Below are 44867 nucleotides of genomic sequence, written 5' to 3'. Positions count from 1 at the left end.
GCGCCGTCGGCGGTGGTGTTCGATGCCCTGGATGCGGCGCTGGCCCGCAAGAAGGAGGTGGTGATCGTCGACACCGCCGGCCGCCTGCACACCAAGGTCAACTTGATGGAGGAGCTCAAAAAGGTCAAAAGGGTGATGGACAAGAAGCTGCCTGGCGCGCCTCACGAGATCCTCCTGGTGCTGGACGCCACCACCGGCCAGAACGCCGTTTCCCAGGCCCGGCTCTTCCACGAGGCGGTGGGCGTCACCGGGCTCGCCCTCACCAAGCTGGATGGCACCGCCAAGGGCGGCATCATCGTCAACATCTGTCACGAGCTGGGCCTGCCCATCCGCTTCATCGGCATCGGCGAAAAGATGACCGATCTGCGGGACTTCGATGCCCACGAGTTCGTGGACGCCCTGTTTGCCAGCGACAACGGCGGCAGCTGACCTTCCTTGATCCTCCGGCCGCCGGCCGGGCGCGGAGCGTCGCCATGGAATACCGCTACCATCAGGGGCCCGGCTGCCTGGGCTGGCTGGTTATCCTGGGGCTGTTTGCGCTCCTGTCCGGCGGCATGCCGTTCTTCCTCAACCTGCTGGGTGCCTTGGCCCTCACGGGCCTCTTCGGCCTTCTGCTCATCGTCGCCATCTTCTGGGGGATCACCGCCTACCTGCGCCGGCTGGTGGGCCAGTACGAGCGCTCCCAGACCGAGGCCCACAACACCTTTGTCTTCCTCCTGGTGCATATCCTGGTCCGCATTGCCCAGCTGGACGGCCAGGTGTCCCGGGAGGAGGTGGCCATCATCCGTCATTTCTTCCGGGAGCAGCTGCGCTACTCCACCAGCCAGATGCTCTGGATCCGGGAGCTCATGAAGGAGGCCCTGGCCTCCCGGGAGACCCTGCCCCAGCTGGTGGCCGAGTTCGGCCGCCGCTTTGCCTACGAGCCCCGGCTCATCCTCCTGGACCTCATCTACCGGGTCATCTATTCGAAACGGGTGATCACGCCCGGAGAGCTCAATGTCGCCGAGAGCATCGCCAGCGCCCTGGGCATCTCGGCATACGATCACCGCACCATCCAGGCCCGGTACGGCAAGGCGGCGGATGACGAGGGCCGCTATTATGAGACCCTGGGGGTCGAGCCCGGGGCGGATTTTGCCGCCATCAAGGACGCCTACCGCAAGCTGTCCATGAAGTACCACCCGGACAAGGTGGGCCACCTGGGCGAGGAGTTCCGGAAGGTGGCGGAGGAGAAAATGAAGGAGATCAACGCCGCCTACGACTTCCTCAAGAAGAAGTACGGCCAGTAGGCCGGGGAGGCGGTGAGCTGGGCCCCGGCAAGATGGTCGGCCCCAACCCGGCGGGCTCCACAGCCAGGGGAGAAGAGCGGAGCAGGACATGCTGACAAGACTGGAGGTCAAGGGATTCAAGAACCTGCTGGATGTGGATCTCCACTTCGGTCCCTTCACCTGCATCGCTGGCCCGAACGGGGTTGGGAAGTCCAATCTGTTCGACGCCATCCTGTTCCTGCAGGCCCTGGCCGACAAGCCGTTTCTGGAGGCTGCCCTCGGCGTACGCGGTGGCCAGGAGGCCCGGCATCTGTTCACGACCCATGGGAACGGCGAGATGGAGCTGGCAGCGGAGATGCTCATCCCGGCCAAGGGGGTCGACACCTTCGGTCAGCCGGCCGAGGCAAGCAGCACCTTTGTCCGCTACAGCATCCGCCTGCGGCTCCGGCAGGGGAAGAGCGCCCTGGTGGGTGACGAGATCGAGCTCCTGCACGAGGAGCTTACCTATATCACCAAGGGTGAAGCCGCCGGCAGGTTGCCCTTTCGTCACAAGCTGGATTGGCGGTCGTCTGTCCTGCACGCCGATCGGCGGGCGCCCTATATCACGACTGATCGTGGGGTGATCAGGCTGCATCAGGATCGGCGCCGCGAGGAGGGGAAGAAGAAGCGGGGGGGGGCGACCTGGGAGTTTCCCTTGGCGAGTCTGCCGCGGACGGTCCTTTCCTCGGCCCAGAACGCCAAGGAGGCGCCCACTGCCGTTCTCGTTCGCCGGGAGATGCTGAGCTGGCGATTGCTCCAGCTGGAGCCCTCGGCCTTGCGGCAGCCGGACGATTTCCAGGCCCCCAGTCGGATCGCTCCCAACGGCGCCCATTTGCCCGCAGCGCTCTACCGCCTCAGTCACGCGGCGCCTGAAAAGGACGAGGCGCCCGAGGCCCATGAAGCCAGGATCTACGTCACCGCTGCCAACCGCCTCGCGGAGCTGGTCGCGGGTGTGGGGGGCCTGACCGTCGAGCGGGATGACAAGAGGAAGCTTCTCACCCTGGTGCATCGGGACCTGCAGGGTGTTGAGCTGCCGGCGACCTCCTTGTCCGATGGCACTCTGCGCTTTCTGGCGTTGACGATCCTGGAGGCAGACCCGGAAGAGACCGGGGTCATCTGCCTGGAAGAGCCCGAGAACGGCATCCACCCGGAACGGGTTGCTGCCATGGTGCGGCTGCTGAGCGACATCGCTGTCGATCCGGAACACCCCAACGGCCCCGACAACCCGTTGCGGCAGGTGTTCATCAACACCCACTCCCCTGCCGTCGTGGCCCTGGTGGAGGACGAAAGCCTCCTCTTTTCTGATGCACACGCCTGGCGCGCTGGTACGGGGGAGGTGCGCGCCCTGGCATTCTGGCGGCTGGCGGGGACGCGGCCTGCGGACACGGCCCTCCGCGAGATCCAGCGTGGCACCATCCTGTCGTATCTGCAAAGGGGGGTGGGAGAGGTCCCGGCGGAGGAGGATGCGCCGAAATCCACACGCCGCCGGGTGATTGACCGGTTCCGGGGTCAGTTGCGCCTCCCCTTCGAGGACCGGGGAGACGTTCATTGAGGGATCTGACCTACACGCTGGTCACGGACGGCAGCTCTGATCGGGTGCTACGCTACCCGATCGAATGGCTGCTGCTGGATCTCGTTGGCCTCGCGCCCATCGGCTCCTGGGCGGAGCCGCCGGCCCGCCGGCCGGACTGGCTGGCCGAGTTGATCAAGGACTATTCGGCCTTGCGTCAGCTGCCAGCCTTCCAGGCCTTCGAGACCGACCTCCGACAAGTGCTGGCAGCCAACGGCTGGCTTGGTGCACAGGTGCAGGGGGTGGCGATGCAATCTTGTGAGCGGGAGGCCTGATGTGGCGAGTCCTGACCGGGGCGGCGGTTGGCAAGGAGATCCGGCTGCGGGTGCAGGCGGCGCGAGCTCAGGTTGTTCCAGGTGTCTGATCGATACAGGCGGAGGCTGATATGGCGGTGACGAATTTCACGTAACCGTTCACCAGGGTAGCTGGTGAACGGTTACCAGCCAGAATCCTCTGACCCGCCATGCCGATCTCTTCAAGATCATCCGGGCAAGCATCACGAGCAAGGCCGAGGTCTTTGCCCTGTTGCGGGACATGGATCGTGACGCCGACATCTACGCCGCCTTGGGCGATGCGAACGACTCCATGTGGACGACGGAGCAGCGGAAGCACGTGGCTGAGCTGGTGATGTTCAACATCAGACAGCCGTACGCCTTGCTGCTGTCGGCGCGGCGCCTGTTGTCCGATGCGGACTTTACGCGGGTGCTGCGGGCCTGCGCAACGCCAGTGACAAGTACACCATCGAGCATATCCTGCCGGAGCATCCCGACGAGAGCTGGACCAGCTTCAGCGACGAGCAGGTGGATCGTTGCGTCTTCCGGATCGGCAACATGACCCCCCTGGAGGCAACGAGGAACCGGGAGGTCGGGAACCAGTCGTACCCGGAGAAACGCGCAGTCTTCGAGCAGAGCGGCTTCCAGATCACCCGGCGGGGGGCCAGTGAGCACCTGGAATGGACGCCGGACCGCGTGGCCTTCCGCCAGCAGTGGCTGGCCAGTCAGGCCACGGCGGTCTGGCGGCTGGCCGAGCTGTCGTTGGCAGGATAGATACCTGGCACACCGCCGCCGCGCCCGTATGCCAGGCCTCTGGCGACCGCTGCCGGGAGACCAGAGGCCAATGCGTGGTCTGCGCCGGGGTGCCGGGTGGACCAGGAGGAGGAGCATTGTGGGACATTTGATTGGTCACGACCAGCCCTACCTTGCCTTGCAGGCGCGGCTGGGCCAGAAGGTGCAGGGCGCGCCGGCCTCGCCCACCCTGCTGGCCATTCTGGGCAAGCTCTTCACCCCCCAGGAGGCGGAGCTGGCCAGCCGCCTGCCCCACAATCTGGTGGCCCTGGACGACCTGGCCCGCCGCCTCGGGCAGCCGGAGCAGGAGCTGGACGAGCGGCTCAGCGCCATGGCTCAGCGGGGGGTGGTGTTCGACCTGGAGCTGGGTGGCCGGCGCTACTTCACCCTGCCGCCGGTGGTCATCGGCTTTTTCGAGTTTGTCTTCATGCGCAGCCGGGACGAGCTGCCCGTGGCGGAGCTGGCGGCCCTCTTCGAACAGTATTTCTACGAGAACGATGGCGCCCTCCTGCGCACCGTGGGGGCGGGCCAGACCCAGCTTGTCCGCACCCTGGTGCAGGAGGAAGCCCTGCCCCGGGAGTCGCCGGCCGAGGTTCTGGACTGGGAGCGGGCCACCCGCATCGTGGCCTCGGCCGAGGCCTTGGCGGTGGGGCTTTGCCAGTGCCAGCATCTGGCCGAGCATCTGGGCCAGGCCTGCGCCAAGCCCCGGGAGGTCTGTCTCAGCTTCGACTTCGCCGCGGCCAGTCTGGTGCGGGCCGGCCATGCCCGGGCCATTGACCGGGAGCGCGCCCAGGCCATTCTGGCCGAAAGCAAGGCTGCTGGCCTCGCCCAGATCGGTGACAACGTCCAGCGCCGGGTGAGCTTCATCTGCAACTGCTGCGGCTGCTGCTGCCACATCATGCGGGGCATCCGGGGGTTCGGCGCCGGTGCCGGCAGCATTGCCTGCAACTGGATCATGGAAGTGGACCGCAGCCGCTGCCAGGGCTGCGGCGAGTGCGCGAAGGCCTGCCCGGTATCCGCCATCCGGCTGGAAAAGGTCCACGACGGCCAACGCACCCGGGCCTGGGCGGTGCGCGACGAGACCTTCTGCCTGGGCTGCGGGGTGTGTGCCGGCATCTGCAAAACCGGGGGCGCGAAGATGCGACCCCGGGAGCAGCGGCTTCTGGTGCCGGAGACGATCTTCGAGCAGCGCCTGGCCATGGCCATCGAGCGGGGCAAGCTGGCCGACCTCCTGGCCGATGACCCGGGCCGGTTGAGCCATCGCGCCCTGGGCAAGGTGGTGGCGGCCCTGGAGAAGTGCACCCCCTTCCAGGCGGCCATGGCGGCGGCGCCCCTGAAATCGGCCTTCCTGAAGCTGCTGGCGGCCGGGGCCAGGCGGCAGGCCGGGCCACTGGCCGATCTTTTCGCTTAGCCGCCGCGTCTTCCCCCATTCCTTTGGAGACAATGCCGTGGCCCACGTCTGCCCCTGGTGGCTGGCCTACACCTTCGACAACCCCCTGCGCCGTCTCATCCACCGGCCGGAGACCATCCTGGGCCCCCACGTCCGGCCCGGACAGGTGGTGGCGGATTTCGGCTGCGGCATGGGCTACTTCGGCATCGCATTGGCCCGGCTGGTGGGTCCCCAGGGCCGGGTCTATGCCGTCGACCTCCAGGAGCGGATGCTGTCCATCCTCATGGCGCGGGCCGCCCGGGCCGGGGTGGCGGCCCGCATCCTGCCCCGGCTGGTGCGGGCTGGGGAGCTGGCGGTGACCGAGCCCCTGGACTTCGCCCTGGCCTTCTGGATGCTCCACGAGGTGCCAGCGCCGCGTCCGTTCCTGACGGAGATCCGGCAGCTCCTCAAGAAGGGCGGCCGGCTGCTGGTGGTTGAGCCCAGGGGCCACGTCGGCCCGGCGGTCTTCGAGGACGAGATCGCGCTGGCAGTCAGCGCCGGCTTCGAGGTCCTGGACCGGCCAGCGGTCGCCCTCAGCCGGGGTGTGCTCCTGGGGTGAGAGAGGGTGAGGCAGGAGCTTGCCGGCAAGCCTGCTGGCGAGCATGGCGGCCTCCTTGGGAGGTCCGGCAGCGAGGTTCGCAAAGAGGAGAGGACCCATGAGCTTCCTGCAATCCCTTCGCCTCGATGGCTTCCTTTCGTTCCCTCCGGGGAGCGGCCCCATAGGGCTCACCCCGCTCAACGTCCTGATCGGGCCGAACGGAGCAGGGAAGTCCAATCTCATTGAGGCGGTGGAGCTCCTGCGGGCCACGCCGAAGGCCTTCGCGGCTGCTATCCGAGACGGCGGAGGCGCCCAGGAGTGGCTGTGGAAAGGATCGGCGGCCGGCCGGCAGGCCACTGTCGAAGCTCTGGTCAATGGCGACCGTCCCATCCCTGACCTTCGGTACCGGCTGAGCTTCACAGCCGCAGGTCAACGCACGGAGGTCACCGACGAGGTCATCGAAGAGATCGCGAAGCGCAGGCCCAAGGAAGACGACGTTTTCTTCTACTACCGGTTTCAGCAGGGCCGGCCGGCCTTGAACGTCCGGGGCGGCGGCAAGGGCATCCGGTGGATCCCCCGGCACCTGGAGCGGCACAGTCTTATCCCGGACGAGTCCGTCCTGTCGCAGCGGAAGGATCCGGACGTGTACCCCGAGGTCACCTGGGTCGGGCAGCAGTTCGGCCGCGTCCAGACGTTTCGTGAATGGTGCTTCGGACGGTATTCCTTTCTTCGGCAGCCCCAGCCCTGCTGATCTGGACGCCGGGGTGCTCCTGGACGACGCCCGCAACCTGGGTCTCGTCTTGAACGGCCTCGAGCACACCGAAGCCGGCACGGAGATCAACCGGCTGCTCGCCCGCTTTCTCCCCCCGTTATCAGCGGTTCAGCACCCGCGTCATCGGAGGAACGGTGCAGCTCTATCTGCACGAGGAGGGCTTGCGCGCCCCGGTGCCGGCTACGCGGCTTTCCGATGGCACCATCCGTTTCCTGGCTATCCTTGCCGTGCTTCTTGCGCCACCTGGCGGCGCGGGACGGATGGGATCTCGCCGGCACCCCAGTCGAGCGCGTCCATCTCATGGTGCAATGCATGGAGGCCTGGATCGTGGCGGACCCGGTCGCCCTTGAGGGATTCTCCATGCAGGGGTTCCGGAAGCGCGTGCTGCCGGCTCGACCGAACCTGGAGGAAGAGCCGAAGGCCGATCTTTACGACAAGCTCGACCGGGCCACCAAAGACACCCGGAAGGGCTCGTACGGCAAGATCCGTCATGCGAGCCGCCTCCTGGCCCGCATCGATCCGAGTCGGGTGATAGCCCGCTGCCCGCGCTTCGCGACGTTCACCCGGTGGCTGGACCAGACGATTCGGGAGGCCTGAGGAGGAGGCTGACTGACATGGAATGGAAGCTACGCACGGGCCAGGAGACCAGTGGATGCAGCCAGGGCCGAGTCGTGGTAAACAGAGGCCTGTTATGCCGCTGTGAAGGTGATCAGGAGCGCAAAAATCGGTGAGAAGATGCGATACGATCCGTAGCCACCGACGCGATGCCAGGGCGAAGGCACGGCCATTGGCAGGCCTGGCGCCCTGGTCAGGTGAGGAACAGCCATGGCCACACCGTCAGAGCAGCAGGCGCCCCCGGACGACAGCACCCCCCTTGGCCTGCGGCCCACGACGCCCTGGCGTTCATCAATGTCCAGGACTACCGAGTGGTGGCGGCCAACCGGGCCGTTCTGATTCAGACCGGCCGGGCGATGGACGAGGTGATCGGCCAGACCTGCTTCCGCCTCACCCATGACACCTCCCAGCCCTGCGGCCCCCCGGACCATACCTGCCCTATGGACATCACCCGACAACGCGGTGGCTATGCCGCCACCGAGCATCTCCACGTGGACTGCCAGGGAAACAACTTCTATACCGAGGTCTCCACCTCGGCGATCCGAGATCAACAGGGCGTCATCTCCCAGGTGGTGCATCTGAGTCGGGACACCACCGAGCGGATCCGGGACGAGGAGGAGCGGCGGCAGCTGGTCGCCGCGGTGCACCAGGCCACGGAGGCCATCATCATCACCGATACCAAGGGTCGGGTACAGTACGTGAATCCGGCCTTTGAGCACCTGACCGGCTACAGCCGGGGGGAGATCTGCGGCAGCACCCTGGCTGTTGTCGACGGCCAGCAGGTTGGACCCCGTTTGTCGCAGCGGCTGGCCGCGGTGGAGAGAGGCAACTCCTGGGGGGGGCGAGTGGAGTGCAAAAGCAAGGGTGGGGCTACCCTGGAACTGGAGACCACCGTCTCGCCGGTCCGTGATCGGGAGGGCCAGATCACCCATGCCATCGTCGGGCAGCGGGACATGACCCGGGAGGTGCAGCTGGAGCGGATGCTCCGGCAAGCCCAGAAGATGGAGGCCATCGGCACCCTGGCCGAGATGACCGCGGTCATCCGCCGTCTCCTCGATGGCCGGGCGACCAAGGCGGCAGTGGCGACGCCCAATAAGGGATAACGTCGTGCAAGGGCCTCCTGGACTCGTGGTACAGGTGGCCATTCGTCCGGCAGCGCGCCGCGTCTGACCTGCGGCGGTGTCAACCCCCAAAGGAGATCTTCCCATGCCCATCAGCCGCAAGATGCAGGGCTTTGCCGAGCGCTCTTCCTGGATCCGCAAGATGTTCGAGGAGGGGACCAGGCTCAAGGCCCAGTATGGTGCCGCCAACGTCTTCGACTTCTCCCTGGGCAACCCGGACCTGCCGCCGCCGCCGGCCCTGGTGGAGCGGCTGCGGGAGCTGGTGGCAAGGGAGGCGCCGGGGGTGCATGGCTACATGCCCAACGCCGGCTTTCCCTATGTCCGGGCCGCCGTGGCCGAGCAGGTGAGCCGGGAGCAGGCGGTGGCGCTCACCGGCGACGACGTTCTGCTGACGTGCGGCGCGGCCGGCGGGCTCAATGTGGTCTTCAAGACCCTCCTGGACCCCGAGGACGAGGTCCTGGTGCCAGTCCCCTATTTCGTCGAGTACGACTTCTACGTGGACAACCACGGCGGCAGGCTGGTCAAAGTGCCCACCCGGCCGGATTTCTCCCTGGATCTCGGCGCCATGGCCGCGGCCATCGGCCCCCGCACCAAGGCGGTGCTCGTGAACAGCCCCAACAACCCCACGGGCCAGATCTACGATGCCGGCAGTCTGGCGGAGCTGGCCCGTCTCCTGACCGAGGCCAGCCAGCGCCAGGGCAGCCCGATCTACCTGGTGGCGGACGAGCCGTACCGGAAGATCGTCTTCGACGGAGCCGAGGTGCCGCCGGTTCTGGCCAGCTACCCGGCCTCCATCCTGGTCTCCTCCTCCTCCAAGGACCTGTCGGTGCCCGGCGAGCGGATCGGCTACATCGCGGTGCATCCGGCCATGCCCGATCGGGCGGCGCTCCTGGGTGGCCTCACCCTGGCCAACCGCATCCTGGGCTTTGTCAACGCCCCGGCGCTCCAGCAGCGGCTTCTGGCCTCCCTGGCCGGGGTGAGCGTTGATGCCGGCATCTACCAGCGCCGCCGGGATGTCTTGTGCGCCATGCTCGCCGCCGCTGGCTACGAATTCCAGAAGCCCCGGGGCGCCTTCTATCTCTTTCCCCGCTCGCCCCTGGCGGACGATGTGGCCTTTGTGGGCTTTCTCCGGGACCAGCGGGTTCTGGCGGTGCCGGGCCGCGGCTTCGGCGCCCCCGGCTTCTTCCGTCTTGCCTTTTGCGTGGATGAGACCGTGATCCAACGGGCTGAGCCGGGCTTCCGCGCCGCCTTGGCTGCGGCCAAAGGAGGTGGGGCATGAGGGCGACCAGCGGTCGACTGGGCACGGCTTGGCTGGTGACGTTGGCCGGCCTGTTGGCCTTTCTGGCGGCCTGCCGGAGCCCGGCGCCGGCGAGCCGGGTGGCGCCCCCGGAGCCCTCCGGCGCTGCCCTCTTCCGGGCCAAGTGTGCCGGCTGCCACGAACCGGAGCGGGCCCTCGCCGCCACCCGCAGCGAGGCCGCCTGGCTGACCACCATCAATCGCATGCGGGAGGAGCATCAGGCGGACATCTCGCTGCCCGAGGTCCAGGCCCTGGTCCGTTACCATGTGGAGCGGCAGCAGGAGGAGGCTAAGCTCTTCGCCCGCCGCTGCGAGGGCTGCCACCCGGGCCGCAAGGTGACGGACAAGGCCTTGAGCCCGGAGCAGATCCGGGAGCTGGTGCGGCGGATGCAGGAGAAGGCCGGCAACACCATCACCGATCCGGAGGTGGAGATCCTCATCGCCTACCACATCCGCGAGCACCGGACCACCCTGCAGCGGGATCTCGCCCTGGCCCTGGGCCGGGATCCCGAGAAGCCGGGGGGGCCCATCGCGCTGTTCCTGGACAAGTGCTCCAGCTGCCACGAGCCGGAGCGGGCCCTGGGGGTGTTTCAGGACCAGGATGCCTGGCACAGCACCCTGGTGGTCATGCAGCGCTACAGCAAGGGCGCCATCAGCGATGCGGACGTGGAGGAGCTGGTGGCCTTCCACGTGGATCAGCAGCGCCGGGAGGTGCAGGTGTTTGAGACCACCTGCAGCGCCTGCCATCCGGCGGAGCGGGCCACGGCCCACTCTCTGTCCGACGAGGAGTGGCTGGAGCTGATCCGGAGGATGCAGTCCAAGGCGCCGGATCTGATCTCCGACGAGAAGATCCGGATCCTCATGGCCTACCATCGCCGGCGGGAGGCAACCCTGTCACGCCTCTTCCTGGGTCGTTGTGCCGAATGCCACCTGTTTCCTGCCGGCGACAGTCAGGGGCACCGGATCGAGGCCATGGAGCGCCTGATCGGCACCGCGGTGGAGACCCTTGGCAGCAGCGTGATGGAGAGCGATCTCGACCAGCTGCGCGGCTTCCACCAGGAACGGGAGAAGCGGCTCATGGCCCGCTTTTCCCAGGACGGCAAGAACTGCCATACCGGGCTGGCGCCCGGCCGGCAGGAGGGCCGCAGCCGCCACGACTGGGCGGTCTTCCTGTCCGCCCTGGAGGGCGAGCCTCTGACCCCGGATCGCGAGGCGGCCATCGGCACCCGCATCGACTTCCACGTCCTGGAGCGCCGGGGCGAGGCCCGCTGAGCCCGGAAAAAGCCGGGGCGGGCGCCCGGCAATCGGACGCCCGCCCCCGGCGAGCAAAGGCTGTGGTCAGGACCGGCCGTTGTCTCAGTCCTTGTCCGGGTGGTATTTGAAGGAGACGCTGACCCGGGCGCGGAAGGCCTTGATCTTGCCATCCTCGATTTTCATATCCAGCTTGGTGATCTCGGCAACCCTGAGGTCGCGCAGGGTGCGGCCGGCGGTCTCCACCGCCTGCCGGGCCGCTTCCTCCCAGGAGACTTCACTCGTGCCCACCAACTCGATGATCTTGTAGACGCTTCCTGGCATGACTCCCTCCTTCTTGATGGCTGCGGTTATCCGAAGGGCCGGGCCGGCCAGCCCGGCTGCCCGCCGTCCGTTCGGCCCGACCGCCCTGCACCGGTAGCCCATCTTATTCCAGAGCGGTTGGCAACGTCAGCAAAAATCGCGGTCCGCCAGCCTTGTCCTTCGCAGACGATCCCCGCGGAGCCGATGCCAGCGCCACCCTCTTCGCCTGATCGCCATCGCCAGGGCCAACGGCTTTGTCTCCAGGTATATGCGCTTCATCTTCGAGCGCATCCCCTACGCCTCCAGCCGCGAGGAGTACGAGGCCCTCCTGCCACAGCACAACATCCATGCCGAACTACGCCTCCGCCCGCCAGAAGGGCTGTTTAAGCGCTTGCATCTATCCAAGTGTGCCCGCAGCCATCCACCGCTACAAGCCACTACTAATCGATGTTGAGTCTGGGGATTGATTCAGGTATCGTGTCTCCTGTTTGCAGCATCAACAGCAGCTGCGAGAGGATGTTACTGGACAGAATACGCATCGATCACGAATGTCCCAGGAAGACATGAAGGCGGAACTTCTCGCTATTCTCAATGCGGCACCGCACCCCACTCCCGTCCGTGACCTCAGACGAAGGCTTGCTACGCAAGGGCGTCGCGTACCGGAACATGAAGTGTTGGGCGCCCTGCGCGACCTCATGCAGGAGGGGCATGTGCAGTTCGCAATGGGCCGATGGCGCATTGTAGCTGCCCCAACAGAACCTACATGCTCTTCGGGCAGCATTGCATTTCCGAAGATTTCAGGGGAAGCCCTTCATCTCCTTGGGCAGCCGAGTTTTCCACCACCACCAGCCGCCCCCGAAGGTCCAGACGGCGATCGACCCAAGGATTCTTTGCCAAGTCCGTGGGGGAACTTCCGGATGCTTCTTCAATATTATCGGGACTGCATCCGGAACGAAGGTGGAGCCGAGGCCATGGCCGGTCTCGACAACCTGAATGAGAAATTTTTCCTTGTTACGCGGGTCGGATCGTGGCTGCCACGCCCTGGCCGACCATGGCGGCACACGGTGCCGCTTGGTCGTCATCTGGGCCCGATGATCGAGCAGCTCGCCAGCGCCGGGCAGGATGCCCTTCTGGTTCTTGGCTATCCGCTGCAGGTTGTGAAGTGGCAACGGGAGGGCGAACCCGACTCCTTTCTGCTGAAACCCGTTTTTCACTACGCCCTGGATCATGAGTTGAGCCAGGGCTCACTCGTGTTGCAAGCAGATCACCCCCATGCGCAGATCAATCTGGAATGGATGCACCACACCTTCAAGGATGCGGAAAAACGTCGTGGTTTCCTCTCCGCCTGTGGCTTCCTCGGCGGGGACGACGACGCCGCACCAGCCTCCCGATCTGGTCCGAGCCTCGACCATCTGGCTGCGACCCTGGCCGCGTTCCTGTCGCGGGAGCTGCAAGAGCCACTCTTGCCCGACGCTATTCCCTCCTCCGATTTCCGACCGCCCCTCACAACAGGCATCTACAATCGGGCTGTCGTCATGCTCGCCCGTCGGCCGCAGTACACCAAGACGCTCCTCAAGGAGCTGGCCGCCATTGCAGAATTCCCGGACAGCGAGCTGGACAAGACAGCGCTTCGCCTGCTGTTTCGCGCCGAGGGAGAACACGCCCGGTCGGAAAATGAACCCTCCAGAGCCAATGTTCAGGTGGCCGACGTCACGAATCTCAACTCCGAACAACGAAACGCGGTCGAGTGCCTACTCAACCAGCCAATCACGGTTGTGACCGGGCCGCCGGGAACCGGCAAGAGTCAGGTGGTAAGCGCGGCGATCGCCAACATTCATCTGTGCAGTCAGAGTGTGCTGTTCTCCAGCCGTAACCACAAGGCCATCGATGCCGTGCATGCCCGTTGCCGTTGCGGGGAAGGGCAATCTCTTCTCGTGCGTTGTAACAGTCGGGATGATCCTGGTCTGCGTGAGACTTTCACGTCTGCCATCGGCCGACTCCTCGCCGGCCAGGCCGATGAGAAGGCGGCGGAAGCTGCGTCCCCGCTTCTTACCGAATTGCGACGCTTGCTCGATGTGCGGGCGGCAAACCTGAAACAGCTGGAGGTGTTCCGGGCTTACCGGGAACGGCTGGGTGAGCTGGAGGAAAAGGTTTCCCTGTTGGTGGGAAAACTGCCCGAAGCCCTTTTGTCCACGCTGGGCAACCTCTCCTCGGGTTTTCCCGAGCCAGCGCTGCAGCGGGTGGAGGAAGCAGCGCGGCTCTTGCTCCGCGGCCCCGGCGACACGATCTCCCGTTGGGTTGCCTGGCGAGCAGCCATGGCCGCCATGCCGGCATGGATCACACTCGGGCGTAAACTGCGCCGCATTCCGGGGCTGCCCGCTCCAGAGGGGTTGATAAGCACGCCCGGCAGGATCGAAGCCTTCAGGCGACAACTGGGACTCCTGCGAGACGCCGCAGAGTATTGTGCCGCTCTCGCCTTCCGCGCCGGCCTGGAAAAAGAGGTTCGCCTCCTTGCTGATGAACCAGCCCTTGTCTCGGATGTTTCGCTTGCCAGCGAACAGATCATGAACATATCCACGGGGCTGCTCGAAAAGCTGGCATTGGCGCGAGGCGGCCTCCTGCCCGCCGACAGCCGGGAGCTCTATGCCAATCTCCGCTCTGCCCTGGGGTTCCTTGAACAGGCAACCGCCTCCACGAGCCTCCAACAGGAAGTCAAAGAGGTCCTTCGCACACAACTCCCCAAGCTCCTGGAACACTATCCCGCGTGGGCCGTGACCAGCCTCTCCGCGGGCAGCCGCATCCCCCTTCTGCCCGGGGTCTTCGATCTCGTAATCGTCGATGAGGCAAGTCAGTCCGATATCCCTTCCGCCATCCCTCTTCTCTTTCGCGCGAGAAGGGCCGGCGTGGTCGGCGACCCCCAGCAACTCACGCACGTCACCACGCTATCGCTGGCCAAGGACACCATGCTTCGTCGCCGGGCCGGCATGGATCGCCTGGCGCAACAGCGATTCTCGTTTGTCGAATCCTCGCTCTATGCCCTGTTCGCTGATACGGACGGTGTTTCCCCGATCCTCCTGTGTGAGACCTACCGAAGCGTCGAGGAGATCGCGGCCTACTCCAACGATCTTTTCTATGGCGGAAGGCTGCGCGTGGCCACGGACGTTGCCCGGCTGCCGGTTGTGTCAGGAATGAAGCCCGGCCTTCACTGGGATGAGGTTCAGGGAGATGTCCGTAGTGGCGGCTCTGGGGGCGCCTTTTGTGCCCCGGAGGTCGAGGCGATAACGGACATCGTTCGTGAGATCCTGGCGGATGGCTCCTTCAAGGGATCGCTCGGCGTGGTCACGCCTTTTCGTGAACAGGCGAACCGTTTGCGCGAAGCCATTCATGACGGCGGTATCCCCTGGGAAGCCCTACGTTCGGCTCGGGTCGTTGTTGACACATCACACGGCTTCCAGGGTGATGAACGGGATGTCATTCTTTTCAGCCTCTGCGCCGGACCGGGTATGCCCCAGGGCGGGCTTCATTTTCTGCGGGAAAACGGCAATCTGTTCAATGTGGCGATCAGCAGGGCGCGGGCGGTGGCGCGCATAGTCGGCAATCGGGCCTGGGCCAGGAACTGTGGTATCCAGCATGTCGAGCGCTTGGCCATGCCGCGCAGGGCCATCGTGCATTCCCCTGCAGACAGCCCCTGGGCGCCGCATGAGTCGCCATGGGAGAAGAAGCTGGCCGAGGCCTTGATGGCGCATGGGCTTTCCCCTGTACCGCAACATCCTGTGGCAGGGCGGCGGCTGGACCTCGCCTTGTTCAGTGGGGCTCCCCGGCCGCGCAAGATCGATATCGAGGTTGATGGCGCCTGCTGCCACCGCAATTCGGACGGCTCCCGGAAGCTGGATGATCTGTGGCGGGATATTCAGCTCCAGGGACTGGGGTGGAAGGTGATGCGGTTCTGGGTCTATCAACTGCGCGAGGATATGGATGGTTGTGTGGAAAGGATCCTTCATCAATGGAGAAACGCCGATGAGCATGCAGCCTGACTCCGTACTTCCGTCAGGTCCGCCGACCGACGAGCCCTTGACGAGGCCGATTCTCCTTGATCGACCTCCCCCGTTTGCCCTCATGTGCGGCCTAGTTGCTCTCGTGGTCATCTTTTCCGCTCTCTCCGGTTGGAAGATCGTCAACCTTGAGCAGGAACGGGCCACCCTGCTCGAGGAGCGGACCTCCCTCGCCAAGGATCGTGCACGACTGAGTGATGACTTGAAAACCTACGGCGAAATCCTGGCCCAACTGCCCGAACTGCAGAGGCACCGCCAGGAGGCCGAGACGACCTTGTTTGGTCTACAGGCAGCAGTTGGTGCCGCTGAAACGCGGCTGGTGGCCATGGAAGGCAAGAGGGCAAAGGCAGAAGAGGAGCTCAAGGGCCTCCAGTCCAGGGCAAGCGAGGCGCAAGACCAGTTGGTGGACGTTCAAAGGAAAATGGGCACGTTGAACAAGGAGCAAGCTGAACTCATCCGGGCCAACGATGCCCTTTCGCTGGAGATCGCCAAGCTGCAGGATCAAAGAGGAGCAGCCCTGAAGGAAACGACGGCGGAACAGGGAAGGCTCTCCATTCTGAGAGACACAATAGCCCAACTGGAGAAGCGTCGGGCGGAACTGGACGAAGCATTGGCCACCCTGCCAACTCGTCTCATGGAGCTGAGCAGAACGTTGAAGGACATGGAGCAGGGGGCTGGCAGTGCTGGCAAGGCTCTTGCCGGTGCGAGCCAACAGGTGACGGCCGATGCGAAAGGACTTGAAGTGGCCGCGAAAAGAGCCGATGACGCCGTCGCTGTACTCCAGAAGGGCGTTGCGCAGGTCGACGGGCTGGCGCAGCGCATTGCGGACCGGCAGACAAATCTCGACACGGCTGTTGCCACGCTTGGCAAGACGGCCACCGCTCTTTCGACAGCCACCGAGGGCAAACTGGGTCCTGCAGTTGACGGGGTGAAGGATAAGATTGCCAAGTTCACCGAAATGGTCGCCAGCCTGTCTGCCGAACAGAGGCAGCTTTCCGGCTTGGTCGGTAGCCTGCAAGGCGCTGTAGGGACCCTGGTGGACCTGGAAACAAAGATAAGGACCGCCAGTGGCGCCTTGATTTCGCATCAGAAGGTTATCGAGGAAACGGCTGGCAAGCTCGACTCGGGAGCCGGTCGTCTTGACAAGGTGGCGAGGGATGTCAGCTCACGCAAGGACGCTGTCTCCCAGTCCTTGGACGCCTTGGATGATGCAGCACAGGCGGCGAAAACGGCCGGGGCCAATCTTGATCAGCTTGCTGAGACGCTACAGGAATTTTCCACGCGCGATGCAGCTGTTCTGGCGGTGGTCGATGCGTTGTCGACGGCATCCCAGGGTGTCAAGGTGGCCGGAGACGACCTCGCCTCAACCGTCAGGGATCTCAAGGACACCCGGCGCAAGATGGAAGAGGAGATCAGTCAGGTGCAGGGTCGGCATGCCCAGCAGGATGCAGCCAGCACCGATCTTTCGGAACAATCGCCTCTCAACCCGCCAGGTGTTCCGAAAAAGCCGTGATCTCTGCCTCTCCTCCGCGAAAAAAGGAGTTGCCATGAATACCGTTTCCGTTCCGATCCTTCCGGCTGGATTGTGGCTGTTGGCCACAGCCGGGGTCATAATCATCATGCTGATTATTTTTGGCATGTACCTGTATCATCAACGCCGTTTTTCCGCGGCCCTTGGCGACAGCCGCGATGCGTCTTCTCTTGCAGCGCGCAAGGAACAACTTCAGTCTGATGTGCAAGGGTTGCGGGATTGGTTTACGGCTCAGAAGGATGAGTTGGTACGACTGGATTCCGAAAGGGTTGAACAGGAACGCTTGCGCGGCGAGTTGACACGACTTCAGCACGAATGTGCTGCTGAAGAGCAACGAAACGTAGAACTGCGAAGGGAGGCTGGAGAATTCGAGGCTCAGCGGCATACCATTTCCCAAGTCATCGAAAGGTTGAACCACGAGGCAGAAGATCTGCGACATCGCATCGAGGATCTGGAAAGGCAACGGGCTGAACTGGTCAGCGTCGAGACGCAGCTTAAGGAAATATACAAGTCCCTTGACGCAGTGAAGCAGGAATGGAGCGCAGCGCAGAAAGAACGGGAGGATGTCGTCAGGCAGGTTGTGGAAAGGCGCATTGAACTCGACGCACTGCGCCGTGAGTGTGATGGACTGGACAGGCATCGAGTTGAATTGATGCAACAGGCGGAAAACGCAAAGACCGAGAACGAACGAGCACATCGAGAGGCTGAAGAATCAAGCAGGCAGCTTCTGGAAATAACTCAGCAGGTTCAGCTGCAAAAGGGGGTTTTGATTCAGGCCGAGGACCGCATTCATGACTTTGAGCGTGGGATCAGAAGGCTGGAGGAAGAGAAGGCTGGATTCAAGCAGGAGATGGCCGATCTTGAAAAAGATCGAGAGGTTGCGGAAGTATCTGCAAAAGAAGCCGAGGAGAAGGCTCGGCGCCGCATGGCGGAAGCTGAGGAATCCGGCAAGATTCTTGGCGACATGAGCCGTCAGGTTCAGGAAAAACACCACGAACTTTCTCTGAAGGAGGAGTTGCTTCAGAGTCTTGTCCGACAGGTTCAACAGTTGGAAAGAACAAAGTCCAACATCGAACAAGCTCTTGCTGATGCTCAGAGAAAAGTGCCAGAAAGCGAAAAGGCGGTCCAGTATTGGGATGACCAGACACGGAGGGCGGAAGCAAGTCACCTTGCGATGACCAGCCGGCTGAAAAAGGCGGAGGACCGGCTTGAAGAAGTGGAGAACAAGGAAAAGCGTCTTGGCATTGAAGTGGCAGTTCTCGAAGGGGAGCGCGACAGGTTGCGCAAGGAGGTCGGCGGTCTTGAGGGCGGTGGCGGGCCAGAGATGGATAACGCCCACGCCGATCTCCTCAAGAAAGCACCCGACTGCCTTGACCCCAGCCACCTGCCCAAAAAGGAATTCCCGTATAGCGATGAGGAAGGTGCCCTGGCGGAGATCTGTCGGCAACTTGCCGATGTCGGATATCACTTCCAGGAACGTGTGGTGAAGGCCTTCCATACGGCCCTCAAGTGCCATGACATCAACCCGCTGACTGTGCTTGCCGGTGTGTCCGGAACTGGCAAGACCCTTCTGCCCACCGCCTATGCCAGACTCATGGGCATGCATTCTTTGGTGATCGCGGTTCAGCCGCGTTGGGATTCGCCGCAGGACATGTTCGGCTTCTACAACTACCTGGAAAAAAAATACAAGGCGACCGATCTGGCCCGTGCCCTCATCCGCATGGACCGTTCCTGTACCGTGGAAGGACTTGATGAAAAGCAGAAATGCTCTGATCGGATGCTGCTTGTTTTGCTCGATGAGATGAACCTGGCACGCACCGAGTACTATTTCAGCGAGTTTCTCTCCAAGCTTGAGTTGCGGAGGTTGGCTGACCGCGATCATCAACACGACACAATTCTTCTGGACACTGGACCAGGACGGGAGGCCATCAAATTCTGTGTGGGACAAAATGTCCTTTTTACTGGCACCATGAACGAGGACGAATCCACCCAGACCCTCTCTGACAAAGTCCTCGATCGGGCCAACGTCCTGCGCTTTGGTCGCCCGGCAAAAACAGGCCCGGCGGGGCCACAACAGATCCAGGAACGTCCGCTGCCGCAACCTCTTGGATACCTGAAGGCTGAACAGTGGGCAAAATGGTGTCGCCCCGTCGAGTCGGCTGACTGGACCGAAAAGGCGCAGGAATGGATCAATGGTCTCAATGATGCACTCACCAGAGTGGGGCGCCCGTTTGGGCATCGAGTTCGGAAAAGCATTCTGGCCTATGTGGCTAACTACCCAGGCGTGACTCGCGACGTCTTCAAAGACGCCTTTGCCGACCAGATCGAACAGAAGATACTGCCCAAGCTGCGGGGGTTCGATACCACGGAAGGCATCAACAATGCTGCTTTTGATGATATTGGAAAGATCATTGAAGATACCGGCGACGGGGAACTGCACAAGGCCTTCGCCACTGCGCGGGAAAGCAACGCCTCTGGCATGTTCCTTTGGCAGGGTGTGACGCGGCAGGATGACCAGGCATGACCGTTCGGATTCCGGCCCGTGTTCATTTCTGGCCCTGGTCTTGCGCCACGGGCGAGGAAACCAGGAACCTCTCCGACGGCGAGGTCACGTTCCCGTACTATGGCAGTCCAATCATCTCGCTGGCTGAGAGCGCTCAAATCTTCCTGCCCGCCCGGCACGAGCGGTTTCACCCGTTGGGACCATCCTTTCTGCCTCCGTCCTCTCCGGAACGTTGCCGCCTTTTCGAAAGCCCGCATGGGGCCGATGCCGACGTTTCAAACAATGCCGGCCTTGCCATTCACAGCACCATCAATGGCGATAACGTCCGTCAACGAGTCCTTCTCTCGCCCAAAGGTGTAAAACCCAGGTGGGAGAGGTGCGATGAACAAGGTGCCAGCCGGGATTCCGACTTGTATCGAACGGTGCTTGCCTGGTCCAGCCGGTTCGACGAGCTGCTGGATAAGGCTCATGCCATGAGTCGATCAAACGAGTTGTTGGAATGGACAAGGGTCAAGGCCTACCTGAAGGAATTGGCAGAGGCGACGCAAGAGCCATCCCGGGCCATCATTGTGGACATTGCCGAAACCATGCACCGGCCACTCCCTGAAACCGTGCGGGCCGCTCGTCGTGTCCTGCTCCGGGAACGGCGGCTCTTGCCCGCCGGTAGGGTGGAGGAGACCGACAGTGCCTGCCTCCACTGGTACATCCGTCAGCAAGGACGGACCTTGGCCGAAAAGGCGGGGTCGAGGCAGCGACTGCTCGCGGTAGCTCGGCAAGAAACCTACAACTTGCACGAAAACCGCATCCTCAAGGATTTCCTCCATCGCTGCACGGCAGAGGCCAAGAGGTATATCGCCAATGCCCGGTCCGAGAATCCCGCCTTCGAGAATTCAGAACGTACCGGGAGAGTACGGTCTCTCTCCTCTCTCTGCACCCAGCTCGCCATGGCGCCTCATTTGGAGGAGGTGGACGCCCCACATCCGTCTACGCCGCCCAATTATGTGCTGCTCCATGACATGCGCTATCGGCAAGTCTGGCGATGGTATCAGCGGCTCCTGCGGCAGGAGAGGGAAAAGGACCGATTCTGGGACTGGCAGTCCAGAACCTGGGCGGATATTGCCCGCCTGCTGGTCAGCGTCGCCATTATTCTCCACATGGAGGAGCTTGATGGCAGTAACTCCCTGCGGCTCTCCACATTGTACGAAGGGGCGCTCCAGGTACGGGGCGAACAGATCCTGGGCAGCCGGGCCGCGGCCGGCTGCGAAACAGGCCCCCTGCTGATTGAACGGCGCAACAGGGGAGAAGGGCCGCCCCGACGAGCCGTATTGGAGATCGTTCATCCGGAGAATGCGAAAGACCACCCCGTCGCACGTCATCTCGGCTTTACCGGCGGTCAACTCTATCTTGTTCTCCGGCCTGTGGAACAGAAGGTTCCACCCCGTGTGTTGATTGTCTGGGCTGTCCACACAGCCGCTTCGACAAAGATTCCTTCCTGGGAAAAAATTGCTGCCTCCGCCGCCAAGGCATTGGATGGCCACCAGACCCTCCTGGACATGGCCAGGCTTGAGCAGCCGCCAATGCTTCGGGGGCTTGTCCTGTGCAGCCATTTCGAGCCGAAAGCATCCAGCGAGGTCAATCGTGAGAAGCTACGCCTGATCACTGTCCCAATGATGCCAGCGGGATGGATGGATGGCACCGAGACCATTATGCTTTCTCTGCATTACATGTTGGAGAAGATGCTCGCATGACCAATGGCAAGAACCCCCTGATACTGGGGTGTGCGGCCTTCGGGCTGGACGACATGAGCGTTGTGTGCGCGGGCCCGATTGCCAAGTCGGCCGATTTCCTGCCTGCGTGTGTGGTTCTTCCGGGGCACCCGAACGGGCCGATCCTGACCGGATTAGAGGCCAGAAAAGCCCGAGTGCATGCTGGCCTGCCTTGGCCACCCGAGGCCTCCGTCAAGGCTGGAGAACACCTGCGCCGGGCGCCTGTCTGTTGTGTATGGCGGGCCCTGACCGAGGCGCGGGACAGCCAGGCCCGTTGGGAGGTGGGCGGCGGGGTTTCCTTCCCGCTTGCCAGAATCCTGGCGGCGCATATCGCGGATCTACTCGTTCTGGAGGAAGGAAACCCTGTCGATGTGAAGGTTGCAGTGGCCATCCCTGACGATCTTGACGAGTACGGCCAGAAAAACCTGTTGGATGAGCTCAGACGGGAATTTGAACGCCGCGACCGAACTGAGGTTCGACTTCTGTGGCGCCCCGTGGCCGCCGCTCTCGCCTGGCTGGAAGAGGCTGGGGGCGACATGAAGGTTCGAACGGTTGAAGGTCGGCGGACGATGACGGGCCGTCCAGACGATTTTCTGCTTGTCCTCTATCTCGGGCCGGACGCCATTGAATGTGTGCCATTCAAGCTGCGGGTTTGCCAAAACCAGCAAGGGGTTGATTTCATCGTGCCGCGCCGCGAGCGGCCCCGGGAGATTTCATCGCTTGCCGGCTACGATTGGGTGGGCCGGGCACTGGCAGGGCTGCCCGAACTTCAGGGGGGCGCCGGGGATGCTTTCTGGCGGGCCTTCTCATTCTTTCCAGAGGCATGGCAGGTGCTGGCAGGAAGGCATTGGAGCCAGCCGGATTTGCCGCAGACCTGGGGATTCGATCATGGCTATGCTTTCTGGAATCCGGCCAGGGAGGATCTCGCAGCTCGATTTGATAGGGCAGTTTGTGGCCCATCACGGCAAGTACAGGAAACGTTGAAAGCCTCTTGCTCCCTACGAGGAAGTGTGCCCTCTCCCGCGGCATGGACGGACCGGCTGGCAAATCTTGTGCGGGAAACCATCAAGAGTCAAAAGGGTGGTCAGCTGGTGGGAATGGCTGTCTGCGGCCCCTTTGCTCCAGCCGAACCACCCGTTTGGCTACGGAATTGTTTTGCGGAACTGGAAGCCCGGGGCCTGGACACGCGTGGGCCGTGGGACAACCGTGAGGCGAACCGCCTCTGGATGAATCCCGGCAGTGAGGCCATTGCCCAGGGTGCGGCGCTTTTCTTGTACCGACTGCAACAAGGCGAGCCGACCTATCTCGACACCTTGCCGCAGTATTTTCTGTTGGCGAAGAAGGACGGGCGCTATACAACTTCGCCTTTGGTTGATGCCCAGGACACCGATGGGGGGCAGGAGTATAAGAACGATATCTGTCGACGGTTTGAAATCGAGCAGCATTCTCATGAACTTGATATTGTCATCTCCCGTGGTGGCGGACATGATGAATTGCTAAAGCCCAGTGGAGGCCTTGATCGTCTTGATCGTGAAGTAGGCAGTTCTGCTGACGGACTTTCCATTGCCAAGGCAAGCCTGGTACGTCATCTCGTCAGGACTGCTGCGAATCGAGAAGAAGCTTTGCAGAAAATCCAGACGAATCTCCGCAACATTGAAAATTCCACGGCTGCCCTTCGTTATGCTGATATCTATGCGGAACTCTGGCACGCAAAAGCGGATGGTCCAGAGGAGAAGCAGCGTGCACTGGGGCCAGAGACGGTAAATAAAAGGGAGGCAGAAAAACAAGCGGACACTCCGTTTCGAAGGCTCACCTTCCCTTTTCCCCTGCCACCACCAGAGAGGATGCCCGTTGACCTTCATGTGCGCATCCGTCCGGCAAGCGGCATGGCGCAGATGGAGGTGACCCCCCAGGACCCATCGTTCCTGTATGGCCGCCGAGTTTATGTGGATTACCGGACCATGCGCCCCTGCCCGACCGAGGAACTGGTGTCGGATGCCCGAGGCTGGCCACCTTTGGAAGAGCTGACACCTCACCCAGATCCTGCTCCTTGGAGGAAAGCCCGCATTCCCGACTTGGTGAATGTATTTGAGGGTACAACACCTCGGTCGTCCGATTTCGACACACGGCTTGATGAGATGTATCGCTTCATCAAAACGCGGAAATCCTGGAAACGAATTCTTCTCCCTGTGCTGAGCCAGGACGGATTGGCCGGTTTCCAGGAGGGAGAACGTCTGGTCGCCAGGTTCATTGAGGCTCTGCAAAGACATACGACGAAATTGGATGGCTGGGATGACGAGCAAGTCCGCTCGTTACTGACCAGAGCCACGTGGTTTTACGGGGCTACACCGCAGCATGTAACCAAGCGAATCAGGCAAGATCTCTGTATTCCTGGGTGTGGTGCGCGAACGATTGAAGCTGGGAGTAGATCTCTTGCCGAGACAAAGGACCTTGGTCGCATCTTGCAATGTATCACAAAAAAAATCCATGATGACAATAAATTCTCTTACCCAAGCGTCCGAGCGTGCAACAACATCATGAGCCTTCGACGAAACGGACATGATGCCTTGAACGAAAAAACTATCAATATACTGCTTGGAGCAGTCTTGATGGTGATTGATGGTTATGCAGCAGAAGGACAATTCAAGAATAAATTTTTTTCTGGCATCAAACTGATGCTGTATCTCTTGCGCTACCGGAAATGCGATGGCAACTTTCTTCCTGCCAGCAGCGAGGAAACTTCCGAAATCCGAGACAAGTTGAAAGGCTACCTCAAGAAAATGGAAAAGGCGATGCCGCAGAATCGATACATCAAGGCCAAAGAGATCATCACGGGCACCATTGGTTACTTGGACTATGCCGGGAAGACTGATTTCCTCAACATCTTGACGGAGTACTCTATTGGAACAGATGACGAGGACGCTGACTGACAGCCCGGCTTCTTCTGGTGGCGGATCTCGGCCGCTAATGCCGGCAAGAACACCGATCTGTCCGCCTGCGATGCTTCAAGGAGAAGACGGCCTGCCGCTCTCACCGGAGAGCGGGCGCCGGCTGCGGGCCGAAGGTAGTTACCCGCTCGATGTGGCCTGGGACGGTATGCTCGCGGACGACGAGCACCACCCTGAGGACATCGTCGCCCGTGTACGCGAGGTCCTTGAGGTGGTTTGGAAAGACCGCGCCGACGGGATTGAGCACGAGGCTTGTGACCTGCTGGACGTGAAGACCCTGCGCGAGTGGTTCCGGCGCCCCTCCGGCTTCTTCGCCGACCATCTGAAGCGCTACTCCAAGAGCCGCCGCCAGGCCCCGATCTACTGGCCCCTCTCCACAGCCAAGGGCTCCTACACCCTCTGGCTCTACTACCACCGCCTCACCGACCAGACCCTGCACACCGCCCTGGCCGACTTCGTGGCCCCGAAGCTCAAGGTCGTGCGGGCCGAGATCGCCGGCCTGCGCGAGGGCACGGGCCCCCGTGCCCGGCTGGAGGAGTTGCTGGACCTGGAGAAGGAGATGGAGGACCTCCGGGCCGAGATCGAGCGCGTCATCAAGCTCCCCTGGAAGCCGAACCTGAACGACGGCGTGCTCATCACCGCGAGCCCCTTGTGGAAGCTCTTCCGCCTGCCCAAGTGGCAGAAGGACCTGAAGGCCTGCTGGGAGAAGCTGGCCAAGGGCGACCACGACTGGGCCCACCTGGCCTACATCATCTGGCTCAAGCGGTAGAGGACGCCTGCAAGAAGGACCGCTCCATCGCCATCGCCCACGGCCTGGAGCACCTCTGCCAGGTCGCGCCGCCGAAGCCGAAGGGGAAGCGGGGGCGGAAGAAGTCGACATTGTTGGGCGAGAGCGAACTCTCATGAGGCGCACGATTCCCGAGCACGAGTCGATGACCGTGGAGCTCAAGAGCGACGCGAAGCGGCTGCGCGACGCCGACCTCGCCGCCGCCGTGGTCTGTCTCGCCAACACCGACGGTGGCGAACTGTACCTCGGCGTCGAGAAAGACGGGCAGATCACCGGCCTCCACGCCGAACACCTGAACCTCACGGGGCTGGCCGCCCTGATCGCCAATCGCACCGTGCCGCCGGTGTCGGTACGGGTGACCGCCGTGGAGGAAGCTGGCACCCTGGTGGCGCGCATCGAGGTCCCCAAGTCGCACCGGCTCGTCGCCACAGCGGACGGCCTCCTCCAGCGCCGCAGGCTCAAGGCCGACGGCAGTCCCGAGTGCGTACCCTTCCTTCCCCATGAGTTCGCCTCGCGCCAGTCCGACCTCGGGCTCCTGGACTACTCGGCCCTGCCCGTGGCCGGGGCATCGGAGCAGGACCTGGACCCCTTGGAGCGGCAACGGCTGCGGCAGATGGTCGAGCGCTTCGGCGGCGATCGAGCGCTCTTGGGCCTCGGCGACCGGGAACTGGACGGCGCCCTGGGGCTCGTCCGTACCGAGGAGGGCCGCCGGGTTCCCACGGTGACAGGCCTGCTGCTCCTGGGTCTGGAGCCGTCCTTGCGCGCACACCTGCCCACCCACGAGGTGGCGTTCCAGGTGCTGGAGGGCACCGAGGTCCGGGTTAACGACTTCCACCGCTGGCCCCTCCTGCGGGTCTTCGAGCGTATCGAAGAGCAATTCTCCACCCGGGTTACAGAGGAGGAGATTCAGGTTGGGCTTTTCCGTGTGCCGATCCCCACCTTCGACCGGAGGGCGTTCCGCGAGACGTTCATCAACGCCGTGTGCCACCGGGACTACACCCGGCTCGGCGCCGTCCACGTGCGCTGGAACGACGATGGGCTCACCGTCAGCAACCCGGGCGGGTTCGTGGAGGGCGTGACCCTGGAGAACCTTCTCACAGTCGAGCCGCGGCCGAGGAACCCGGCCCTGGCGGACGCCTTGAAGCGCATCGGGCTTGCTGAGCGGACGGGGCGTGGGGTCGATCTGATCTTCAAGGGGCTCCTGCGCTATGGCCGCCCGCCGCCCGACTACGGCCGGTCCGATGCGAACGGCGTCGTGGTGCGCTTCAGCCAGGCTGAGGCCGACGTGCCCTTCCTCCGGATGATCTTGGAGTACGAAGACCGGAGGCGCGTACCGTTGGCCCTCGACGCGCTGATCGCCCTGGCGGATCTCCGGGAGGGGCGGAGGGTTGACGTGGGCCAGGTGGCGAAGGCGATCCAGAAGGATTCGACGTTGGCCCGGGGAGTACTTGAAGGCCTCGTGGAGGCCGGGCTGGTCGAGGCCCATGGCGTGAAGAGGGGCCGTACCTACACCCTGAGCGCCAAGGTCTACCGGAATCTCGGCCGGCAGGCCGAATACGTGCGGCAGGCCGGGTTCGAGCCCATTCAGCAGGAAGAGATGGTCCTGCGGTACGTGCGCGAGCACGGCAACATCCGCCGGCGCGACGTGATGGATCTGTGCCGGCTGGGAGAGCACCAAGCCTCTCGGCTGCTCAAGCAACTCGTGGAGGCCGGGCGCCTAAGACGAACGGGTACGAGGAAGGCGGCCGTTTATGAGCGAGGCACGTAATTTAAGAGCGCGCTCATAAAATTTATGTGCGCGAGCATAAAATGGGCGCGACACAGGTTGCGCACGGACAATCGGCCTGTTACGGGCTGCCATTGGCCAAACGAGCCTTGTGCGCGGCCGCGGGTAACGGGCTCGACACAACCCACCGAAGGGCTTCTGCTCCATGACTATCCGCGAGTACATCCAGGACCAGGTCTTCGTCCGCCGGGCACAGAAGCGCGGTTCCCTGGTCATCTACGCCCCTGACCGCAGGTTACCGGCAGATCGCTCTCGCTCTCGCTGCTGACCGCTGCCGGGTGATCGACGCCTCCTTGTCCGTGATCGAGCAGCGGGAGGCGGCCACCGAGGCGCGGATGGCGGTCACCAGGCCGCTGGCATCATGATCGAGCCAGAGGCGCACGCCGCCGGGGCCGGTCAGGCTGGCCAGGCGCCCCTGCTCGTCGAATTTCAGAGCGGTTGGCAACGTCAGCAAAAATCGCGGGCCGCCAGCCTTGCCCGCGACTGGTGTCGGATTATAATAATCATTCCCACTGAATGGGTCGGTGATTGCGGGCGGCCGCACGGGAATGGCCGTGCGGCCGCGCTTGGCCCGGCCCGGATCGTTTGGAGACGAGGCGCCCATGCACGCGCAGGACCATCGTATCACCCAGGCTCCCCAGGAGGAGCCGTACTATCTGCCCCTGGCGGACGAGCTCACGATTGCCACCACCGCGTACCGCCAAGAGCTGCCGCTTCTCCTCAAAGGCCCCACCGGCTGCGGCAAGACCCGGTTCATGGCGCACCTGGCCTGGTCCCTGGGCCGGCCGCTGGTCACCGTCTCCTGTCACGACGACCTGTCCACCGCCGACCTGGTGGGACGGTTCCTCATCAAGGGCGGTGAGGCGGTCTGGACCGACGGCCCGCTGACCATGGCGGTGCGGGCGGGGGCCATCTGTTACCTCGATGAGATCGTCGAGGCCCGGAAGGACACCACCGTGGTCATCCACCCTCTGGCCGACGACCGGCGGGAGCTGCCGGTGGAAAAGCTCGGCCAGGTGGTGGTGGCGCCGCCGGAGTTCATGCTGGCGGTGTCCTACAACCCGGGCTACCAGAGCGTGGTCAAGGACCTCAAGCCCTCCACCCGCCAGCGCTTCGTGGCCCTGGAGTTTTCCTATCCGGACCCGGCGCGGGAGGCGGCCATCGTCCGCCACGAGACCGGGGTGGGGGAGGGCCTGGCTGCCGGTCTGGTGCAGCTGGCGGCCATGACCCGCGGGCTCACCGACAGCGGTCTGCCGGAGGGCGCCAGCACCCGTCTTTTGGTTCACGCCGGCAAGCTGATCGCCGCCGGCATCCCGGCCCGCACCGCCTGCCGGGTGGCGGTGGCCGGCGCCCTCAGCGACGACCCCGAGCTTCTCGCCGCGCTGGAGGAGATGGTCTCCGCCGTCTTTCCGTAAGGAGCGCGTGGTGGCGCGGCAGAAAGTCAGCCGCAGCCCCCGCATCGAGGCAGCATGGAACGAGCCGTTGTGCGCCATGAGCTGGCGCGCCGCATGGGTCCACAGCCGCCGGTCTCCTGGGTCCTGGACGAGCCCGCCGGCGGGCTGGCCGCCCTGGAGCCGCCGGAGCTGGCGGCGGTGCTGGACCAGGTGCCGGTCATCTGGCCGGTGAGCCAGGGGCTGACCTTCGCCTTTCTGGCCGAGGTGCCCCAGGCCCTGGGCTGCCTGACCCCCCGGCAGCTGCCGGACTGGGTGAAGGGGATCCTGGACGCCTACGAGGGCGGCGGCCTTGCCGCGGCGCGCCTCTTCATGGCCGAGGTGGAGCGCCGCTTCCTGTGCCGCCTGCGGGATCGGGGCGGGGTGGCCTTCCCGGCAGTGGCCGGCCGGCTGTTGCCGTATCTCCGGAGTCTGGCCGGCCGCAGCATCGATCTGGCCCCGGCGCCTTGGGCCGGCACCGATGTGGCCACCATCTTCCTGCCGGCGGAGATCGATCTGGGGGCCGATGGCGCCGCCCACCGCCTGGTCTACAAGCTGGTCGCCTCCTGGCAATGGCTGATGCTCGCCGAGGGCTCCTTCTGGCCGGCGTTGCCGGACGGCAGCCATCAGGACCTGGCGGCGGCCCTCGCCAGCAGCAGCCGGCCGGACCTGGCCGCGGCTTGTTACTGGCTGGCCGAGGGCCGGCGCCTGCTGGCAAGGCTCGGCCGCCGGCTGCCTGGCCTGGCCAGTGATCTCGCCCCGCTGTGGCCGCTCCTGGTCACCGGCCGCCCGGCCCCGGCCCTGCTGGCGCCCGGGCACGGGGTGGTGGAGACCCTGTGGCGCCTGGGGCTGGGCACGGCCGGGGAGGGCCCACCGGAGCTGGCCGCCAGGATCGGCCAGGCCGCAGGCCTCCTGGCCCGCCTGGTCAAGCCGGCGGCGACCAGCGCCGACAGCCTGGCGGTCGCCGCCGGCCTGGGCCAGCTTCTGGCCGACCTGCCCCGGGGAGGCCTTGTGCCGCCGCCGCTCCTCTTTCTGGGCGAGCCGGATCTGGCAGCGGTGGCAGCGGGCCGGCTGCGCCGCCGCCAGGAAGCCCGCCAGCAGTTCGTGGAGGCCCTGGGCCGGCTCCTGACCCAGGAGCTGGGGGTGCTGCCGCCGCCGTCTCCCGGGCCGACAGTGGCCAGACCCCAGGGCGACGCCGCGGTGGCCGTCCCGGCGGCGGCCGGGGGGGCACCCAGGGACGAGACGAAGGCCCGGGAGCCGGAGCTCATGATCCAGGTGGCCGACCGGGAGGTCCGGCTGTCGGAGGGCCTGCGCTCCCTGGCCCGGGAGATTGCGACCGACCTGGGCGCCCTGCCGGCGGCTTACGTGCAAAGTGCCCTCGACATGGCCGGTGCCGGGGGCGTCGGCCGGGAGGTGGCCGCCCCGCTTGCCGGCGAAGCGGCCACCGGTCCCCTCACCTATGACGAGTGGGACTATCGGCGGGCCGGCTTCCGCAGGAACTGGTGCCGGCTGCTGGAAAAAGAGCTGACGCCGGTGCAGTCGGATTTCGTGGCCGAGACCCTCACCCGCCGCCGGGGGCTTCTGGTCCACCTGCGCCGCCAGTTCGAAATGCTGCGCGCTGACTACCGCTTCGTGCGCCGCCAGACCGAGGGGGAGGAGATCGACCTCGATGCGGTCACCGAGATGCTGGCCGATCAGGCCGCCGGCCAGCCGCCCTCGGAGAAGCTCTTCATCCGTCAGCTCCGGAACGAGCGGGACATCGCCACCTGCTTTCTGGTAGACCTGTCCTCCTCCACCGAGGGTTGGGTGGGTGCGACCATCAAGGAGGCCCTGGTGCTCCTCTGCGAGGCCCTGGAACGGCTGGGGGACCGCTACGCCGTCTATGGTTATTCCGGCATGCGGCGCCTGCGCTCCGAAATCTTCCACGTCAAGCACCTGGAGGAGCCATACGGCGACGCCGTCCGGCAGCGGATCGCCGCCCTGGCCCCCCGGGAGTACACCCGCATGGGCCCGCCCATCCGCCACGCCACCCGGCTGCTGGCCGCCGCCGACGCCCGGGTGCGCCTCCTCATCATCCTTTCCGACGGCAAGCCCGAGGACTACGACGACTACAAGGGGGATTACGCCATCGAGGACACCCGCCACGCCCTCATCGAGGCCAAGGTGCGGGGCATCCACCCCTTCGGCATCACCATCGACCGCCAAGCCCGGGACTACGTCGCCCACCTCTACGGCGCCGTCGAGTCCATCGTCCTCGACGACGTCGCCAAACTGCCCGCCCGCCTGCCGGAGATCTACCGCATCCTGACCCGGTGAAGAGCGAGCCGGGAACGGGGGGGCTGTCGCAGCGCCCCCGTCACCCCCCGGGTCTGGCCCGAAGGCGGCTTGCGGTCCTGATCCGCCTCCGTGGCATAGCGCTGGAAACGGTCCGTCTTCGACCCTGGACAGATCACGGCCTGCCGGCATCCCATTGGGCCGCTATCCTACCGTTATTCCTGCACCTTGATGGGAGAACCCGATTCGGGTATCGTCTCGTCCCAGGATGGAGGAGAGTTCGTGGAGGCTGCATCGGGCAGGGTCCAACACGGGATCATGGTCTGGAGAGTGAACGGGTGAGCCACAGCTTCTCTTCCTCCTGCACATGCTCGCCCACGGGAAGGAGCCCAGGGAAGGCGGCTCGCGCATCGCCATCATCATGAACGGCTCGCCGCTTTTCACGGGTGACGCCGGCGCGGCGAGAGCGAGATCCGCCGCCATATCCTGGAGCACGATCTGCTGGAGGCCCTGATCGCGCTTCCCGAGCAGCTCTTCTACAACACGGGGATCGCCACCTACGTCTGGGTGGTGACCACCCGCAAGTCGGAAGCACGCCGGGGCAGGGTCCAGCTCATCGACGCCACCGCCTTCTGGGTGCCGATGCGAAAAAGCCTCGGCGACAAGCGCCGGGAGATCCCGCCCGACCGGGCCCAGGACATCGTCACCATCCTCGCCGACTGCCGGGACGGCGACACCCGCCGGCTCGCCAAGAACGGCCAGGATGACGAGGTCGTGGTCAGCCGCATCTTTCCGACCACCCACTTCGGCTTCCGCAAGATCACCGTGGAGCGGCCGCTGCGGCTCAACTTCCAGGCGGCGCCTGCGCGGATCGCGCGGCTTGCGGAGGAGAAGAGGTTCCAGGCCCTGGCGCAGTCGAAGAAGAAGGGCACGGCCGGTGCAAAGGAAGAGGCGGAGGGCCGGGCGCTCCAGGCGGCGATCCGCAACCTCGTGACCCGGCTCCCGGGCACCGTGTTCCGGGATCGCGGCGATTTCGAGCGCGCCCTCGATAACGCCGCCCGCAAGGCCGGCCTGAGGCTGCCGGCACCGGCCCGGAAGGCGATCCTCTCCGCCCTGGCGGAGCGGGACGAGACCGCCGCGATCTGCCGCCACCCGGACGGCAGCCCCGAGCCCGATCCGGAGCTGCGCGAACCGCTACTTCTACCGGTATACGCCGCCCCGCCCCCTGGCGGAGATCGAGGCCGATATCCGGGCCATCGAGCACGACATCGTCCGCATGCTGGCGGAGGTGACAGGCGGGCGGGTGGAGTGACGGCTGGAAATGGGTGGAGCGGCAGGCCCGCGGAATTTATGTGGCGAGTCGGCACCTGCTGACCGCCGAGCACACCCTCGCCCAGGTCGGCAAGCGCGTGCCCTCCGGGGTCTTTTGCCTGCTCACCGCCCTGCGCTTTCATGGGCTGACGACCCAGAACCCCGCCGAGGTGTGGATCGCCCTGCCCGCCGAGGCGCGCAAGCCACGCCTCGACTACCCGCGGCTACGGGTGGCTCGGTTCTCGGGCGCGGCCCTTGCCCAGGGCATCGAGAGGCACCGGAGGGGGCGCGGGCGAGCAAGCGTTTCGCTCGAGCGTTGGTGATCAGCACCCTGGAAGGCCGTTCGTCGTTCACGGAGGCCTTCCGTCTCCTCGGCTTCCGGAAGATGGCCACCTTCCACCAGCTCGGCCACAGCCTGGGGGTCGGGTCCTGATGGCCTATCTGCTCGATGCCGACGTGAATCGGGCGGCGTAGGGCGTCTGGCGGCCGGCCGGCGTCGGGGCGACCAGAAGGGGCTGAAGATGCGGTGGCGTGGGAAAGGAGTCTTGGTTAAACTTCACCCCTGAAATCTTAATAGCAGTTGGGCCTATTCAGTTTTCGTGAACAGGAGGGGCGAGCTCCATGGAGCGCGGGGAGACCGGCCGGTACGAAGTCACAAGCGTCGGCGGGGAACAGGTCCGCGCCTTTGTGCCGGCACCTCTGCCCCCGAACCCGCCGCTCATGTTCGATGGCGGGCTCCAGCGGGCACTGGAATCCGCCGTGCTCGCGGTCGGGCGCCTCGACGGCGTATCCGTCCTTCTGCCCGATATGGCGCTTTTCCTCTATGCCTACGTGCGCAAGGAGGCTGTGCTCTCCTCCCAGATCGAGGGGACGCAGTCGTCGCTCTCGGACCTGCTGCTCTTTGAGCTTGAAGAGGCGCCGGGGGTTCCCCTCGATGACGTCGTCGAGGTGTCAAACTACATCGCGGCCCTGAACCACGGGCTTAGGCGCCTGCGGGAAGGCTTTCCCCTCTCCAACCGCCTCTTCCGGGAGATCCACGGTGTGCTGCTCTCGCGCGGCCGGGGCAGCGGCAAGGAGCCGGGCGAGCTCCGGCGCTCGCAGAACTGGATCGGCGGCAGCCGGCCGGGCAACGCGGTCTTCGTGCCCCCGCCCCACACGGCAGTGCCCGAGTGCATGTCGGCGGTCGAGCGGTTCCTGCACGCCGAGAGCGACGGGCTGCCGGTGCTGGTGCGGGCCGCGCTGGCGCACGTTCAGTTCGAGACCATCCACCCGTTTCTGGACGGCAACGGCCGCGTGGGGCGGCTGCTCATCACCTTCCTGCTTTGCCACGCCGGCTTGCTGCGCGAGCCGCTCCTGTACCTGAGCCTCTACCTGAAGCAGAACCGGGCCACCTACTATGAGCTGCTCGACCGGGTACGCCGCACCGGCGATTGGGAGGCGTGGCTCGCCTTTTTTCTGGAAGGCGTGCGCCAGACCGCCGAAGGCGCGGTCTCCACAGCCCAGCGGCTGGCCGAGATGTTCAAGACCGACCGGTCCCGGATCGAGCCCAGCGGCCGCCGGGCCGGCTCGGCGCTGCGCGTGCACGATGCGCTCAAGGCGCGCCCCATCCTCTCCATGCCCGAGGTCTGCCGCAGCACGGGCCTGTCGTTCCCGGCCGCCTCGTCGGCCATGGAGCTCCTCGCTGACCTCGGGACCGTGCGCGAGCTGACCGGCAAGCGCAGGAACCGGCTCTTTGTCTACGACCGCTACCTTGACGTTCTCAATGAAGGATGAAGGCGGAAGGCGCGGCCTTGTACCGGTTCGGTCCACGGAGACTCCTGGAGGCCCTGGACAAGGAGGCGTAGAGCCGCCCGGCCAGGCGCCGAGGGGACGCCCCTTGGAGGCTTGCGGTCCTGGATGCGCGGTCGCTGGTGGTCGATCCTCCTGGAGGAGCCCACCCGGCGCCGCCATTGCGCCGGACGGGCGCGTTTCCCTGGCTGCACCATGAATCGTCACCGTCTCGTTTCGTCCCTCCTGGACTGGTTCGCGGCCCATGGCCGCGATCTGCCCTGGCGCCGCACCTACGATCCGTATCAGGTCTGGATTTCGGAGATCATGCTCCAGCAGACCCGGATGGAGCGGGCGGTAGTCTACTTCCAGCGCTGGCTGGCCCTCTTTCCGGACGCCGCGGCGGTGGCCGCCGCCTCCGAGGAGGAGGTGCTCAAGGCCTGGGAGGGCCTGGGCTACTACCGCCGGGCCCGGCAGCTCATGGCCTGCGCCCGCATCCTGGTGGAGCGCTTCCGCGGCCAGATTCCCGCCGACCACCAGGCCCTCCTGGCCTTGCCGGGGATCGGCCGCTACACCGCCGGTGCCATCATGGGCATCGCCTTTGATGCCCCTTTTCCGGCGGTGGATGGCAATGTGATCCGGGTGTTGGCCCGGCTCTTCGATCTGCCGGGGCGGGCGAGCGATCCCGCCTTCAAGGAAGGCGTCTGGGAGCTGGCCGGCGAGCTCCTGCCGGCAACCGCGCCCCGGGCTTTCAACCAGGCCCTGATGGAGCTGGGGGCCCTGGTCTGCCTGCCCCGGCGGCCCCGCTGCCCGGTCTGCCCGGTGGCCTCGTTCTGCCTGGCCCGGGCCCGGGACACCATCCATGAGCGGCCGGGCCGGGCCGGCCGACCGCGGACGATCCCCATCATCATGGCCACGGGCATGCTGGTGCACCAGGGCCGGGTCTTTGTCCAGAAGCGGCCGGCGGTGGGAGTGTGGGCCAACCTCTGGGAGCTGCCCGGCGGCGAGATCGAGGACGGGGAATCGGCGGCGGCGGCCCTGGTGCGGGAATTCGCCGAGGAGACCGAGCTTGCCGTGGGCGAGCTGGCGCCTCTTGCCGTGGTGCGCCACACCTACACCCGCTACCGGGTCACCCAGCACTGCTTCTCGTGCCGGCTCCTCGCAGCCGAGCCGCGGGTGGTCCTGCACGCAGCCCAGGAGTATCGCTGGGTCACCGCCACGGACTTGGCCTCCCTGGCGCTGCCGGCCGGTCACCGCCAACTGGTGAGCCTGCTGGCCGCGGATGGTCGCCTAGCTGCTTTGCTGACAGCCAGCGCGGCGCAGCCTTTCCGCAGCACAAATTTCCCCTGATCCTCAATATTGTGGTTGTCAATTGGCGCGCAATCTGGTAACTAGCACCGGCTAGTCTATCGCCGGCTGCCAAACCGCGAGGACTGCTTCCGGGGATGACCGGCCGGGCCGGCCATCCCCGGCCATTTTTCTCACCTTTACCGCGGACGAAGGAGGATTACGCACCATGGCCAAGATGCTGTTCACGATCTCCAAGGGCATCCAGGACGGAATGATGGTGGCTCGCGCCTTTCACTTTGCCAAGGTGGCCAAGGAGAAGGGGCACGATGTTTCGATCTTCCTTCTGGAGGATGGCGTGTTTTGGGCCCAGTTCGGCATCAGCGACGACTTCTCCACCACCACCCGGGAGACCATGAAGGCCCAGCTCGACTACCTGAGCAAGAACGGCACGCCGATCTATGTCTGCAAGGCCTGCGTCGACAAGCGGCTCCTGGACCCGGAGGAGTTCATCACGGGCTGTGAGCTCAAAGCCGCGCCCGAGTATATCGATCTTTTGGCCGAGCATGACAAGACCTTCATGATCTGAGGCCCCCCCGGCTTATCCGCCCGTGGCCGGCGCGCCGGTCGCGGGCGGGCCGGCCCATCGCCGGCGCCATCCGGCGCCATCCATCCTGCTTATATCGGTTGACCGCCGGCCCGAAACATGCGACCTCTTGTGCAGGGGTCGATGAAGGCACCACCGGCTCTCGCCGCTCCCCCTGCCGGACACGGCACCGGGACCGCCTGCCGCCCCTCCCCCGGACCTTCAGGGAGACGACCCTCGACCGGCTTCACACAGAGCCACCATGTCCCGGCCGGCATGCCCCGCCGTGGCCCCCGTCATCAACCAGAGCAGGACCAACTGTCCCGCGGGCGCCGGCCCCCGGCCGACCTCACCGGCTCGCCGGCTCCCTGACCATCCCACACCTCCGAAGGAAGACCATGCCATGAAGAAGGCCAGCAGCAACGACAAGGACCGCCCCTGGGCGGAGGAGCCGCAACCGGAGCGCCCCACTGTGCGGCGCAAGCGCAAGGCCGACCGTCCGGGGGAGGAGCCGCAGGAGGCCAAGCCTGAGCGGAGCGAGCCGGTCCAGGAGCAGCCCGCGGTGGCTGATCGCCTCCCCCGTCGCCGGCCGCGGCCGGACCGCTTCGCCGGTCAGGGCGAGGGCTTCCGTCCGGAGCGGACGCGGCCCTGGCCGGATGAGCAGCGGCCCCACGAGCGGTTCGATCGCCGCAAGACCCGACCGGAGCGCTATCCCGGCGCCAGCGACAACGGCACGGTGGTCAGCCTGGACCCGGACGTGGCAGAGGTCTTTCCCTCTTCGGAGGCCGTCAACCGGGTGCTGCGGGCGATCATCCGTGCCATGCCCAAGACCGGCGGCCGGCCCCCCCGGACCGGACCTCCCCGCTCGCCGTCGGGTGGCCGGGAGGGTGGCTGGCGCTGAGCCTGGCCGGCGCCATTCCCCCTTGAAAAAGCGGGGGCATGGGGTATCTTCGGCCGTTGTTCTGTGCGGCGGCCGACCGTGTGGCCACGTCGCGCCGGTGCCGCGGGTGCTTTCCGGCGGGATCCTTTCGGCGGCGCCAGCCGATGCGCTGGCCGATCCATCCTCCGGCGGTGGCGCCGGATTTCCTGGGCCGGGTGCGGCGCCATGCCTGCAAGCCTGGGTGGGCACATGCGCAAGGTCCAGGACTACTACTTCCACAAGGCCAAGAAGGAGCGCTACCCGGCCCGCTCGGTCTACAAGCTCGACGAGGTTCAAACCCGTTACCGCCTGCTTTCGACCGGCGCCCGGGTGTTGGATCTCGGCTGCCAGCCCGGCAGCTGGAGCCTTTTCGCAGCCCGTACCGTGGGCCGCAGCGGCCAGGTGGTGGGGGTGGACCGGGAGAGCGGCCGCCCGCCGGATCCCGGCCCGGAAGCCGCCCCCGTCGAGGCGCTGACCTGCGATGTCTTCGACCCGGATCTCGTGCCCAGGCTCGCGGAGCGCTGCCCGCAGTTCGACGTAATCCTGAGTGATCTCGGGCCCCGAACCACCGGCCGCAAGGACGTCGATCATTTCCAGTCGGTCCGACTGGCCAGCCGGGCCCTGGAGGTGGCGGCGGCCCTGTTGCGGCCCGGCGGCAGCCTCTACTGCAAGGTCTTCCAGGGCGAAGATCTCGACAGCTTCGTTGCGGCAGTCAGAACGAGATTCACCCAGGTGCGGATCGTCAAGCCCAAGGCCTCCCGGAGCGAAAGCCGGGAGGTCTTTGTCCTCGGCACCGGATTTGTGAAGGAGGATTAGATGTCTGGACATTCGAAGTGGAGCACGATCAAACGGAAAAAGGGCGCCATCGACGCCAAAAGGGGCCGGATCTTCACCCGGCTCATCCGGGAGATCACCGTGGCGGCCCGGGCCGGCGGCGGCGACCCGACCGGCAACCCCCGGCTGCGGGCCGCGGTTCTCGAGGCCAAGACCGAGAACATGCCCAAGGAGAACATCGACCGGGCCATCAAGCGGGGCACCGGCGAGCTGGACGGGGCGGTCTACGAGGAGATCACCTACGAAGGTTACGGCCCGGGCGGGGTGGCGGTGCTGGTCGAGACCATGACCGACAACCGCAACCGCACGGTGGCCGATGTCCGCCACTTCTTCTCCAAGCACGGCGGCAATCTGGGCGAGTTCGGCTGCGTGGGCTGGATGTTCGACCACAAGGGCAGCCTCCTGGTGGACAAGGCCACCATCAGCGAGGAGGAGCTCATGGACCGCGCCCTGGAGGCCGGGGCCGAGGATGTGCGGGAGGATGACGACGGATTCACCGTCATCACGGCGCCGGACGACTTCTCTTCCGTGAAGGAGGCCCTGGAGGCGGCCGGGGTACGGTTCCTGGAGACAGCGGTGACCATGATCCCCAAGAACACCGTGCCCATCAGCGACGAGAAGGTCGCCAAGCAGCTGGTCAAGCTCCTGGATGCCCTGGAGGACTACGACGACGTCCAGAAGGTGCACGCCAACTGCGACATCCCGGACGAGCTCCTGGAGGGTGCCTGATTGCCGCCCGGGACCCGGACCGGCCTGCGCATCCTGGGCCTGGATCCCGGCTCCCGGGCCACCGGTTACGGGGTCATCGACTTGGTGGGCCACAAGCTCGTCTTCGTGGCCTGCGGCGTGGTGCGGCCCCCGGCGGAGGCGGCCTTTGCCGAGCGGCTGCGCCGGATCCACGACGGCCTGGTGCAGGTGATCGCCGAGCACACGCCCGATGAGGCGGCGGTGGAGGATGTCTTTGTGGCGGCCAACCCCCGCTCGGCCCTCAAGCTGGGGCATGCCCGGGGGGTGGCGATGATCGCTGCCATGGGCCGGGAGCTGGCGGTGCACGAGTATGGCCCCCGGCAGATCAAGCAGGCGGTGGTGGGCTACGGCCTGGCCGGCAAGGAGCAGATGCAGCGCATGGTGCGGCTGCTCTTAAGCCTTGCCGCCCTGCCCAGCCAGGACGCGGCTGACGCCCTGGCGGTGGCCATCTGCCATGCCCACCACGGCGGCCGCCTGCCTCCGGCCCGGACTGCCGGCCTGGCCTGCGGGAGAGCGGCGCCATGATCGCCTGCCTCAAGGGCACCCTGCTGCACAAGGGGGACGAGGAGGTGGAGATGCTGGTGGGCGGCGTCGGCTACCTGGTGGCGGTGCCCCGCTCCTGCCTGGAAACCCTGCCCCCTGCTGGCACCGAGATCCTCCTCCATGTCCACACCCAGGTCCGGGAGGATGCCATCACCCTGTTCGGCTTTGCCGACCGTCTGGACCGGGAGATGTTCCTCCTGCTGGGCAAGGTGACCGGCGTCGGCCCCCGGCTGGCCCTGGCCCTCCTGTCCGGCCTGCCGACCCCGGCCCTGGCCCGGGCCATCCAGGCCAGGGATCTGCACCGGCTCACCCGCATTTCTGGCATCGGCAAGAAGATCGCCGAGCGGCTTTGCCTGGAGCTGGCGGACAAGGTCCTGCCCTTTCTGGCCGCCGGCCCCGCCGCACCGGCGGCCGGAGCAGGGGAGGCCACCGGCGAGGACCTCGTCTCCGCCCTGGTCAATCTCGGCTATCCGGCCGTCCGGGCCAAGGCCGCCCTGGAGGCCTTGCGCCAGGAGCTGGGGGCGGAGGTCTTTTTGGCCCTGCCCCTTCCTGAGCTCATCCGCCGCGCTCTGAGGTCCCTGGCATGATCGAAGACGAGCGGGTTGTCTCCCCCCTGCCTCTGGAAGTCGATGCCGTGGAGCCCGGCATCCGGCCCCGTTTCCTGGCCCAGTACATCGGCCAGGAGCAGGTCAAGGAGAGCCTGGCCATCTTCATCGCCGCGGCCAAGGCCCGCCAGGAGCCGCTGGATCACGTCCTGTTCCATGGCTCGCCCGGCCTGGGCAAGACCACCCTCGCCCATATCATGGCCAACGAGCTGGGAAGCGGCATCAAGGTCACCTCCGGCCCGGTGCTGGAGAAGTCCGGCGATCTGGCCGCCATCCTCACCAACCTGGAGCGGGGTGACGTTCTTTTCATCGACGAGATCCACCGCCTCAACCACGCGGTGGAAGAGGTCCTCTATCCGGCCATGGAGGATTTCCAGCTGGACATCATCATCGGCCAGGGCCCGAGCGCCCGGATCATCAAGATCGACCTGCCCCGCTTCACCCTGGCAGGGGCGACGACGAGGGCCGGCCTGCTCACCCCGCCCCTGCGGGACCGCTTCGGCGTCGTCCTGCGCCTGGATTTCTACCGGCCCGAGGAGCTGGTGGCCATTGTCGAGCGCTCGGCGGGCCTCCTGGGCATCAGCATGGACCCGGAGGGCGCCCTGGAGATCGGCCGTCGCTCCCGGGGCACGCCCCGGATCGCCAACCGGCTCTTGAGAAGGGTGCGGGACTATGCCCAGGTCCGGGGCTCCGGCCGCATCGACGCCGCTATCGCCGACGAGGCCCTGCGCCTCCTCAAGGTGGATGCCCTGGGCCTCGACGAGATGGACCGCCGGATCCTGGCCACCATTGTCGACAAGTTCGGCGGCGGCCCCATCGGCCTCGACACCCTGGCCACCGCTGTTTCCGAGGACAAGACCACCATCGAGGACGTCTACGAGCCTTATCTCATCCAGATCGGTTTTCTGGCCCGCACCCCCCGGGGCCGGGTGGCCACCCCCCAGGCATGCAGCCACCTGGGCCGGCCGGCTCCCCGCCCGCGGCCACCAGGTCTGTTCGCATCCTGACCTGTCATCCCGGAACAGGAGGCACGCTCATGGACAAGAAGCTGACCATAGCCGAGATCAGGGAACGGAAGGGGAGCGGCCAGCGAGTGGTCGTGCTCACCGCTTACGATGCCGCCATGGCCCGGGTCCTGGACAGCGAGGGCGTCGACATCGTCCTGGTGGGCGACTCCCTGGGCATGGTGCTCCTGGGCTACGACTCCACGGTGCCGGTGACCATGGACGAGATGCTGCACCACTGCCGGGCGGCCAGCCGCGGGGTGCAGCGGGCCCTGCTGGTGGCGGACATGCCTTTCCTTTCCTACCAGGTGGAGCCGGCCGAGGCGGTGCGCAACGCCGGCCGCTTCCTCAAGGAGGCGGGCTGCGATGCGGTCAAGATCGAGGGGGGCGTGGCCATGGCCGACACGGTCCGGGCCCTGATCCGGGCCGGCATCCCGGTCATGGGCCACATCGGTCTGACCCCCCAGACCGCCTCCCAGCTGGGCGGCTTCCGGGTCCAGGGCAAGGATCTGGCTGCCGCCCGGTCAGTCCTGGCCGACGCCCGGGCCATCGCCGCGGCCGGGGCCTTTGCCATCGTCCTGGAATGCCTGCCCGCCGAGCTGGCGGCCCGCGTCACCCGGGACGTTGCCGTACCCACCATCGGCATCGGCGCCGGCTCGGCCTGCGACGGCCAGGTGCTGGTCACCCACGATCTTTTGGGCCTGTTCGAAAAGTTCACCCCCCGCTTCGTCAAGAGGTACGCCGAGCTCGCCCCCCAGGTGCGGACCGCCATCCAGGGGTTCCGGGACGAGGTGGCCGCCGGCCGCTTCCCGGGCCCGGAGCACAGCTTTGCCATGGCCGCCGAGGTGCTGGCCCGGCTGGACGAAGAGGGGTAGGGGGCCTGCTGGGTGCATTCCACGTTTGTCCCGAAGACGGATTTGCCAGCTCCCTTGCCAGCCGAAAATCCCGGCCGGGAACCGTCGGTTACCGACGCGGCCGCGCCGGGCGAGGATATGCTCGCGGAGATGGAGCCGTTGACAGTGAGGGCGGGCGGCGCAGACTATTCGCGTGAGGCTATCTATGCCACAGACAGCCAGGAAGAAGGCCGTCTACGGTGATCTGTACCGCAGCACGTCGAGCCGTTTGCCGAGATCGCCATCGATCTCGGCTTCCTTTGGCTGGACTGCGTCCTGGCCGCCGACCAGGCGGATGCTGGTCAACCGCGGCGGTAACCGGGCGTAGCCGGTGGGGAGCGCCAGAGGTCATGCCATGAATGAGAAGGATCTCGGTCCGTGCTCTGGCGGTGCTGGAGAGCCGGGCCGGCGCATCATCGACACGAGCACCGTCACCGCGGCCGTTCGGGAGCTGGCGATCGCTGCGGCCCATGACCTGGAGCCGGACATCCTGGAGGCGCTCCTCGCCGCCCGGGACCGGGAGGAGCCGGGGCTGGCCCGCACGGTTGTGGAGATCCTGCTGCAGAACGCCGAGATCGCCAGCCGGGAGCGGATCCCGGTCTGCCAGGACACTGGCGTCGCGGTGGTCTTTGTGGAGCTGGGGAGCGAGGTGCAGGTGGCGGGCGATCTGGCAGCCGCCATCCAGGAGGGGGTGCGGCAGGGCTACCGGGACGGGTATCTCCGAAGCTCGGTCTGCGATCCCTTGACCCGGGTCAACAGCGGCGACAACACGCCGGCGGTGCTCCATCTGGCCAGCGTGGCCGGGGATCGGCTCACCATCCGCTTCCTGCCCAAGGGCTGCGGCTCCGAGAACATGAGCGCCGTGGCCATGTTGCCGCCGGCCGCCGGCGTGGAGGGCATCGTGGATTTCGTCTGCCAGCGGGTCCAGGCGGCAGGCTCCAACCCCTGCCCGCCGGTGCTGGTGGGGGTTGGCCTGGGGGGCACCTTCGAGAAGGCGGCGCTCCTGGCCAAGTCCGCCCTGCTGCGGCCCCTGGGCCAGCCCCATCCGCGGCCAGACGTGGCGGCCCTGGAGGAGCGGCTGCTGGCCCGGATCAATGCCGAGGGCGCCGGGGTCCAGGGGCTGGGCGGCCGCACCACCGCCCTGGCCGTCCACCTGGAGATCTTTCCCACCCACATCGCCAGCCTGCCGGTGGCGGTGAACATCCAGTGCCATGCCCACCGGCACAAGGAGACGGTTCTCTAGCCATGTCCATGCTGCGCTACCAACCGCCGCTTTTGGCCTCCCTGCCGGAGGTCGCGGTACCCTTCGGACCTGAAGTGGCGGCCGGCCTGGCGGCTGGCGACTTCGTCCGCCTCACCGGCATTGTCTTCACCGGCCGGGACCAGACGCACCGCCGGCTGGTGGCGCTTCTGGACGCCGGCCAGCCGTTGCCGGTGGACCTGGCTGGCCAGCTTCTCTATTACGTCGGCCCCAGCCCGGCCCGGCCCGGCCGGGTGGTCGGCGCCGCCGGTCCCACCACCAGCTACCGGATGGACGCCTACACGCCCCGACTCCTGGCCTGCGGTCTGGCCGGCATGCTGGGCAAGGGCGCCCGGTCGGCGCCGGTGCGGCGGGCGATGCAGGAGCACGGCGCCGTCTATCTGGCCACCATCGGCGGCGCCGGGGCCTTTCTGGGTGCCTGCGTTAAGGCCTGTACGCTGGTGGCCTTCGCCGACGCCGGACCGGAGGCGATGCTCCGCCTGGAGGTGAAGGGGCTGCCGGCCGTGGTCATCAACGACCTGGCGGGCCGGGACTATTACGAGATGGTGCAAAAAGGCCTCAGGCCGACCGGCTGAGCCGATCGGCCTGAGAGGGATGGCGGGCGTGTGGGGTGGCCCACCGGGACATCGCCCGGAGGGCGGGCGCTCACGGATTGTTGCCGAGAACGTGCAGGCCCTTGAGCATCAGGAGGGCGGTGTTGAGCTGGGGATCCTTTTCCAGCTGCTTGCGGAACTCGGCGTCCTGGTCCTCGCCGGAGTTGTCGTTGTCGCCGTTGGGCTCTTCCACCGCTGGCTCCTCGCCGGCGCTCTCCTCGTCCTCCTCCCCCTGGCCGTTGGCGATGTGCCGCCGGAGGTCCTTCTCCCGCACCAGCCAGGCCTCCCGCTGCTTCTCCTTGTCGGCATCCAGCTTGGCGTAGGTGATGGTGGAAGGCACGATGATGTCCGGGACCACGCCCTTGGCCTGGATCGAGGTGCCGTTGGGCGTATAGTACCGGGCGGTGGTCAGCCTAAGTCCTGAGCCGTCGTCCATGGGGATGATGGTCTGCACCGAGCCCTTGCCGAAGGTCTGGGCGCCCAGGACCAGGGCGCGCTTGTGATCCCGCAGGGCGCCGGCCACGATCTCCGAGGCCGAGGCGGTGCCTTCGTTGACCAGGACCACCATGGGGAACGTGTACTCGTCACCGCCCCGGTGGGCCTTGAAGGTCATGTTCTGGTCCTTGATCCGGCCCTTGGTGGAGACGATGAGCCCGTCCTCCAGGAAAAGGTCCGAGACCTTGACCGCCTGGTCCAGAAGACCGCCCGGGTTGTTGCGCAGATCCAGAATCATGCCCTGGACCGCCTCCTTCTCCGCGTAAGTGTCCACCGCCTTCCTGAGATCCCGGGTGGTCTCGGACTGGAAGTTGCTGACCCGGACGTACAGGTAGCCCGGCTCCAGGTTGCGGCTGCGGACGCTGTGGATGGGGATCTCGTCCCGGACGATGGTGATCTCTTTGAGCTCGGTCCAGCCCTCCCGGTGCACCGAGATGGTCACCTCGGTGCCCTTGGGACCCCGCAGCCGCTTCACCGCCTCGGTGAGGCTCATGTCCTTGGTGAAGTCCTTTTCGATCTTCATGATCCGGTCACCGGCCTTGAGCCCTTTCTTGAAGGCCGGCGTGCCCTCGATGGGGGAGACCACGGTCAGGATGCCGTCCTTCATGGTGATCTCGATGCCGATGCCGGTGAATCGGCCCTTGGTCTCCATCTGGAGCTCTTTGAAGTCGTCCGGGGTCATGAAGGAGGAGTGGGGGTCAAGGGCGCCCAGCATGCCCTTGATGGCGCCGTCGACCACCTCCCGGGTGTCGACCTCCTCGACATAGGAGCGCTGGATGATGGACAGGACGTTGGAGAAGGTCTCCAGGTCCTTGTAGACGTCCTGGGTCTCGGCGGCGATCCGATCATGCTGGCCCCAGGCCAGCAGCAGAAGGGCAATGCCGGCCCCAAGGCCGGCAACAGCAAAGATCCGTGGCTTGGCCAAGCGAAAGCTCCTGGGCTTCATGGTCGATGTTTCCAAAAAGAGAGGGACTGCAGGGGAAAGGGCGTATCCGGGATCCTGTGGCCGCTTGGATCGGGCCGGTCAGGCAGGGTGCGACAGACAGCCAGCATCATTGACTAGGATTACCAGACAACCGGCCAAAAGACAAAAGGAAAAACGGCCTGCCATCCGCTGATGGCGCCTGGTCAGCGGGAATCGGCCCGCTTGACCCCCTTGACCGTCAGGCGGGCGTGATTGAGCCAGCGCATGGGGTCTTCGGGGGTCACCCCCTGGCGGATCTCGAAATGCAGGCCTTCGGCGGCCAGCTCCGGATCGTCGGCCAGAAAGCCCACCACCTCGCCGGTCTTGACCTCGTCCCCCACCTTTCTGGTGAGCCGGGCGGCCCGGGAGATCAGGCTGTAGAACTGCTGGCCGTGGTCGACGATGAGAAGGAGGCCATAGCCCTTGAGGGAATCGGCGTACACCACCCGGCCGCTGTAGACGGCCCGCACCTGGCTGCCGGGCGCCGCCTGGATGTCGATGCCGTTTTGCACCGTGCTGATGCCGTAGCGGCCTTCCTGGTGGCGGCCGTACTCGGTGATCACCGTGCCAGCCACCGGCGGCTCCAGGCGGCCCCGCTGGGCAGCAAAGCCGCTGCTGCCCTTGACCGGGGCTGGCGGCGCCTGGGCGGCGGTCTGCTCCCGCTGGCGCCGGCCATCCTCGGCCGCTGCCCGCCGCCGGGCCTCTTCTTCGGCGGCCA

40 protein-coding genes are annotated in these 44867 nt (G+C 65.7%); 35 read left to right on the top strand and 5 right to left on the bottom strand.

Features of this window, described 5'->3' with window-relative positions; genetic code table 11:
* From AB1634_04615 to AB1634_04600, 4 genes are all read left to right on the top strand, one after another.
* A partial coding sequence (locus AB1634_04615) for a signal recognition particle-docking protein FtsY (GenBank protein MEW6218803.1) occupies nucleotides 1–429 on the top strand: 429 nt, incomplete at its 5' end.
* A gap of 44 nt (nucleotides 430–473) precedes the next feature.
* On the top strand, nucleotides 474–1286 hold the full coding sequence (locus AB1634_04610) for a DnaJ domain-containing protein (protein MEW6218802.1): 813 nt from the start codon (nucleotides 474–476) through the stop codon (nucleotides 1284–1286).
* 88 nt (nucleotides 1287–1374) lie between these two features.
* The gene (locus AB1634_04605) at nucleotides 1375–2856 is read left to right on the top strand and encodes an AAA family ATPase (protein MEW6218801.1); all 1482 of its coding nucleotides are present in this window, start codon (nucleotides 1375–1377) and stop codon (nucleotides 2854–2856) included.
* On the top strand, nucleotides 2853–3149 hold the full coding sequence (locus tag AB1634_04600) for a hypothetical protein (GenBank protein ID MEW6218800.1): 297 nt from the start codon (nucleotides 2853–2855) through the stop codon (nucleotides 3147–3149). Before AB1634_04605 ends, AB1634_04600 begins: the two co-directional genes overlap by 4 nt.
* 67 nt (nucleotides 3150–3216) lie before the next feature.
* Here the strand turns inward: AB1634_04600 and AB1634_04595 are convergent, their stop codons facing one another.
* Entirely contained in the window at nucleotides 3217–3486 is a 270-nt protein-coding gene (locus tag AB1634_04595; protein MEW6218799.1) for a hypothetical protein, read from the bottom strand.
* Nucleotides 3487–3587: 101 nt separating this feature from the next.
* Between AB1634_04595 and AB1634_04590 the strand changes: the two genes are divergently transcribed.
* The 8 genes from AB1634_04590 (at nucleotide 3588) to AB1634_04555 (ending at nucleotide 10981) form a co-directional block, all read left to right on the top strand.
* Complete coding sequence (locus AB1634_04590; protein ID MEW6218798.1) at nucleotides 3588–3920, top strand: HNH endonuclease family protein; 333 nt, start codon at nucleotides 3588–3590, stop codon at nucleotides 3918–3920.
* 118 nt (nucleotides 3921–4038) lie between these two features.
* The gene (locus AB1634_04585; GenBank protein MEW6218797.1) at nucleotides 4039–5349 is read left to right on the top strand and encodes a 4Fe-4S dicluster domain-containing protein; all 1311 of its coding nucleotides are present in this window, start codon (nucleotides 4039–4041) and stop codon (nucleotides 5347–5349) included.
* Between the two features lie 37 nt (nucleotides 5350–5386).
* Complete coding sequence (locus tag AB1634_04580; GenBank protein ID MEW6218796.1) at nucleotides 5387–5926, top strand: methyltransferase domain-containing protein; 540 nt, start codon at nucleotides 5387–5389, stop codon at nucleotides 5924–5926.
* 97 nt (nucleotides 5927–6023) lie between these two features.
* The gene (locus AB1634_04575) at nucleotides 6024–6656 is read left to right on the top strand and encodes an AAA family ATPase (GenBank protein MEW6218795.1); all 633 of its coding nucleotides are present in this window, start codon (nucleotides 6024–6026) and stop codon (nucleotides 6654–6656) included.
* A 216-nt stretch (nucleotides 6657–6872) separates the two neighbouring features.
* The gene (locus tag AB1634_04570) at nucleotides 6873–7274 is read left to right on the top strand and encodes a DUF4276 family protein (protein MEW6218794.1); all 402 of its coding nucleotides are present in this window, start codon (nucleotides 6873–6875) and stop codon (nucleotides 7272–7274) included.
* 215 nt (nucleotides 7275–7489) lie between these two features.
* Nucleotides 7490–8395 carry a PAS domain-containing protein gene (locus AB1634_04565; GenBank protein MEW6218793.1) on the top strand — a complete coding sequence of 302 codons (906 nt, stop codon included), beginning with the start codon at nucleotides 7490–7492 and terminating at the stop codon, nucleotides 8393–8395.
* 103 nt (nucleotides 8396–8498) lie between these two features.
* Nucleotides 8499–9692 (top strand): pyridoxal phosphate-dependent aminotransferase, encoded by a 1194-nt coding sequence (locus AB1634_04560; protein ID MEW6218792.1) that lies wholly within the window; start codon nucleotides 8499–8501, stop codon nucleotides 9690–9692.
* Complete coding sequence (locus AB1634_04555; protein MEW6218791.1) at nucleotides 9689–10981, top strand: hypothetical protein; 1293 nt, start codon at nucleotides 9689–9691, stop codon at nucleotides 10979–10981. The genes AB1634_04560 and AB1634_04555 overlap by 4 nt, the downstream gene beginning before the upstream one ends.
* 84 nt (nucleotides 10982–11065) lie before the next feature.
* On the opposite strand, the gene AB1634_04550 is transcribed toward AB1634_04555, so the two are convergent.
* Entirely contained in the window at nucleotides 11066–11284 is a 219-nt protein-coding gene (locus AB1634_04550) for a dodecin family protein (GenBank protein ID MEW6218790.1), read from the bottom strand.
* A gap of 950 nt (nucleotides 11285–12234) precedes the next feature.
* Between AB1634_04550 and AB1634_04545 the strand changes: the two genes are divergently transcribed.
* The 7 genes from AB1634_04545 (at nucleotide 12235) to AB1634_04515 (ending at nucleotide 26618) form a co-directional block, all read left to right on the top strand.
* A complete protein-coding gene (locus AB1634_04545) occupies nucleotides 12235–15297 on the top strand; it encodes an AAA domain-containing protein (protein MEW6218789.1) in 3063 nt (1020 codons plus the stop codon).
* The gene (locus tag AB1634_04540) at nucleotides 15281–16828 is read left to right on the top strand and encodes a hypothetical protein (GenBank protein MEW6218788.1); all 1548 of its coding nucleotides are present in this window, start codon (nucleotides 15281–15283) and stop codon (nucleotides 16826–16828) included. Before AB1634_04545 ends, AB1634_04540 begins: the two co-directional genes overlap by 17 nt.
* Nucleotides 16829–16862: 34 nt before the next feature.
* Nucleotides 16863–19370: a hypothetical protein gene (locus tag AB1634_04535; protein ID MEW6218787.1), complete on the top strand. Its 2508-nt coding sequence runs from the start codon at nucleotides 16863–16865 to the stop codon at nucleotides 19368–19370.
* Nucleotides 19367–21097: a DUF2357 domain-containing protein gene (locus tag AB1634_04530; protein ID MEW6218786.1), complete on the top strand. Its 1731-nt coding sequence runs from the start codon at nucleotides 19367–19369 to the stop codon at nucleotides 21095–21097. The genes AB1634_04535 and AB1634_04530 overlap by 4 nt, the downstream gene beginning before the upstream one ends.
* Nucleotides 21094–24045, top strand: a complete 2952-nt coding sequence (locus AB1634_04525) for a hypothetical protein (protein ID MEW6218785.1) — start codon at nucleotides 21094–21096, stop codon at nucleotides 24043–24045. Before AB1634_04530 ends, AB1634_04525 begins: the two co-directional genes overlap by 4 nt.
* Before the next feature lie 166 nt (nucleotides 24046–24211).
* Nucleotides 24212–24832: a hypothetical protein gene (locus AB1634_04520; GenBank protein ID MEW6218784.1), complete on the top strand. Its 621-nt coding sequence runs from the start codon at nucleotides 24212–24214 to the stop codon at nucleotides 24830–24832.
* 133 nt (nucleotides 24833–24965) lie between these two features.
* Nucleotides 24966–26618 (top strand): ATP-binding protein, encoded by a 1653-nt coding sequence (locus AB1634_04515; protein MEW6218783.1) that lies wholly within the window; start codon nucleotides 24966–24968, stop codon nucleotides 26616–26618.
* A gap of 253 nt (nucleotides 26619–26871) precedes the next feature.
* On the opposite strand, the gene AB1634_04510 is transcribed toward AB1634_04515, so the two are convergent.
* On the bottom strand, nucleotides 26872–27090 hold the full coding sequence (locus AB1634_04510) for a hypothetical protein (protein MEW6218782.1): 219 nt from the start codon (nucleotides 27088–27090) through the stop codon (nucleotides 26872–26874).
* 148 nt (nucleotides 27091–27238) lie between these two features.
* Here AB1634_04510 and AB1634_04505 point away from each other — a divergent pair, with 148 nt between their 5' ends.
* The 16 genes from AB1634_04505 (at nucleotide 27239) to AB1634_04430 (ending at nucleotide 42672) form a co-directional block, all read left to right on the top strand.
* The gene (locus AB1634_04505; GenBank protein ID MEW6218781.1) at nucleotides 27239–28051 is read left to right on the top strand and encodes a CbbQ/NirQ/NorQ/GpvN family protein; all 813 of its coding nucleotides are present in this window, start codon (nucleotides 27239–27241) and stop codon (nucleotides 28049–28051) included.
* Between the two features lie 54 nt (nucleotides 28052–28105).
* Nucleotides 28106–30382, top strand: coding sequence for a VWA domain-containing protein (locus AB1634_04500; protein MEW6218780.1), 2277 nt, complete (start codon nucleotides 28106–28108; stop codon nucleotides 30380–30382).
* Between the two features lie 429 nt (nucleotides 30383–30811).
* On the top strand, nucleotides 30812–31714 hold the full coding sequence (locus AB1634_04495; GenBank protein ID MEW6218779.1) for an N-6 DNA methylase: 903 nt from the start codon (nucleotides 30812–30814) through the stop codon (nucleotides 31712–31714).
* Complete coding sequence (locus AB1634_04490) at nucleotides 31666–31974, top strand: hypothetical protein (protein MEW6218778.1); 309 nt, start codon at nucleotides 31666–31668, stop codon at nucleotides 31972–31974. Before AB1634_04495 ends, AB1634_04490 begins: the two co-directional genes overlap by 49 nt.
* Before the next feature lie 298 nt (nucleotides 31975–32272).
* Nucleotides 32273–33424 carry a Fic family protein gene (locus AB1634_04485; protein ID MEW6218777.1) on the top strand — a complete coding sequence of 384 codons (1152 nt, stop codon included), beginning with the start codon at nucleotides 32273–32275 and terminating at the stop codon, nucleotides 33422–33424.
* Between the two features lie 123 nt (nucleotides 33425–33547).
* Nucleotides 33548–34768 (top strand): A/G-specific adenine glycosylase, encoded by a 1221-nt coding sequence (gene mutY / locus AB1634_04480; protein MEW6218776.1) that lies wholly within the window; start codon nucleotides 33548–33550, stop codon nucleotides 34766–34768.
* A 166-nt stretch (nucleotides 34769–34934) separates the two neighbouring features.
* Nucleotides 34935–35294 (top strand): DsrE family protein, encoded by a 360-nt coding sequence (locus AB1634_04475; GenBank protein ID MEW6218775.1) that lies wholly within the window; start codon nucleotides 34935–34937, stop codon nucleotides 35292–35294.
* 400 nt (nucleotides 35295–35694) lie between these two features.
* Complete coding sequence (locus tag AB1634_04470) at nucleotides 35695–36192, top strand: hypothetical protein (protein MEW6218774.1); 498 nt, start codon at nucleotides 35695–35697, stop codon at nucleotides 36190–36192.
* A gap of 228 nt (nucleotides 36193–36420) precedes the next feature.
* Nucleotides 36421–37026 carry an RlmE family RNA methyltransferase gene (locus AB1634_04465; GenBank protein ID MEW6218773.1) on the top strand — a complete coding sequence of 202 codons (606 nt, stop codon included), beginning with the start codon at nucleotides 36421–36423 and terminating at the stop codon, nucleotides 37024–37026.
* Nucleotides 37027–37773: a YebC/PmpR family DNA-binding transcriptional regulator gene (locus tag AB1634_04460; GenBank protein MEW6218772.1), complete on the top strand. Its 747-nt coding sequence runs from the start codon at nucleotides 37027–37029 to the stop codon at nucleotides 37771–37773.
* The gene (gene ruvC / locus AB1634_04455) at nucleotides 37774–38316 is read left to right on the top strand and encodes a crossover junction endodeoxyribonuclease RuvC (GenBank protein MEW6218771.1); all 543 of its coding nucleotides are present in this window, start codon (nucleotides 37774–37776) and stop codon (nucleotides 38314–38316) included.
* Nucleotides 38313–38921 (top strand): Holliday junction branch migration protein RuvA, encoded by a 609-nt coding sequence (gene ruvA / locus AB1634_04450; GenBank protein MEW6218770.1) that lies wholly within the window; start codon nucleotides 38313–38315, stop codon nucleotides 38919–38921. Before ruvC ends, ruvA begins: the two co-directional genes overlap by 4 nt.
* Nucleotides 38918–39946, top strand: coding sequence for a Holliday junction branch migration DNA helicase RuvB (gene ruvB, locus AB1634_04445; GenBank protein MEW6218769.1), 1029 nt, complete (start codon nucleotides 38918–38920; stop codon nucleotides 39944–39946). Before ruvA ends, ruvB begins: the two co-directional genes overlap by 4 nt.
* 29 nt (nucleotides 39947–39975) lie before the next feature.
* Nucleotides 39976–40818, top strand: a complete 843-nt coding sequence (panB, locus tag AB1634_04440) for a 3-methyl-2-oxobutanoate hydroxymethyltransferase (protein MEW6218768.1) — start codon at nucleotides 39976–39978, stop codon at nucleotides 40816–40818.
* Nucleotides 40819–41191: 373 nt separating this feature from the next.
* A complete protein-coding gene (locus AB1634_04435) occupies nucleotides 41192–42079 on the top strand; it encodes a fumarate hydratase (GenBank protein MEW6218767.1) in 888 nt (295 codons plus the stop codon).
* A gap of 2 nt (nucleotides 42080–42081) precedes the next feature.
* The gene (locus AB1634_04430) at nucleotides 42082–42672 is read left to right on the top strand and encodes a fumarate hydratase C-terminal domain-containing protein (protein ID MEW6218766.1); all 591 of its coding nucleotides are present in this window, start codon (nucleotides 42082–42084) and stop codon (nucleotides 42670–42672) included.
* A 70-nt stretch (nucleotides 42673–42742) separates the two neighbouring features.
* Here AB1634_04430 and AB1634_04425 read toward each other — a convergent pair whose 3' ends face one another.
* Together AB1634_04425 and AB1634_04420 are read right to left on the bottom strand one after the other, a co-directional pair.
* Nucleotides 42743–44110 carry a S41 family peptidase gene (locus AB1634_04425; GenBank protein ID MEW6218765.1) on the bottom strand — a complete coding sequence of 456 codons (1368 nt, stop codon included), beginning with the start codon at nucleotides 44108–44110 and terminating at the stop codon, nucleotides 42743–42745.
* Nucleotides 44111–44313: 203 nt separating this feature from the next.
* The coding region (locus tag AB1634_04420) for a peptidoglycan DD-metalloendopeptidase family protein (GenBank protein ID MEW6218764.1) at nucleotides 44314–44867 on the bottom strand (554 nt) is incomplete at its 5' end.

Source organism: Thermodesulfobacteriota bacterium (assembly GCA_040755095.1).
In the GTDB taxonomy this organism is placed as follows: Bacteria; Desulfobacterota; Desulfobulbia; order Desulfobulbales; family JBFMBH01; genus JBFMBH01.
Note: the sequence above shows the minus strand (reverse complement) of the source record. Positions and strands in the feature narration are given on the sequence as shown.

What these genes read in the sequence shown, in the direction of transcription:
- AB1634_04610 (MEW6218802.1), top strand. Translation starts at nt 474, where the DNA reads ATGGAATACCGCTACCATCAGGGGCCCGGCTGCCTGGGCTGGCTGGTT.
- AB1634_04605 (MEW6218801.1), top strand. Translation starts at nt 1,375, where the DNA reads ATGCTGACAAGACTGGAGGTCAAGGGATTCAAGAACCTGCTGGATGTG.
- AB1634_04575 (MEW6218795.1), top strand. Translation starts at nt 6,024, where the DNA reads ATGAGCTTCCTGCAATCCCTTCGCCTCGATGGCTTCCTTTCGTTCCCT.
- AB1634_04570 (MEW6218794.1), top strand. Translation starts at nt 6,873, where the DNA reads ATGGCACCATCCGTTTCCTGGCTATCCTTGCCGTGCTTCTTGCGCCAC.
- AB1634_04560 (MEW6218792.1), top strand. Translation starts at nt 8,499, where the DNA reads ATGCCCATCAGCCGCAAGATGCAGGGCTTTGCCGAGCGCTCTTCCTGG.
- AB1634_04555 (MEW6218791.1), top strand. Translation starts at nt 9,689, where the DNA reads ATGAGGGCGACCAGCGGTCGACTGGGCACGGCTTGGCTGGTGACGTTG.
- AB1634_04550 (MEW6218790.1), bottom strand. Translation starts at nt 11,284, where the DNA reads ATGCCAGGAAGCGTCTACAAGATCATCGAGTTGGTGGGCACGAGTGAA.
- AB1634_04545 (MEW6218789.1), top strand. Translation starts at nt 12,235, where the DNA reads ATGGCCGGTCTCGACAACCTGAATGAGAAATTTTTCCTTGTTACGCGG.
- AB1634_04540 (MEW6218788.1), top strand. Translation starts at nt 15,281, where the DNA reads ATGAGCATGCAGCCTGACTCCGTACTTCCGTCAGGTCCGCCGACCGAC.
- AB1634_04535 (MEW6218787.1), top strand. Translation starts at nt 16,863, where the DNA reads ATGAATACCGTTTCCGTTCCGATCCTTCCGGCTGGATTGTGGCTGTTG.
- AB1634_04530 (MEW6218786.1), top strand. Translation starts at nt 19,367, where the DNA reads ATGACCGTTCGGATTCCGGCCCGTGTTCATTTCTGGCCCTGGTCTTGC.
- AB1634_04525 (MEW6218785.1), top strand. Translation starts at nt 21,094, where the DNA reads ATGACCAATGGCAAGAACCCCCTGATACTGGGGTGTGCGGCCTTCGGG.
- AB1634_04520 (MEW6218784.1), top strand. Translation starts at nt 24,212, where the DNA reads ATGCTCGCGGACGACGAGCACCACCCTGAGGACATCGTCGCCCGTGTA.
- AB1634_04515 (MEW6218783.1), top strand. Translation starts at nt 24,966, where the DNA reads ATGAGGCGCACGATTCCCGAGCACGAGTCGATGACCGTGGAGCTCAAG.
- AB1634_04505 (MEW6218781.1), top strand. Translation starts at nt 27,239, where the DNA reads ATGCACGCGCAGGACCATCGTATCACCCAGGCTCCCCAGGAGGAGCCG.
- AB1634_04500 (MEW6218780.1), top strand. Translation starts at nt 28,106, where the DNA reads ATGGAACGAGCCGTTGTGCGCCATGAGCTGGCGCGCCGCATGGGTCCA.
- AB1634_04485 (MEW6218777.1), top strand. Translation starts at nt 32,273, where the DNA reads ATGGAGCGCGGGGAGACCGGCCGGTACGAAGTCACAAGCGTCGGCGGG.
- mutY (MEW6218776.1), top strand. Translation starts at nt 33,548, where the DNA reads ATGCGCGGTCGCTGGTGGTCGATCCTCCTGGAGGAGCCCACCCGGCGC.
- AB1634_04475 (MEW6218775.1), top strand. Translation starts at nt 34,935, where the DNA reads ATGGCCAAGATGCTGTTCACGATCTCCAAGGGCATCCAGGACGGAATG.
- AB1634_04470 (MEW6218774.1), top strand. Translation starts at nt 35,695, where the DNA reads ATGAAGAAGGCCAGCAGCAACGACAAGGACCGCCCCTGGGCGGAGGAG.
- AB1634_04465 (MEW6218773.1), top strand. Translation starts at nt 36,421, where the DNA reads ATGCGCAAGGTCCAGGACTACTACTTCCACAAGGCCAAGAAGGAGCGC.
- AB1634_04460 (MEW6218772.1), top strand. Translation starts at nt 37,027, where the DNA reads ATGTCTGGACATTCGAAGTGGAGCACGATCAAACGGAAAAAGGGCGCC.
- ruvA (MEW6218770.1), top strand. Translation starts at nt 38,313, where the DNA reads ATGATCGCCTGCCTCAAGGGCACCCTGCTGCACAAGGGGGACGAGGAG.
- ruvB (MEW6218769.1), top strand. Translation starts at nt 38,918, where the DNA reads ATGATCGAAGACGAGCGGGTTGTCTCCCCCCTGCCTCTGGAAGTCGAT.
- panB (MEW6218768.1), top strand. Translation starts at nt 39,976, where the DNA reads ATGGACAAGAAGCTGACCATAGCCGAGATCAGGGAACGGAAGGGGAGC.
- AB1634_04435 (MEW6218767.1), top strand. Translation starts at nt 41,192, where the DNA reads ATGAATGAGAAGGATCTCGGTCCGTGCTCTGGCGGTGCTGGAGAGCCG.
- AB1634_04430 (MEW6218766.1), top strand. Translation starts at nt 42,082, where the DNA reads ATGTCCATGCTGCGCTACCAACCGCCGCTTTTGGCCTCCCTGCCGGAG.